Consider the following 57,671-nt stretch of genomic DNA (forward strand, 5'->3'; position numbering starts at 1 on the left):
CGTACTCGAGCGGCACCACCGGCGCGGCCAAGGGCGTGATGCTGACGCACCGGAACATCGGGACGAACATCTCCCAGGCCGAGGTGATGATCACGCTCGCCGAAGAGGAGCGGATCATCGCGATCCTGCCGTTCTTCCACATCTATGGGCTTTCCGTGTTGATGAACCTGCCGCTGCGGCTGGGCGCGACCGTCGTCGTGCTGCCGAAGTTCGAGCTGCAGCAGTTCCTGACCACGCTGGACGAGCAGCGGATCACGCGCGCGTTCGTGGCGCCGCCGGTGGTGCTGGCGCTGGCCAAGCACCCGGCCGTTGACGGTGTGAATCTGTCGGCCTTGAAGCACGTGACGTCCGCGGCGGCGCCGTTGGACGGGGAGCTGGCCGAGGCGTGTGCGAAGCGGCTCGGGCTGCACGCCGTACTGCAGGCCTACGGGATGACGGAGTTGTCGCCGGGTACGCACGCCGTACCGCAGGACGACCCGGAGCCGCCGCCCGGTGCCGTCGGCAAGCTGTTCCCGTCGACCGAGATGCGGCTGGTCGGTGCCGATGGCAACGATGCGGACGAGGGCGAGATCTGGATCCGCGGGCCGCAGGTGATGAAGGGGTACCTCGGGCGCCCGGCCGACACCGACGCGACCATCGACCGCGACGGGTGGCTGCACACAGGGGACATCGGGCGGGTCGACGCGCGTGGCTATCTGTACGTCGTGGATCGGGTGAAGGAACTGATCAAGTACCACGGGTACCAGGTGCCGCCGGCCGAGCTCGAGGCGGTGTTGCTGACCGACGACCGGATCGCGGATGCGGCGGTGATCGGGGTCAGTGCTGACGGCAACGAAGTACCGAAGGCGTTCGTGGTGCCGATGCCGGGTGCCGAGCTGACCGAGGCGGACGTGATGGAGTACGTCGCCGCGCGGGTGGCGCCGTACAAGAAGATCCGGCAGGTGGAGTTCATCGAGGCGGTGCCGAAGGCGGCGTCGGGGAAGATCCTGCGGCGGGAACTGCGTGCTCGCGAGGCCGCGCGTGAGTGAGGTGCTCAAGGCGCCGCAGCAGGACCGGTCGCGGGCAACCCGGCAGCGGTTGCTGGAGGCGGCGGTCGAGTCGCTGGCCGAGGTCGGGTACGCCGCGACGACGGTGAGCGTCGTCGCGACCCGGGCCGGGGTGTCGCGGGGGGCGGCGCAGCATCATTTTCCGACGCGGGCGGATCTGTTCGCGGCGGCTGTTGAGTACATGACCGAGGTGCGGTTGGCGGAGATCCGCGCGCAGGCCGCTGGGTTGCCGAGCGGGGCGGGGCGGACCGAGGCGATCGTCGGGATGCTGGCGGATGTGTACACCGGTCCGTTGTTCCGGGCTGCGCTGCATCTGTGGGTGGCGGCTTCGACCGAGGATGCGCTGCAGCGGCAGATCGTGCGGCTGGAGTCGCATGTGGGGCGGCAGGCGCATCGGGCGCTGCTGGAGGTGCTGGAGGTCAGCGAGCGGACGCCGGGGGTGCGAGAGACGGTGCAGGGGGTGCTGGACATGGCGCGTGGTCTGGGGCTGGCTGACTTGCTGACGGACGACAGCGCGCGCCGCCGCGGGATCGTGCGCCAGTGGAGCCGGATCCTGGATCAGGCTCTGCGCGAGCCGGGTGTGTGACCGAAGGCGCGCCGGAAGGTGTCGATGAACGCACTGGCCGATGCCCAGCCGGTCCGGTGCGCCACCCGCGTCACCGACTCCCCTTCAGCCAGCAACCTGAGCGCCTCATGCAACCGCAACTGAGTCCGCCACTGCGGAAAGCTCATGCCGAGGTCGGCCTTACACAACCGGCTCAACGTCCGCTCACTCGCACCCACCACACGACCCAGCTCCGTCAACGTGCTGTTGTCGGCCGGGTCGTCCCGCAGCAGGTCACACACCGCCGCGAGCCGGGGGTCACGTGCAGTCGGCAAGTAAGTAGGCCGCTGAGACGACCGCCGAAGCTGATCCAGCAACACCCCCCGCAACCGCTCCCTCTCCGCAGACCCCTCGTTCTCTTCATAGGTGGTGTAGGTGAGGAGGAGTTCTCGGAGGAGGGGGGTTACTACGAGGGCTGAGGGGGTTTGTAGGTCTAGGGGGTTTTCGGTGAGGCCCACCGTGTGGAGGGTGGTTTCGCCGTAGGCGCGGTGTTGGTGGAGGGTTTGGGCGGGGATCCAGATGGCTCTGGTGGCGGGGGCTACCCAGCTGCCGGCGTCGGTGGTGACGGAGAGGACGCCGCGGCCGGCGTACACGATCTGGTGGCGGTCGTGCCAGTGCGCCTCGATCCCGCCGCCGGCCTCGATCGGACGGTGGCCGGTGGTGGCGGGGCGCTGGCGGGTTTCCGGCATAGATTGTCATTTTATCGGAAGCCGGACACTCCACCCGGCGACAACGATCGAGTGGTGAGAAGACTTCGACCGATCGGACTGATGGCCACCGGCCACGCCTGCGTGGACGTCTACCAGGGCAGCGTGCCCGCACTCGTGCCGTTCCTGGTCGCCGAGCGCGGCCTCGGGTACGTCGCGGTGTCCGGCATCACCTTGGCCGCGACCCTGCTCTCCTCCGTCGTCCAACCGGTGTTCGGCATACTCACCGACCGCCGCCCGCTCACCTGGCTGATTCCGGTAGCCATGACGACCGCCGGACTCGGCATCGCCCTCATCGGCGTCGGTCACACCTACCTGCTGAGCTGGCTCGCGGCCGCATTGTCCGGCCTCGGCGTCGCGGCGTACCACCCGGAGGCGGCGCGGATGGCCCGCGCCGTGAGCGGCGGCAGTCACGTCGGCATGAGCTGGTTCTCCGTCGGCGGGAACGTCGGCTTCGCCCTCGCACCGCTCCTCGTCACCCCGATCATCGCCGCCGGCGGCCTCTCGCTGACCCCGGTCCTCGTCGTACCCGCGCTCTTCGGCGCCGCGATCACCTCCTGGGCGATCCGCTCGCGCGCCACCGCCGCGGTCACCCGCCGCCAGGCAGAAGGCACCGACGACTGGCCGTCGTTCCTGCGCCTCTCAGCGATCATGATCTGCCGCTCGATTGTCTTCGTCGGCCTCGGCACCTTCATCGCGCTGTACGCCGGCCAGCGCGTCGGCGGCGGTACGACGACCGGCGGCGTCGCCCTCTTCATCCTCTTCGCCGCAGGCGCCCTCGGCACCCTGATCGGCGGCCGGCTCGCCACTCGCTACGGCAGGATCCCCACACTCCGCACGTCGTACGCCGTCGCAGTCCCCGCAATCGCCTGCCTGGTGTTCATCCCCGGCCCGGCGTTCTTCGCCTCCCTGGCTCTGACCGCGATCGCAATGTCGATCCCGTTCTCGCTGCACGTGACGCTCGGGCAGGACTTCCTCCCGGGACGCGTCGGTACGGCGGGCGGCATGACGCTCGGCCTCGCCGTCAGCATCGGCGGCGTCGCGACTCCTGTCCTCGGCACGATCGCCGAGCACACCTCACTGCAACTCGCCCTGAGCACCCTGATCGCGTTGGTCGTGTGCTGCAGCCTGATCGGCTACGCGATCAACGAGCCGCGGCGCGCTCAGCGATCCGCCGATCGACCTTCGCCGCAAGCTCATCCGGAGCGCATTCGGCCAGGTGATCGCGAACGAGCAGGTGGATGAACGCGTACTCCCCACGCCCGGTATGCGCCAGCACATACCGGTCCGCGGCGTACCGCAGGAACGCACGCCGACGCCACGGCAGGTACCCGGTCCAGCGGAGCAGCGAGTCGTGGAGCAGCCGGGAGAGCGGTCCAGCGAGGACAGGCGGTCGCCGCCGCCAGGGCTTCGCCGCGACGGTACCGACCAGCACGCCGACGACCGCCTCCAGTTGCGGCGACGCCAGCTCCGCGCCCAGAGCGACGGCGACGATGAAGGCGAGAACTGCCCCACCGCCGACCCACGGGTCCATCCGCCAGCCCTTGTCCGGTGTGGCGGGTAGATGGTCGGTCGGCAGCGACTTCACCATTCGGATGCCCTGGGCAACGAGTAGCCCGATCGCCACACCGGACGCGAACGATGTGGCGTCACCGAGGCTCAACGTGATCCAGCCGGCCACCACAACCGCAGCCAGCCGCACGCCGAGTAGCAGCCGGCGCGAGTTGTCGTGGAAGATGACGAACTCGACGGCGTACGACCCAGCGATCACCACCGCCTCGACGGCCAGCGCAGCCTTCGCGGTCAGCAGCTCGACCAGCCCCAGCGCAGCCACGGTCACCAGGACGGTCGCCGCCATACCCGTGAGCAACACGAGGGCAAACAACAGTCCGCGGTCCGGTGCGCGCCCGGTCAGCCGCTGCCACGAGTGCGGCCTGAGGTGCACAAGCAGGAGCGCTGCACCAGCAACAGCCAGGCCGGCAAGCGCGCCGTACTGCGCGATCATCACCAGCGTCGCGCCCGCACTCACTGCAGCGAACAGCGCCGGCAGACAGACCGCATGCGTCAGGTAGTCCACGTCCGGCAACGACAGTCCGAACCACCCGTTCGGCGTCATCCACCGCGGTACGGCGGTGCGGTCGCCGGCCCGGCTACGGGTCCACCACGCCAGACACCACAGCCGTCGTACTGCGGTCTTCGCGTCGTACTGCCTTGCTGTCTTGCGATTCCGGGCGAGCACCTCGCAGATGTAGGTGTCGAAGAGCTCACGCCGCAGGTCCGCCACCCCACCGGCGAGCACGTCCTCCGGCGCCCGGCCCTGGTACGCCAGGATCATCACGTTGAGCATCAGCGGCGAGTTGACCAGGTCCCAGAGCTCGTCGTCCTGCTCGATCGCTGTCCGAGCACCGTCGAGTGCTGAGCCGACAGCGGCGAAGTAGTCCAGGACCTGCTGTCGGGTGAGCGGTCTGATGTGCACTGCGCCGTACAGCCTGAGCTGGTTGGGCAAACGCTCGTAGTCGGCCGTGCGGCAGGTGACCGCGATCGGACCGATGAGGTAGTTGTGGCGGAGCTCCTCCAGGACCGGTGCGAGCCTGGCGCGATCCGGTTCGTTGATTTCGTCGAGTCCGTCGAGCAGCAGGGCCAGACGGCCGTCACGCAACCAGGTACGTCCAACCGGTGCCGGGATCCCGTAGCGATCGCTCAGCTCGTACAGCAGCCAGCGGACGAAGCTGGCGAGCAGTGCGCTGCGTTCGTCCGGTTGCGCGGTTGGTCGGCGCTGCGGCTGGAGACGACGGGCAGGCGGCGGTTGCGTACCTCGAGGAACGCGGTGACGATCGTCGCCGCCCAGAGGACTCCGATCAGCGGCCACGCCAAACCGACGTACGGCTCGAGGAAGGCCGGGGCGGTCCCGCCGGTGCCGACGTTGATCGCGATCGGCAGCAGCACCAGCGTGAGCGAGACGGTCACCACGAGCACGACAGCACGCACCAGACCGTCCCGCATCCTCACCCACCGGAGCGTAACGGTCCGTGAGCCCACCGTCCTGGCCGCGCGCGCCGCCGTCCAGTGGGCGATCAGCGCGTGGGGAATTGTTGCCGATTCACATACATTATTCAGTAATATGACTACTGAGCGGATCGACCGGACGAGTGTGGGGCTTCGGTCGGAGCGGGGTCCGATTCTGCTCGCGGTGATGCTGAGCGTCGGGCTGGTCGCGATCGACGCGACGATCCTCGCCACCGCCGTACCGTCGGTCGTCGACGACCTCGGTGGGTTCACGCAGTTCCCCTGGCTGTTCTCGATCTACCTGCTCGCGCAGGCCGTGTCGGTGCCGATCTACGGCAAGCTCGCCGACCAGCGCGGGCGGAAGCCGATGATGCTGCTCGGCGTCGGGCTGTTCATCCTCGGGTCGGTGCTGTGCGGGTTCGCCTGGAGCATGCCGGCGCTGATCGCGTTCCGGCTGGTCCAGGGCCTCGGCGCGGGGGCGATCCAGCCGATCGGGATGACGATCGTCGGCGACATCTACACGGTCGCCGAGCGGGCCAAGGTGCAGGGTTACATCGCCAGCGTGTGGGGCATCTCGTCGTTCGTCGGGCCGACGCTCGGCGGCGTGTTCTCGGACTACATCTCCTGGCGGTGGATCTTCTTCGTGAACATCCCGCTCGGCGCGGCAGCGGCCTGGGTGCTGGTCCGCCGGTTCGAGGAGAAGGTCGCGACCAAGACCAGCCACCAGATCGACTACGCCGGCGGGATCCTGCTCGCGGTCGGCGGTTCGCTGCTGCTGCTCGGGCTGCTCGAGGGCGGCGTGATGTGGAACTGGGACTCGAGCGCGAGCATCGTGATCCTGGCCGCGGCGATCGTGCTGCTGACCACGTTCGTACTCGTCGAGCGCCGCGCCGCCGAGCCGATCCTGCCGCTCTGGGTGCTGGGGCAACGAGTTCTCAACTCGGCGAACTCGGCCGCCTTGCTGATCGGACTGCTGATGATCGGGCTGTCGACGTACGTCCCGCTATACGCGCAGAGCGTGCTCGGTACGTCGGCCCTCGTCGCCGGATTCGCCTTGGCAGCAATGACTCTGGGCTGGCCGATCGCCGCGTCGTTTGCCGGACGCATCTATCTGCGGGTCGGCTTCCGGACCACGATGCTGATGGGCGCGGTCATCGTCGTACTCGGCTCCGGCCTGCTGCTGACGGTCGGGGCTCACAGCTCCGTACTGCACCTGGCAGCGGCGTGCTTCGTGATCGGTATCGGCCTCGGCTTCTCCGCCTCGCCGTCGGTCGTCGCGGCGCAGTCGTCGGTGGACTGGCAGACGCGCGGCGTGGTCACCGGTGCCAACATGTTCTCCCGCTCGGTCGGCAGCGCGGTCGGTGTCGCCGTGTTCGGTGCCGTGGCCAACGGTGTGGTGGCCGTGCGTCTCGGCGGCGACCACGAGGACCTGGAGAAGCTGCCGAGCGACGTACTCGCCCCTGCCATCCACGACGTGTACTACGGCGCTGCGATCGCCGCCGTACTCCTCGTGATCGCCGTCGTCTTCATGCCGAACCGCGTCGTCGAGCGGCCGCTTCAGAACGCCTGATCCCCCTTGTGCGGCTGCGATGCGCAGCACATACTCCGAACTGGGGGCGGGGATGAAAACACTCAATTTGATCGCTTTGGCGAGCCTGTTCACGTCATTGGTGATGTTCGTCAGCGTGCTGCGACTGCACGGTCACGCCTGGAAGCAGGCCGGCAAACGGAAGTGGCTGTGGGCTTTGTTGCCTGTGGTCGCCTATCTGGTGCTGCTGAGCATTCCGTTGGCGTTGTGGTACTACATCCGGGTTCGGCCGCCGGTCGCCAGGGCTGATGCCGACTGCATCGCGGCACGTATGGCGAACCGTCGGACACGTGCGGCGAACCGTCCGCAGGTAGGCGGTCTGCAGGCGCAGCAGTCGACCTCGGCGTCCAACTGGATGACGGCCGGGCCGACGAAGCAGCCGTGCTCCGCGTGCTCGAACGGCAAACAGATGTGCTGGTCGTGCAACGGCCGTGGTTCGTACCAGGACTACGACGGGTCCTACAAGAACTGCGGGCAGTGCAGCGGCGGTTACACGCCCTGTTCATCGTGCGGCGGTAGCGGCTATCGGTGACCAACTAGGTTGGTCGCATGCGTGCGGTCGACTGTGTTGGTGCACTGATCCGGGACGAGCAGCATCGTGTCTACCTCCAGCGGCGTACGGCGGAGCGCCGGTTGCTGCCCGGGATCTGGGACATCGTCGGCGGGCACCTCGAACCGGGCGAGACGCCGGAGCAGGCGTTGGCGCGTGAGGTCGAGGAGGAGACGGGCTGGAAGGTCCGCGACATCGTCTGGACCGTCGCGGACTGGGAGTGGGAATGGGAGGGCCGGGTACGGCGGGAGGTCGACTACCTCATCACCGTCGACGGCGACCTGACCCAGCCGCGTCTCGAAGCCGGCAAGCACGACGCGTCCGCGTGGGCCGGACCGGACGACCTTGACCTGCTGATGGTGAACCGGACCGACGGCGACCGTCGCCTGCGGGACCTGGTTGCGCACGCGGTCCGGACCAGGTTCACCGCCCGCCTCCGGCTGGAGCCGGTCACCGGACCAAACGGGGTCCTGCCCGGACATGCAGCGGACCTGGCGGAGGTATTCGCCGATCCATGGGTGGCCCGCTGGTACGACGCGCACTGGTCGCCGGAGGAAGTTGCCGCGCAGGTCGCGAACCTCCATGCGGGCTGGGAGCGTGATGCTGTCGGCAAGTGGATCGCCTATGAGCGGACCGGCGCGGTGGCGGGTCGGGGCGGCCTCTCGCGGATCCCGGCCGACTCACCGACCGCTGCGGCCATCGCTGAGCTGGTCGGACCGGAGTGGAGTGCTGACCGGCTTGAGCTCGGCTGGGCCCTGAAGGAGTCGGCACGCGGACGTGGGCTCGCCGGCGAGATCGGCCGCGCCGGACTCGACTTCGCGTTCAGCACCCTCGGCGCTCAGGCCGTGATCGCCTTGACCGAGCGGGTCAACACCGCGTCCCAGGCGGTCATGCAGCGGCTCGGGATGCGGTACGCCGGTGAGATCCGCGCGGAAGGCTGGGCCGAGGGCTCGCCCGACGTACAGCCTGATGCGCCGTTCGCGGTCTACGTCGCCGACCCGTCGGTCCGCCGGCAAGAGGTGGACGACGTACTGACCGCCGCGGTCCGGTGGGCAGAGAGTCAGCCGGAGATCCGCGGCATGGCGATGGTCGGTTCCTGGGCACGCGATGCCGCGAAGATGACGTCGGACGTGGACCTCGTCCTACTGACCGACGTACCGGACAAGTATCTGGCCGACGACACCTGGCTGGAGGCCTTCGGCGCGGTGGCCGTCGTACGCCGGCAGCCGTGGGGGCCGTACTTGACCGAGGTCCGGATCGCGCGGGCATCCGGTCTCGAGATCGAGCTCGGAGTCACCGCGACCGCCTGGGCCGGCGTCGACCCGGGCACCCGGCGAGTGGTCAGCGACGGGATCCGAATCCTCTACGACCCGGAAGGCGTCCTCGCCGACCTGCAGGCCGACAGCTGAGCGGGGGACCCGGTCGAGCTCGGTACGGTGACGAATCCGTTGGTCGAGCGCGAGTGGCCGACCGGTGACGAGCTGACGGCGACCGGGTCGCACGCCCTGGCGGATCTCTAAGGGGCTCCGAGTGTGACCGCCCAGGCGCGGCGGTCACACTCGGAGCCGGCCACCTCAGGGGGAGGCTCCCGGTGAGGTGACGGGGGCCTCCGGTGTCCTACCGCCCAGGACACTCGTCCCTGCCTGGCCCGAGGTGTCGGCCAGGAGGTGGTTGGAACGGCTGGGCGGCGGCGATACAGGGAACTCAACCGCCAGGCCCAGCCGGGTTCGGGAGGGCGGTGCGGTCCGGAGCTGAGGAGTGCTCCGGACCGCACCTCGGGTTTCGTCCGGGAGCTGAGGAATGCCCCGGACCTTCCAAGAGCTGCCCCTGAGCGTGAGGAGACCTCAGGGCGCAGCGGACCGGGTCTGAGGAGGACCCGGACGCCTCAAGGTGGTGCGGCTACAACAGGTGTTTCAGTCGGTGGAGTCGAGTGGCCCGAGCAGGTCGTTGGTGACCTTCAGGCCGGCAAAACGGCGCCGCATTGCCTGTTCGTAGCGGGCCGCCAAGGGCGCCTCCGCGACGTACTGCGCGATCACGTGCTCGCCGAACCAGACCCGAACTCTGCGCCGGTGCTGTCTCGCCGTCACTTCCGCGATGCTCACTACTTCTCACCCCGTAACTCTCAGGCCTTGCAACCAGTTGGACTTACTGGTTGTCATGGCAGTAATGGTGCACGAGCCCACCGTGACCGCTCTAGGACCTGGACCGGACCTTTGCCGGACCTCTTCCGGTCCTCTGACGGACATCTGGGGGACAGCACCTTGTCGTGGGGCATGAGTCGAGACAACGTCTGTACTGACGTGAACGGGAGGAACGATGGCGGGTAGGTACGCGCCAAAGACGGTCCTGGCGCACCTGATCCAGCGCCGGAACCAGACCTACTCCGAGATCGTCGCCGAGTTCGTCGAGCTGGGTGGAACCATCACCGAGCGGCACCTGCGTCGGCTCGCATCGGGCGAGCGCGCAGGGACCACTCCTCAGACCCGGCGCACCCTGCAACGCATGTTCGGCAAGCCGGTCGAGGAGCTCCTCGCGCCGTACGTCGCCGAACAGGCCGCCCAGGTGGTGCCGGCACCTGCCGCGAGTGGACGGATCACGACAGGTAACGAGATGGAGGTTCTCGACATGGCTGCCAGCCGCGCGAGGGCATTTGCCCTCGCGGCCCAGTCCGGCCTCGGAAGCGAGGCCATGGAACAGGTGTACGACGACGTGCGCCATGCCGCCCAGGCGTACCCACAGCGCCCACTGCCGGAGATCCTCGGCCAGCTGGTCGAGACCCAGGACCTGGTCTTCGGCCTGCTGGAGAGCCGCCAGCGCCCGGAGAACCACCGCCAGCTGTACTTCCTGGCCGGCGTCACCGGCGGCCTGCTCGCCAAGGCGTCCCACGACCTCGGCAACCCCCACGCCGCCCTGACCCAGGCGCGGACCGCGTTCATGTGCGCGGACAACGCCGACCACCACGGCCTGCGCGCCTGGGTGCGCGGCCTGCAGTCCCTGGTCTCCTACTGGGCCGGCAACCCGCACGACTCGGTGCGGTACGCACAGCTCGGCGCCGGGTACGCCGAGCAGGCCAACAGCACCACCAGCGTCTGGCTGCCGGTCAGCGAGGCCCGCGCCTGGGCCGCGCTCGGCAACCCGGAGGCCACCCGGGCCGCGCTCGAGCGGGCCGAAGAGGCCTGGAACTCGGTCCACAACGACGACCTCGACGAGATGGGCGGGCTGTGCACGTTCGGCCGCAACCGCCAGCTGTACTACGCCGCCGACGCGCTCGCCCAGCTGCCTGGTGAGGTCGAGCAGGCGCAGCGGTACTCCACCCAGGCAGTCGACGCGTACACCGACCAGAACCACCCGGAGTGGGCCTTCGGCGACGCCGCCGGCAGCCACGCCGCGATGGCGATCACCCGGATCTCGAGCGGCGAGCTGGACGGCGCGGCGGACGCGCTCGCTCCGGTGCTGACGCTGCCGACCGAGCGCCGGATCAACGGCGTAGTGCACTCGGCCCGCCGGGTCCACCAGGCGCTGCGGCAGTCGGGTCGCGCCGACGACGCCAGGGAGCTGCAGGAGGAGATCGAGACCTTTACCCGGACGCCGATGCAGTCGTATCCCCGGTAATCTGCGCGAATGGACCCGCTTAGCGGCGAACTGACTACACTGCGTGAATTCCGGACCACTGACCTCGACGATTACCTGGCCATCGCGGGTGACGATCGCGTCACCACGTGGATGGCGTTCGACAGCTACGACCGGGCCAAGGCCGAGCAGAATCTGGCCGGCATCGTCCAGCGGTCCGGTCAGGAGGACCGCCCCGACTACATGCTGGCCGTCACCCGGCCGGACGACGACCACGTGATCGGGTTCGCGCGGATCGCACCGAGCGGCGCCTGGGGCGCCAAGCTCGGGTACGCGATCGGCGCGGACCACTGGGGTCACGGCTACGCGACGGACGCCTCCCGGGTGCTGCTGCGGTTCGCCTTCAGCGAGCTCGGGCGGCACCGGGTCACCGCCGCGATCGGCCCCGAGAACGAGGCCTCGATCGCGGTCGTCAAACGCCTCGGCTTCACCTACGAAGGCCACCTCAGGGACCACGTCTTCACCAACGGCGACTGGCGCGACTCCCTGCTCTACTCGCTCCTCGAAGGCGAGTACTCCGCCAAGTAGGCGGCAGCTTGGAGCTGCGGGGAGACTGGTCGTATGACCGGCACACCTCTGGACCCGCTGCGGGACGGTCTGGCACGGATGATCCTGACGAAGGTCGCCGGGCCGGATCCGCACGCTGAGCGCGACCGGGTACACAACACCCCCGGACCGCGCTGGTTCGCGCCGGACCGTCCGATCCGGCGCGTGCACGGCGACGCGTCGATGTTCGCCGGGGGACTACGAGCACTCCTGCTGCAGTCCCTCCATCCGCTCGCCATGGCTGCCGTGGCGGCGCACTCCGGGTACCGCGGTGACCCGTGGGGCCGGCTGCGTCGTACGAGCTACTTCCTCGCCATCACGACGTACGGCGCGATCCCGGACGCCGAGGAGGCGATCGAGCATGTCCGGTCGGTGCACGAGCGGGTCCGCGGGACCAGCCCGGACGGGGTGAAGTACCGGGCGTCCGACCCGCACCTGCTCAAGTGGGTGCACGTGGCGGAGGTGGACAGCTTCCTCGCCGCCCACCAGCGGTACGGCGCCCACCCGCTCGACGCCGAGGAGCAGGACCTGTACGTCGAGGACGCCGCACTCGTGGCCCGCAAGCTGGGCGTGATCGACCCGCCGACGACAGTGGCCGAGCTGCAGGAGCTGATGAAGGAGTACCAGCCCGAGCTACGCGGTACGACGGAGGCACGGCAGGCAGCCCGGTTCATGCTGGTGCACCCGCCGGTCCCGTGGGCGGTCCGGCCGGCGTACGGCGTACTCACGGCCGCTGCGGTCGGACTGCTCCCGTGGTGGACCAGGCTGCCGCTCCGGCTCCCGTACGTCCCGCTGACCGAGCGAACCGTCGTACGCGCCGCCGGCGACGGCCTCACCAGAACCATCCGCTGGGCTCTGGCATCACCAACACTGGCAGAAAGCGGCGCGGAGGTGTGACGCGCCGGTAAGTTGTTCTCGTGCCGCTGCGTGCTCATCGTCCTCTCCCGCTGGCTACGCCGGCGGGAGTCGAGGTGCTGACCAAGATTCTGACCCAGGGACCGATCCCGCGGGTGGAGATCGCGCGCCGGACCGGGCTGTCGCAGGCGGCTGTGACGAAGGCAGTCGCGCCGCTGATCGACGCCGGGTTCGTCACCGACCAGGCGGCCGCTCCGGTCGAGGCGGACAGCCAGCTCGGTATCGGGCGGCCCGTCAGCCCGCTGACCGTCGTACCGAGCAGCGTCTCGGTGATTGGGGTCAAGGTGACGCCCACGAGCCTGATCGGGGTCACCACCGACTTCACCGCGGGCATCCTGAACATCCGGCACGAAGAGCTCGACGACACCGACCCGGAAGTGGTGATCGACCGCCTCGCCGCGCACGTGAAGGCGCTGATCGGCTCACTCAAGTCCGGTACGGCGGTGGCCGGCCCGCTGGCCGGGATCGGGATCGCGGTATCGGGTGACGTCGACGCGGCGCATGGCGTGGTGCGGGACTCGCCGCTCATGGGCTGGCGCGGCGTACCGGTCGCGGAGCTGCTCGGCGAGCGGGTGCGCGTACCGATCGTGGTGTCGAACGACGTCCGTGCGCTGACCGTCGCCGAGCACTGGTTCGGCGTCGGGGTCAACGCGGACTCGTTCGCAGTGGTGACGATCGGCTCCGGCATCGGCTGCGGGCTCTACATCAACGGCGAGGTCGTCTCCGGCGCGTACGGCGTCTCCGGCGAGCTCGGCCATCTGCCGCTGGCGCCGGGCGACCTGGTCTGCACCTGCGGCCGCCGTGGGTGTGTCGAGACGGTCGCGTCGTCGGACGCGATCCTGTCCCGGACCCGCGAGACGACCGGCCGGGCGGACCTGGACCTGGCGGGTGCGATCAAGCTCGCGCACGAGGGCAACGAGCAGGCCCGGGAGGCGTTCGACCGGGCCGGTGAGGTGATCGGCTCCGCGCTGGCCGCGATGGTGAACCTGGTCGGTCCCGAGCTGGTCGTGATCGCCGGCGAGGGCGTCGCGGAGTACGACCTGTACGAGGACCGGATGCGGCGCGCCTTCGCCGAGCACGCGTTCGGCGCCGCGGGCGACTGCCGGCTGATGCTGCGCTCGCACACCTTCGACGACTGGGCACGGGGCGCCGCGGCCACAGTGATCCGCTCGTACGTCCGCGGCGAACCACCCCTGCATCGCTGACTGAGTAGGGGCACGCTGTTGAAGCGTGCCCCTGGGCTCAGCTACGGGCGGCGGCGAGGATCTTGCGCCAGACCTTCTTGTACGACTCGAGGCCGTCGGCCGCGAGCGGGCCGGTAGGTCCGGCGGTGATCGAGACCCGCTCCGGGATCGTGCCCCAGACCGGGATGCCTTCCTGCGCGTACTGCTGCATCGCGTCCTGGTACGACCGGGTGTAGGTGCGCGCCGAGCAGATCACCAGGCCGGCCGGCACGCCGTCCGGGACCAGTTCCATCACGGCCTTCACCCGGGGTGTCTCGACGCCGCCGACGCGGGTCGGGATGATCACGATCCGGGCCCGTTCGAGCGCCTTGTTCAGCAGGCGTTCGTGCGACGGCGGCATGTCGACGATTCCGATACCTTCCGGCGGCACCTTGTCCAGCGCCTTGTTCAGCAGACGCTCGGTCGGTGCCTCCGCGATCTCGATCCGGTTGAGTTGTTCGTCCTCGGACTCCGCGATCCAGTCCGCCGCGCTGCCCTGCGGATCGGCGTCGATCAGAGTGGATGTACGACGGTTGGAAGATGCCAGCGCGGCCAAGTACACCGACGTGGTTGTCTTTCCGACCCCGCCCTTCAGTGCAGCTGTCACGATGATCATGAACAGAACTTACCCGGTTTTGTCCGATTTCCGGCGTGTCATCGGCGTTGCTCCGTCACATCGTGATAGTTGCCCCGGGCCCGTGTGAACAAGCTCAAGCCCACTTCAGAGCTACTTGCCGAGCCAGCCGTCCACCGTCGCCTTGTTCTGGTCCACCCACTTCTGCGCCGCCTGGTCCGGGGTCAGCTTGTCCACGGCGATCATCCGGGCCACCGCGTTCTGGTCCTCGTTGGTCCACTTGAAGTTCTTCACCAGGTCGTAGGCCGGGCTGCCGGAGTCGGCGAACTTCTTCGAGACGATCTTGTCCAGGTCGTACGGCGGGTAGTCGCAGGCGACCTTGGCCGGATCGGCGTCGCAGCCGGTCTTGTACGCGGGCAGGTTGATCTTGACCAGCTTGACCTCGTTGAAGAACCACTGCGGCTCGTAGAAGTACGCGAGCAGCGGCTTCTTGTTCTTCTCCGCGTCCCGGAAGGCCTGGATCAGCGCGGTCTCGCTGCCGCTCTGCACGACCTTGTAGTTCAGCGACAGGTTCTTCACCAGCGCCTCGTCGTTCGTTACGTACGACGGATCGCCGTCGAGCAGCTGCCCCTTGCCGCCGGACTCCGACGTCTTGAAAAGCGCCGCGTACTTGTTCAGGTTCTTGTAGTCGGTGATGTCCGGGTACTTCGCGGCCATCCACGGCGGCACGTACCACCCGATGATGCCCTTGACCCCGGTGGATCCGGCCTCGACCGCAACCTTGTCGTCGGTGATGTACTTCTTCTTCAGGTCCTCGTGTCCCCAGTTCTCCAGGTTCACGTCGACCTCGCCGGTGGAGAAGCCCTGCCAGGCGATCTCCTCCTTGAGGTTCTTCTCCACCACCTTGCAGCCGAGATCCTTGGTCGCCACGTAGGAGACCACCGCGGCGTTCGCCTCGTACCCGACCCACGGGCTCACGGTCAGGTTGAACGTGCCGCAGTCCTTCCCCGCGGCGGCCGGCTTGTCCGCCCCGACCTTCTCTCCACCGCACCCCGCCAGCGCGAGCGCGACCGCCGTCAGCACACCGGCGTACCGGAGCTTCTTCACCGCTTGTCTCCTCTACTTTGGAAATTCTGGGTACGGCGAGCCGCCGCCTGGGTGATCCGGTCGAGCATCACGCCCAGCAGGACGATCGCCAGCCCTGCCGCCAGGCCCTTGCCGTACAACTCGGACTGCGCGAAGCCCGCCGCCACGTCGTACCCGAGGGCGCCCGCACCGACCAGTCCGCCGACGACGACCATCGAGAGCACGTAGATCAGGCCCTGGTTGACCGCGAGCGTGATCGCCCGCCGCGCCACCGGCAGCTGCACCTTGCTGATCACCTGCCAGCCGCTCGACCCGACCGAGTTCGCCGCCTCGACCGTCGCGACCGGCACCGCTTTGATGCCGTCGGCAACGATCTTGGTGGTCACCGGTACGGCGAACACCACCGCGGCCGCGATCGCGGTGAACCGGCTGGTCCCGAACAACGCCAGGAACGGCACCAGGTACACGAACGGCGGCATCGTCTGCCCCGCGTCCAGTACCGGCCGGATCCAGGTGTCGACCCGTCGGTTGCGCCCGGCCCATACTCCGAGCGCAAGTCCGACGGCGACGACCACGACGGTGGCGAGCAACGTCGATGCCAGCGTGACCATGCTGTCGTGCCACACCCCGGTCGCCACCAGCAGGCCCAGGCACACCGCCGCCGGCACCGCGCCCCGCCAGCCGCCGAGTACAAACGCCAGCGCCACGACAACCACTGTGACGAGCCACCACGGCGATCCCGTCAGCAGGCCCTCGAGCGGGTTGAGCAGACCGTTCGTGACCGCGTCGCGGACGCCGTACGTGAACCCACCGAAGACGTCCTGGATCCACGTCGTCACGTCCGCGGTCACCGACGCGATCCGGCTGCCCACACTGACCTCGGTCGGGAACTCGGCAGCCCATACGTAGGTCCGCGAGAACCACACCGCCACCAGCACACCCACTGCTCCGACGGCGAGGAGGACCCGGCGGCGGCGGTTCGCCGTACGCCAGGGCCGGTCACCGGCCGCGGTGGTCACGCGGTCGAGCACGATCGCGATCACGACGATCGCGAGCCCGGCGTTGAACGCGACGCCGACGTCGAGGGTCTGCAGCGCCTTCAGCACGGTCTGACCGAGACCGGGTGCGTCGATCAGCGCGGCGACGGTCACCATCGAGAGCGCGGCCATGATCGTCTGGTTGATGCCGACGACAACGGTCGACCGCGACATCGGCAGCAGCACCTTGGTCAGCGTCTGCCCACGGGTCGAGCCGAGCGAGCGGGCCGCCTCGACGCTCTCCGGCGGCACCGAGCGGATCGCGTGCGCGGTCAGCCGTACGGCGGGCGGCGCCGCGTAGATCAGCGTGGCGATCGTGGCCGCGGCCGGCCCGATCGCGAAGAACAGCGTGAGCGGCGCGAGGTACACGAACGTCGGCAGCGTCTGCATCAGGTCGAGCACCAACGTGGCGACCTTGAACGCGCGGTCCGACAACCCGGCCCAGATCCCGAGCGGGATCGCCACCAGCAGCGACAGCAGGACGGCCGCGATCGTCAGCGAGAGCGTGTCCATGCTCTCCTGCCACAACCCCTGCACCCCCACGAAGCCCAGCCCGGCGGCGGTCAGGACCGCGACCTTCCAGTTGCCGAACGCCCAGGCGCAGTACGCCGAGATCGCGATCACGCCGAGCCACCCGATCACCGGGACCGGTCGGTCGAACGACGGCTGCGAGATGAGGTTCTGCAGCAGTACGACGAAGTGGTCGACGGCGATCCGGATCGCGTCGAACAGGACGTTGCCCTGGCCGACGTCGTCGCGGTGCTCGGTCAGCCAGCGGTGCAGCGCGGTCGTCTCCTGGCCGCCGAGGACGAGCGTGTCGATACCGCGCAGGACGAAGTACAGCGCGACCCAGGCGACGAGCAGTACGCCGACGACCACGCTGCGGCGGGGCCGTCGTACCTCGATCTCGACGGAGCCGGTGATGGATGCCATCAGTTCGTGTCCGCGACGACGGCGAGGATCTCCTCGTCGCCGATCACCCCGAGCAGCGTGCCGCCGTCGACGACCTTGACCGGGCGATCGGACTCGAGCACGAGCCGGGTCGCCTCCCGGACCAGCACGTCCGGTCCGAGCTCCGGCCCGTCCAGCGGCTCGTCCGGCCGAGGCTCGCGAACGATCCAGCGCAGCGTGAGTACGTCGGCCCGTTGTACGTCGCGGACGAACTGGCGCACGTAGTCGTCGGCCGGCGCCCCGACCAGCTCGTCGCCGGTGCCGAGCTGGACCGCAGCGCCGTCGCGCATCAGCAGGATCCGGTCACCCAGCTTGAGCGCCTCGGACAGGTCGTGGGTGATGAACACCATCGTCTTGCCGACCTCGCGGTGCAGCCGCACCACCTCGGTCTGCATCTCCCGCCGGATCAGCGGATCGAGCGCGGAGAACGGCTCGTCGAACAGCAGTACGTCGGGGTCGTTGGCGAGCGCCCGCGCGAGACCGACCCGCTGCTGCATGCCGCCGGACAGCTGCTCGGGGTACAGGTGCTCGTTGCCGGCCAGGCCGACCAGGTCGATGACCTCCTGCGCGCGCCGGCGCCGGTCGGGCTTGCTCTCGCCGCGGATCTCCAGGCCGTACGAGACGTTGTCGATCACCTTGCGGTGCGGTAGCAACCCGAAGTGCTGGAAGACCATCGAGAACTTGCTCCGCCGCAACGCCCGCAGCCGCTTCTCGTCCGCCGCGCGCAGATCCTCACCCTCGAAGACCAGGCGGCCTGCGGTCGGCTCGATCAAACGCGTGAGGCAGCGGACCAGCGTGGACTTGCCCGAGCCCGACAGGCCCATCACGACGAAGACCTCACCAGGCGCGACGTCGAAGCTCAGGTCGCGGACCGCCGCCGTACATCCGGTCTTCGCGTACAGCGCGGTCCGGTCGAGGGCGGCGAGGTCGGGCCGGCGGGGGACGCGCTGCGCCTTCGGACCGAACACTTTCCACAGGTCCTGGACGGACAGCAGGGCGTCGGAATCCTGGATGTCGGGGTATTCGAGCTGAGCGGTCACAGGTAAACCCTCGCATCCCCGCAGGCAGACACAACGTGAACCGGGACTCTACCCAACGGGGAGGCCCCCGACTCATGTCAGGGCTGGTACGGCGGCGCCTCGCCCCAGCCCCAATGCGGCACCGGTGCCTTGGGCGGCGGGGTCGCGCCAGGCTGCGAGTTGGCGAGTGCGATGCGGGTGCCCCACTCGACGTACGCCACGAAGGCCGAGCGGAACTCCGGGTCGTCGGGCAGACCGGCCGGATCAGCGCTCTGCGCGATGAGGGCGGCCCAGCGGGACCGCTGCTCCTCGGTGAGCCCGAGGTTGAGGTGGTGCGCGAGCATCGCGGGATAACCGCCGAACTCGTCGGTGTAGCGGCTCGGGCCGCGGAACACCTCGCCCAGCCAGATCGCCACGTGCTCACGGTGGTTCTCGCTCATGTGGGCGAAGACCGGTGCGAGGATCGGGTCCTCGAGCACCTTGTCGTAGAAAACCTCGGTCAGCCGGCGTAGCGCGTCATGCCCGCCGGCCCACTCGTACAGCGTCGGAGTAGTCACGTAATTATGTAATCACGTGAAGAGGGCATCGACGACGGCCTTGAGTTCGGCCTCGATCCGGGTGTCCCCGTCCTCGGTGAACCACAGGATGTTCTGCAGGATCCGGCCGGCGGTCCAGGCCAGCGCGCGGTCGCGATCGATCCCGGTGATGTCGAGCATCACGTCGAGCCGGTCGCGGATCGCCTGCGCCAGGTTGCCGGTCGCGACCAGGTCGTCCCATCGGTTCCACGTCGCCGGCATCAGCTCGAACGCCGGGTCACCGGCCAGCGGCTTCGGGTCGATCACCAGCCACGGCTGCCGCTGCGAGGCCATCACGTTCAGGTAGTGCAGATCCCAGTGCAGCAAGCGATCGCCGGACTCGGGCAGAACCTCGCGCACCCGGTCGGCGAGGCGCTGTGTCAGCGCGCGCTCGGCCGGATCGACCAGCAGCGGGATGATCGCCGGCGCGTCCTCGAGCATCTGCCCGGCGATGTCGCTCAATTGCCGGATGCCGGGCGGCGCGGGGACGACCATCAGGTGGGTCAGCAGCTCGGCGAGGATCCGGGTTGCCTCGACGTGGTCCGGCAGCTCTTCGAGGGTGTGCGGCTCGAGGCGTTCGAGCAACAGGGTCGACGTCTCGGGGTCGTCCTCGTACACCTCCACAACGTCGTCGTGGTTCCAGGTCCGGAGCGCCAGCGCCTCGCTCTCGCTCTCGTCGTTCACCGACTGCAGCTTGAGCATGGCCGGGGTGCCGTCGCGGCGCACGACGGGCGCGATCAGCGACGCCTCGCCGCTCATCAGCTCGCCGGACACGGTCAGCTGCCACTCGTCGACGTACCGATCGAGGGCGGCCGGGAGACTCGCCAGCCACTCGGGCGACTTCTCGCTGTGATTCCGGATCAGCTTCCAGGGAATCTCGATCACCCTCGGCACAGTAGGTCGTTCGGCCCGGATGTGCTTGGGTTTTCCCGTGGAGAGCAGGCATCGGCGGGTTCAGCGGTTGGTCGCAGTCATCTACCTGGGTATCCCGGTGCTGCTGCTGGTGGTCGTGGCGTTGATCGCGTCGACCGGGTCCGCGCTCGCCTGGATCGGCTGCGTCGTACCGCTGGCGATGCTGGTGGTGGGGTTCGTACTGCGGCGGCGGCATCGCTACCAGCCGCGCTGGTGGCTGGGAGTCGCCGGCCTGTACGGCGGTCTCGCGGGCCTGATGGTGACGCTGTTCCCGCTCGCGGTCGGGGTGTGGTGGCCGGCGATCCTCGCGCTGCCGGGTCTCATTATCGGGATCGTCGCCGGTCTGGTGCTTGCCCGGGCAGCCGACCGCGCCCTGTTGGTGCCGTTCGTGCCCGAGCTCGCGAGTACGCCGTACGAGCTCGTGTTCCGGCTTCGTGGCATCCCGCTCGCGGCTGTCCTGGTCGGCGCGGACTCGGTCACGATCCAGTCGCACCCGATCCCGCGCTCGGAGCACCAGTTCCGCACCTACCCGCTGACCGGGATCACCGGCACGTACGAGTTCTCGCTGTCAGGGGCGGAACGCCTCAAGTTCCCCATCGCCGTGACGCACGCGGTCGCCAGCGAGGGCCCGGCCGTCATCCTGCAGGCGAACGGCGAGGACTGGGTCCTCCCGACGAACCAGGCCGGCACGCTGATCGACGTACTGACCGAACGCCGCGAGAACTAGGTCCGTTCCTGCTTGGCGGTCTCGGCCTTCTCGGCCTGCCAGCCGTCCTCGTTCTTGCCGAGACGCCAGTAGCCGGACAGGGAGACGCGGTCGCGGGCCAGGCCGCGGTCCTGGTACAGGTTCTTGCGGATGCGGAGGACGAAGCCGGCCTCGCCGTGCACGAAGATGTGCGGCGTACCGTCCGGGAAGTCGAGCGCCTCGACGGCCTCGACCAGACCGTCACCACGCTCACCGGATGCGGTCGACCGGTGGAACCAACGGACGTCGACGTCACCCGAGCCGCCGAACTTCTGCTCCTCGGACTCGTCGCCCACCTCGATCAGGACCGTCGCCCGCGCCCCGGCCGGCAATTGCTCGACCGCGGAGCCGATCGCCGGCAGCGCGCTCTCGTCGCCGACGAGCAGATGCCAGTCGGCCGCCTCGTCCGGCGAGTACGCACCGCCCGGACCGTTGAACCAGACCACGTCACCCGGCTGCGCGGCCGCGGCCCACGGACCCGCGACACCCTCGTCGCCGTGGTGGACGAAGTCGATGGCGAGTTCGCGGGACGCCTCGTCCCAGCTGCGGACGGTGTAGGTCCGCATCGTCGGCCAGTGCTCGGCCGGGTACGTCTCGCGCACCACACCCAGGTCCAGCGGCTCGGGGTACTCGACGCCGTCCTTGCAGAACAGCAGCTTCACGTAGTGGTCGCTGAAGCCGTTGTCGGCGAAGTCGTCGGAGGTGAGCACGACCCGGATCATGTGCGGAGTGATCCGCTCGGTCCGGAGTACGACGGCGCGCTTGCAGACGCGGTTACGGCGGGGTGCGGGGCTGGTCACGCGACCACGGTCCTCTCGGGCGGATAAGTTAGGCCTACCTAAGTAAGCCTAACCCACCCGCCCGAACCGCTCAGGTCCCGCGGATGTAGAAGACCTTGCTGACGCCGGCCTGGTAGTTGTAGCAAAGCGGGAAGTAGACCCGGTACGGGATCAGGCCCTTGTACGCCGGTTGCGCGTTCAGCACGAACTTCCCGCTGTACGAGCGGATCGCGCCGGCCGGGCTGACGGTCTTCCACTGCGTCGCGCCGTACAGCCGCTGCAGGTACACCTTGCAACTCGACGGCGCACCGGCGACCACGCCGTTCACCAGGACGATCGTGCCGACCTTCGCGCTGGTCTTCGACGGCGTCGCGGAGACGACACCCGGCCGCGCCACGACGAGCCCGAGTCCGCCGTTCGAGGACGGGTTGCCGGGCAGCAGCAGGCAGTTGACGTAGTCGGCGAGCGAGGCCGGGTACGACTTGGTGACCGTGCCGGCGGTGTCGGTGAGGTTCGAGTAGCCCGGGCCGATGTACTCGGCGCAGGTGTTGTCGTTGCCGAGCACCACCCGCAACCGACTGCCGTACGGCCTGCCGGTCTGCGAGTCGATGACCGCCCACTTGATCGAGTACGGCTTGCCGAACGGCACCACCTTCGGGATCACCGACGCGCTGATCCGCGGCACATGCGTACCGATGACCGCGAGCGACGGGCCGCTGAACGGCGTCGGGTCGGTCATGTCACCGCTGCCGGGGAAGAACGGGCCGTGGATCACGCCGGTCACCTTGAAGGTGCCGTTGGCCGTCGAGGGCACGTACAGCGGACCGCTCCAGGTCCCGTTCGCAAGCCGCGGCAGGCTGGTCGAGATCAGCGACGTCGCCGAGCCGGAGCCGCCGGTGCGTTGGAGGATGACGAGTACCGGAGTCTTCGAGTCCTCCGCATCGGTGAACTTCCCGGTCACCGTGACCGTGACCTTGGCGGTGTTGAGGCCGCTGGCCGCGGCGGCGGTCTGGTTGATCGCCACCGCGTCGATCTTCAGGTTCGGGTCCGGGCTGGCCTGGGCGCTGAGCGGCACCGCCCCGAGCCCCAGGACCACCAGCGCAGTAAGGATTCGAGCCTTCATGGTCAGAGCCCCTTGATCGTGAACGTCTTGGAGACAGCCGCGACGTACGGCTGGCATGCGGGGAAGTAGGCGCGGTACGGAATCAGACCCTTGTACGGCGGTTGCGCGTTGAGCGTGAACCGGCCGGACTGCCGGACCGTGCCGGTGCTGACCGTCCGCCACTGCGTCCGGCCGTACAGCCGCTGCAGCTGCACCGGGCAGGACCCGATCCAGTTCGCGACCGAACCGTTGACCGGGACGATCGTGCCGACCTTCGCGCTCGCCTTCGACGGGACGGCGGCGATGACCGTCGGCCGCGCCGGGAACAGGCCCTGGGCGACGATGTAGTACGGGTCGGTGTAGATGTGCGCACAGTTCAGCGCGCCGGCGTCGCTCGCGGTGTACGCCTTGGTGATCGCGCCGTTCGTGCCGGTCTTGTACACCGGGCTGCCGCCCTCGGCACAGGGAGTGTCGACGCCGAGGCCGATCGGGATCCGGGAGCCGTACGGCTTCCCGGTCGCCGTGTTCGTGACCGCCCAGGTGATCGTGTACGGCTTGCCGAACGGCACGATCCGCGGGTTCACCGCCGCGGTGATCCGCGGCTGGTTCGTGCCCTTGACCGTGATCGTCTGGCCCGCGTACGGCGTCGGGTCGTACGGCGTGCCGCCGAAGACAGGACCACCGTACGGACCGACCATCACGCCGGTGACCTTGAACGTGCCGTTCGCGGTCGACGCGACGTTGAGCCGCCCGGTCCAGGTGCCGTTGGCAAGCGTGCCGGCCGTCCGCTTCAGGGCGGCCGAGACGATGTCGCCGCGTCCCCCGGTGCCGCCGGTGCGCTTCAGGATCACGTTCAGCACGAGGCCCTGGTCCCCGGGCTCGCTCGAGTTGAATCCGCCCTTGACGGTCACGTTGATCGGGTACGTGTTCAGGCCGGACACCGCGACCGACGTACGGTCGAGGGTGACCTGGGTGATCGTCAGGTTCGGGTCCGGGGCGGCCTGCGCCGCGGTCGGAACCGCACCGAGCAACAGCGCACCCAGGGACGCTGTCGCGAGCGCGGCCATTACCGGTTTGATTCGCATGCAACTGAGCGTGACAGCGGTACAGGTCGCTTCCAAGCCCTGCGGCTCAGGACTGCTCGATCGGGCCGCCGCGTGTAGACCGGTTGCCCGGCCGTCAGATAGTGGCCTGATTCAACTGCCGGGAGGCGATTGTTAACCGCGCAGTCATGTACAGACTGTGTCGGGTACGGCTACGGTCCGCACCCTGGTCCAATGAGCTCGGTCTTCGGCAGCGATCGGTACCCGGCGTACTCGGTCATCCGAACCGACAAGGTCGGCAATCCGATCTCGCTCAGCAAGGATCTGCCGGAGAGTCAGGCGATCCTCTTCACCGGGCCGCCCGGCATGGGCAAGACCTCCGAGCTCTACCGCGCGGAGGACCTGGCCGAGGAGAACGGCTGGTCCACGATCCGGATCAACGCCTCCGCGAACGCGCCGCTGGAGCACCAGCTCACGATCGCGATCCGGTCGAGCATCGACGAGCTGCGCAAACGGTTCAACCGCCGCGCGGTGCGCAAGCTGGACAACACGGTCGGCCAGCTGACCCGCAGCGGCGGCAACAAACGGCTCGGCTTCGAGCTGCGCTTCGGCGGCGGCCCGTTCCCGATGGAGTACGTCGGGAAGATGGAGCGCGACACCACGGCGTACAGCGAACTCGGTACGACGCTGAACGACTTCGCCGACGAACTCGGGAAGCTGACCGGTGAGAACGGCCGGCCGATCCTGCTGCTGGTGGACGGGATCGACCAGGCACTGGAGAACGACCAGGCCGGGCTGAACGAACTGGCGATCCACATCGAGGACATGGACCTCCCGGTCTGGCTGGTCGCGGCCGGCGGCGCGCGGTCGACCTGGTCGCTGATGAACGCCTCCCGGCGGATGTCCGGTATCGCCACCACGATCAGCAACCAGTTCGACGTCCGCGAGCTCGGACCGCTGCCCGACGACGAGGTCTGGAAGGCCCTGACCCTGCCGCTGCAGGACCACCGGATCCCGTACGAGCCGGACGCCATCGACCGATTGGTCGCGTCGGCGAACGGCGATCCGTCCCGGCTGCGGTCACTGAGCCAGGCCGCGATCGCGTACCAGGACCAGCAGGCCGGGATCACGGTCGACTCCGTCCAGACGGCGATCGCCCACGTCAACGCCGACGCGGCCGAGACGTACCAGGACCACTGGAACCAGAAGAGCACCACGCACGCGCAGAAGGATCTGCTCGTGCTGGTCGCGTCCCAGGGGCCGAACAGCGTGTACATGCCGGCCGTGACGCAGGCCGCCGGCCCCGGCAAGTGGCAGGAGATCGACCAGGCCCGCCAGCAACTCGTTGCCCGCGGCATGCTCCGCGAGCACGGCGACGGCCTCGTCACGATCCCCGACGAGGGATTCCGGGACTGGGTCAACGACTACGTCGGGCAGACACCGGATCCGGTCCCCGAGCTGACCAGCGGACCGGCCGTCTCCCGCGGCGACGTGGCGCTCGCGCCGGTGCACGTGACCGGTGACAAGGCGTTGGTCAACCAGGTCTTCGGTACGTCGGGTCAGCTCGTCCGCGAGGTCAAGCGGATGGACACGCAGGGCCGGCCGATATCGCTCGAGGACCGGGGACCGACAGGTACGTCGCTGCTGTTCACCGGCGCGCCCGGGACCGGCACCAGCCATGAGCTCACCCGGACCAAGGCGATGGCCGACGCGGAGGGCTGGATCGCGATCCAGCTGGACGCCTCCCGGCGGGAAGGGCTCGAGGCTCGTTTCATCCGCGCCGTCCAGGGTGAGATGGACGCCATCAAGAAGCAGTATCCGGCCGGCGAGGTGCGGGAGCTGAAGCAGCTGCTGAACCGGATGGCGGTCCGGACCGCGAACCTGATGAAGACCAACCAGCTCCGGTTCGGGCTCGCGCCCGGTCCGAAGGTCGGTATCCACAAGAGCACGGTGGAAGGCGTCAAGAAGGACTCGGTCGGCACCACGCTGAACGAGGTCGCCGAACACCTCGGCAAGATGGCGCATCCGAAGCGGACGCCGATCCTGGTGATGGTCGACAACCTGGACGCTGCGTCGAAGGAGGACCTGTACGTCCTGACCTCGCTGTCGGCACACCTGAAGGAAGTACGTCATCCGATGTTCCTGATCGCCGCCGGCGGCGAGGAGGCGACCAGCCGGTTGCTCGAGGCATCGGGTGGGCACGCCGGCACGGAGACCAAGAAGGCCGGCAAGTTCGACGTACGCCGGCTGCAGCCGATCCACTCGGACGAGTTGCGGGATGCGCTGACCGTGCCGCTCGACCGGGCCGGGGTCAGGTACCAGCCGGAGGCCGTCGACAGCCTGGTCGCGGCCGCGAACGGCAACCCGACCCGGCTGCGCACCCTGGCCGCCGCGGCGCTCGAGCTCACCGACCAGGGTCAGGGCATCACCGCCGACGTCGCCGCGACCGCGACCGCACGCCTGAACGCCCAGTCGCGCGCGCTGTACGACGCCGCCTGGTACAACTGCTCGCCCGACGAGAAGGAACTGCTGGCGAAGACCTCCGTGCAGGGCTCGAACGGGATGGTGATCCCGTCCCGGTCCGAGCCGCCCGGTCCCGGGCGGTGGAACCTCGACGAGGCGTCCCACAAGCTGATCTCGCGCGGACTGCTGACCCGCACCGGCTACTACATCCGGGTCGCCGACCCCGGCTTCCAGGACTGGGTGCAGACCCGCCTCGGCTTCGCCGCCGCACAGTCCGGCATCGCCCGTCCGCAGGTCATCACCGGACAGGTCGAGTCGGGTTCACCCGAGGCCCGGCCCGCCCTCGGTCAGGGCGGGCCCAGGCGGGAGAACGTGCAGATCAACCGGCAGTCCTAGTTCGGCCAGATCGAGCTGATCCACTCCGGGTGGTCGATGAACGGGTTCCGGTTGTGCTGGAACTGGCTGTAGATGACCTCGTTGCGGTTCTTCTCGAACGCGTCCGGCGGGTCGGCCGCCGCCCACGCCTTCAGCACCGAGAGCTTGCCGATGTACGGCGCGGTGCCGTTGCCGACCGAGTTGTTCACCTCGAGGTTCGGGAACCCGTCGCCGCCCTCGTACCGGACGGCCATGTAGAAGATCATCCGGGCGACATCACCACGGGCCGCCGCCCGCGGGGCGAACGAGTCCGAGTCCGCCGTACAGCCGGAGCACTGCGCCACCGCCGTACCGCCGTTGTCGAAGTCGAGGTTGCCGCGGGCCGAGTTCACCGAGACGTCCTCGGGGCGGAGGTGGTGGACGTCGGTGCCCGGGCCGGTCGCCGTACCGAAGTCGCCGTGGGACTTGGCCCAGACGTGCTCGCGGTTCCAGTCGTCGACGCCGCCGCCCTCGCTGCTCTTCGCGATCGAGCGGCCGGAGTAGATCTCGATGACGTTGTTGCTGTTGTTCGGGTCCTGGTCGGTGACCTCGAGCGCGTCCCAGACCTGGTCGTAGGTGAGCTTGGTCTGGTTCGAGATGATCGTGTGCAGCGCGGCCTTCAGCGCGGCACCGGTCTTGCCCTCGGCGCCGGCGTAGTAGTCACCCGGGTCGCCCGGCGGGTCCGTCGTACCGCCACCGCCGCTGAACGCGGTCGCGTTCTTCAGGCCGGGGTGCGAGAAGTACGCCGCCAGCGTGCCGGTGACGGTGATCTGCTTGCCGAGCAGACTCGGGTTGCTCTGCAGTCCGTACGACGCGCGGAACGCGGCCGGGATCTGGACGTAGAGCATGGCCGACGTACTGGTCTGGGTCGCCGAGTCGGCGAGGGCCAGCGCGAAGTCGTTCGGGAAGTTGCTGCGGACAACGGTGCTGGTAGCGGTCGGCTGACCGACCACGTACCCGCTGACGGACGCCGTCGAGTTGTCCTGGCGGCCGATCGCTGTCGCGACGGTGATCGTGGTGGCGGCGTTCGACGGCGTGATGCCGAAGCCGAGTAGTGCGAGGACGGCGGTGACGAGCAGCGCCGGACGGAACAATCGGGACACGGCTACTCCCAGGGGCGGGTGGGGACCGGACGGAGGTCAGTCTGCCCAGCCTGTCCGGCTTCCGAACATCCGCGCCGCGAACACCGGATGAAGGTTTGAGCCGGTGGGGCGGTGAACGGGTGAGTGCCCGTTCATCGCCCCACCTGGGTGGATGGGCCCCCATCAAGCCGCGACTGTCCGCCGCAGCCTGCTCTGCCCACCCACCAGCGAGGTACTACTGGCGGGCAGTACCTCACCGACGAGGGTGGCGTGATGGCGGACGCCGTTTACGGACCGTACTCATTCCGGCACTCGTTGTCCATGGCTCGCGACCGCGATCTCACCGTACTGACAGGTCACTGTCCCGTCAGGCGACCACGACGGCGGTGTCGGTCCGCTGGGCCCGCTTCAGCCCGTACAGCAGCAGGCCGATCGAGATCGCGCCGACGACGGCGTACGTGATCGTGCCGCCGATCCCGTCCCAGGTGGTGTGCAGCGCCACGGCCAGCGCGTACATCCCGACGAAGCCCGCGAAATGCGCACCGGTCGGCTTGATCACGAACCGCCACAGGCCCCAGCAGGCGAGCCCGGTCCAGGCCGCGTGCCCGGCCGGTGACAGCAGGCCGCGGATGAACAGCGTCTGCTCGGCGGCGCCGACGTTCCCGTTCGACTGCAGCAGCGCGACGAACGCGTACCCCATCGTCTCGAGTACGGCGAACCCGGTGCCGACCGCGACGCCGATCACGATCCCGCGGCCGACCGACGTCCGGTACCGGTGCCCGAAGAAGATCACCAGGATCGCCGGTACGACGAGCTTCGCCGCCTCCTCGATCAGCCCGACCCCGACCATCGGCAGCGTCCCGAGCCGCCGCATCGCGTCGTACTCGAGCAGTCCGGCGACCACCACGCCGACCACGCCGCCGAACAGCAGGCACCCGCCGAGCGTCGGCCCGTCGATCAGCCACCGCCCGGACCGCCCGGCCGCGAACGTCACGAACGTGAGCGGTACGACGAGCGCCCCGAGCAGGATCATCGTCGGGAACAGGTTCGGGTTCCCGGTATCGGTCAGCACGGCCAGCACGGCGAGGTAGAGCCCGGCGCCGATCAGGAACGTCCCCACCCAGGCCCACCGACGTACCAACTGCTGTCCGGTCATCTCCTGATGGTGCCGGGTGATGGCGTGGTTGCGCCATGTCGCAGGGACGGCAGTGATGGACAGGGCCGATTGCTGTGACCTGATTGCAAACTCTGTCGGAAGAAGAGGTGGTCCTGCCCCGAACCTCTCGAAGGAGAATCCGCCTATGTCCCCCACCCGTCTCACCGCCGCCACCCTCGCGGCGATGCTGACCCTCGGCGCGCTGTCGGCGATCCCGGCCGCCGCCGCCCCGCCGACCGGATCCACCGCGATCAAGTCCTCCACCGTCACGCTGATCACCGGCGACGTCGTCCAGCTGACCGACGCCGGCGGCGGCAAGAAGGCTGCCACCGTCACGCCGGCGCCCGGCCGTGAAGGCGTCTCGTTCCACACGATCGAGGTCGACGGCGGGCTCCGGGTCCTGCCGAGCGACGCCGTCCCGTACATCTCCACCGGCGTCCTCGACGCGAACCTGTTCGACGTCGACGAGCTGATCGCCGACGGGTACGGCGCCGCCGCCAACCTCCCGCTGATCGTCAAGGACACTCCCGGCCTGCGGACCGAGCAGAACCTCGCCGGTACGACGACCACCCGGCAGCTCCCGTCGATCGGCGGCCGGGCTGTGGACGCGGCCAAGGACCAGCTCCCGGCCCTGTGGAAGTCGCTCAGGCCCGCCGCCGGTGCCCGGTCGCTGAACAGCGGCATCACCAAGATCTGGCTCGACGGCAAGGTCCGTCCGGTGCTCGACAAGAGCGTCCCGCAGATCGGCGCACCGGACGCGTGGAAGGCCGGGTACGAAGGCACCGGCGTCGAGGTCGCCGTACTGGACACCGGCGTGGACGCAACGCACCCGGACCTGACCGGCAAGGTCAAGGAGAGCGTGGACTTCTCCGGCAGCCCGAGCGGCACCGTGGACCAGTTCGGCCACGGCACGCACGTGGCCGCGACCATCGCCGGCACGGGTGCGGGCGCGGGCGGTACTCGCAAGGGCGTCGCGCCGAAGGCGGATCTGCTGGTCGGCAAGGTGCTCGGTGACGACGGATACGGGTACGACTCCTGGATCATCGCCGGAATGGAGTGGGCTGCGAACGAAGGCGCGAAGGTCGTCAACATGAGCCTCGGCGGTGGGGCCACAGATGGCACCGACCCGCTCAGCCAGGCTGTCAACGACATCACCGCCCAGACCGGCACCCTGTTCGTCGTTGCCGCAGGCAACGAAGGCCAGGACGAGACGGTCGGTACGCCGGGCGCCGCCGCATCCGCGCTCACCGTCGGGGCGGTCGACCGCAACGACCAGCTCGCGGACTTCTCCAGCCGTGGACCCCGTCTCGGCGACGCCGGCCTGAAGCCGGAGATCACCGCGCCCGGCGTCGGCATCATCGCGGCCCGCGCGGCCGGCACGATCATGGGCGACCCGGTCGACGACCTCTACACGTCGGCCTCCGGTACGTCGATGGCGACGCCGCACGTCGCCGGTGCGGCCGCACTGATCGCGCAGCAGCACCCGGACTGGAAGGCGGACCAGCTCAAGAACGCACTGGTCAGCACGGCGAAGACGCAGCCTGAGCAGACCGTGTACCAGCAAGGCGCGGGCCGGGTCGACCTGACCAGGGCGGTTGCGCAGAAGGTGACCGCGAGCGGCGTCGCCGACTTCGGCCTGGAGTCCGGCACCCGCACTGTCACCTACCGGAACGACTCCGGCGCACCGATCACGCTGAACCTCGCCGCGCAGATCACCAACCTGGACGACAAGCAGCCGGCGACCGGCTTCACCGTGCCGGCGACCGTCACCGTTCCCGCCAACGGGACCGCCGACGTCCCCGTGACCCTCGACCCGGCCAAGGTCGGCCGCGGTCAGTACAGCGGCTGGATCGTTGCCACCGGCCCCGATGGCGTCGTCACCCACACCGCGGTCGGCGCACTCCGGTCCGGTCCGAAGCACAAGGTGACGTTGCGCGCGGTCGGGCTGGACGGACAGCCCACCGGCGTACCGGTCATCTCGTTGTTCGGCGACAACTCGCGGTCCGACGTACTGGCGTGGATCCCGAACGGTGAGAGCTTCACGGCCGAGGTCGAGGAAGGTACGTACCTGCTGCACTCGCTGGTGGAGAACTCGGATCCGCAGGACGAGCAGGTGAGCCTGTTCACCGATCCGAACATCGTGGTCAGCAAGGACACCGAGATCGTCATCGACGCGCGGAAGGCGGTCCCGATCACGATCGAGACGCCGAAGCCGTCGGAACAGCAGGCGGTGCTGAGCTACTACGTGCACCGCGTGTACGCGAACGGCCGCTCGATCAGCCACGGCGTGATGCACTTCAGCACGGTCAAGCAGGTCAACGTCACCCCGACGAAGCCGGTCAATAGCGGCAGCTTCGAGTTCTCGTCGCGCTGGCAGCTGGTCGCCCCGCTGGTCCAGGCGTCAGTCCCCGGCGTCCCTGGGCCCCTCGACATCAACCTGCTCCACCAGTCGCCGTCGTACGAAGGTAAGAAGCGGTTCCCGCTCGTCTACGCGGACCCCACGCTCAAGGGCGTGAAGGGTGCGGTTGCGGTGCTGGACTCGAGCGAGGACGGCTGGGGCAACGGCAGCGAGCACGACCAGATCGTCGCGGCCGCGAACGCGGGCGCAGCTGGGGTGATCCTGGTCCGGCCGCCGGACTGGTCGGCGTGGACGGTATGGCGTCCGGTCGGCGACCGGGAGCCGATCCCGGCGATGGTCACCACCTCCAAGGACGGTCACAAGCTGATCGACCGGGCCCGTCGTGGCAAGGCGACCATCGACCTCACGCTCACCACCTCCAGCCCGTACCTGTACGACGTCCAGCAGGTCTCGACCGGGTCGATCCCGGCCAAGATCGACTACAAGGTGACGCCGGCGAACAGTGCGCGCATCACCACGCGGTACGCCGACAACGGCGGGTTCAACTGGGCCAAGGAGCAGCGGTTCGGCTGGCGTCCGTGGCAGGAGTACTCGTGGAACGACTCCCAGCGGTTCGTCGAGACCCCGAAGGTGCGCGAGGAGTGGGTGACGTCCGGCGACTCGCTCTGGCAGCACCGGGTGCACCACCTCTACACCTGGGACGACATGAACCCGCTGGCCGGCGGCATGACGTCCGTACCGCGCTCGTACCGGACCGGAACGTCGGACGAGACGTGGTTCGGTCCCGTCGTACGGCCCGCTGCAGCGCCTGGTGTGCAGTCCACTCGGACCGGGGACCGGCTGTCGCTCCGCATCCCGTCGTTCGTGGACGCGGCCGGGCACTACACGGTCGGTGAGACCACTGCATCGTCGGCGACGCTTTCCCGCAACGGCGCAGTTGTGGCTGAGCTGCCGAGCGCGTGGGCGGACGTGATCACCTCCAGCGAGGACGCGGCGTACAAGCTGGACCTGACGACCGAGCGCAAGGACAGCGAAGGGGAGTGGAACTGGGGTACTCACACGGAGACCTCCTGGGAGTTCCGGTCCGCGACGCAGCCTGACGACAAGGCTGTGGCGGTCCCGCTGCAGCAGGTCAACTACACGGTCCCGGTCGACCTGACCGGTCGGGTGGCAGCCCGTACGCACGCCATCAGCTTGGAGTCGCCGCGGGCGACCTCGCTGCAGGCGTGGGCGTCGTACGACGAAGGCAAGACCTGGCAGCGGCTCGTCGTGATCGGTGCCCTCGGCCACTACCTGGCCGTCGTACCGAACGCCCACGACACGGTCTCCTTGAAGGTCGCCGCCACCGGCCCGAACGGCGCCAAGATCACCCAGACCGTGATCCGGGCGTATGGCGTGAAGTAGCGCTCAGAGCCAGTCGCGCTTCGCCGCCTGGAACGCCAGACCGGTCCTGGTATCCACACCTGCCAGAGCCATCAGGCGATCCAGGCGGCGTTGCACTGTTCGCCGGCTGATCCCCAACTGCGTCGCGATGGACTTGTCCGGCACTCCGGCGACCAGGAGCGACAGCAGCAACCGCTCGGAGTCGTCCAGGCCTTCCACCGGTTGGTCGTCGTCGGGTTGGAGCCGCACAGGTGTCGCCAGCTCCCAGTAGCTCTCGAAGAGCGCGAGCAGCGCGTCCAGGAGCTCGCCGCGATTGATGATCGCCGCAGACGGCTCGCCAAGGTTCTCGTCGTCGCGGACCAGCGGGCAGATCGCGGTCGACCGGTCCACGATCGCGAGCCGGACCGGCAGCGTCGGCAGCACCCTGGCCTCCTCGCCCCAGCTGACGCCCTCGGAGATCGAGTCCAGCTCACCGGGCGTCTCGATCAGCGCGCGCTCGTAGATCGCGCGGTAGCGGACGCCGCGTGACAGAGCGCCGTACTCCTCGGTGTTGTCGGCGCCCTGCATGGCCAGCGGGTTCGCGCGGCAGAACCAGAGGATCTCCTCGCGCGCCGCGTTCTGCAGGTCGCGCAGCCGCTCGCGGAGTGTGGTGGCGCCGACGATCACCTCGACCAGGTGGTGCGCGTCGCGGCGGCTCGCGCTGGCCCGGAACTCCTCGCTGAGTGCGGCCACGGTCTTGCGGGCTGCCTCGAGCGACTCCTGGCGGCGCAGCAGCGTCGTACCGAAGGCCACGTCCGGCGGCAGCGGGCTGAAGACCGGCTCATCGGCCGCCTGGACCGTGACGAGTCCTTTGGCCTGCAAGCGCTGGAGCACTTCGTCAGCCTCGTGCTGCGGCAACTCGGCGACCTCGGCCAGCTCGGCCGCGCGGGCAGCGGACAGGCCGACCAGCAGCCGGTAGGTCTGCTCCTCACGCGCATCGAGCAACGAGCCGTCCTGCATCAGCCCCACCTCCGGGCACCACCATTTCAGGAATCCGGAGCTTTCCTATTGGCACGGTTCAGCCACGACACTGCCGTGCCATCACGGAAACGTTGAGCGGCCGTCACTTTCCGGTCAGAACGCCAGCGGAACTCGCCGCCGCCGAGCCCACCGCCCTGGAGAAGAGAACCGATGATGAGTGTGACCGACTACGCCGGGATCGCCGGCCTGATCGCCGCGGCTGCTGTTGCCATCTGGATGCTGCGCAACCACAACACAGTCACTCCGACCGCCCCGACCGCCCGGCACCGCGGGGCGCCTAGCCTGCGACTGCCGCGACCGACCCACCCGGAGCGCGCTTCTTCGCGCGGTAGTAGGTAAGCCCGCCGAACGCGTACATCGACAGGCCCAACGCGGCCATCAGCACGATCACGACCCACTGCCACGGTCCGGTCTGGTAGAGCGCCAGGAACCAGGACCGGGTGTCGTCGTTGCCGGTGAGCTTGAAGATCGCCGGTACGACGGCCTGCGGGAACAGCGGGATCGCCGCGAACCCGAGGCAGAAGCCGGCCGCGGTCCGCTTCCACTTGGGCAGTGCGTCGAGCCCTGCGGTCTTCTTCGCCTGCTCCGCGGGCGATCGGCCATGCCTGAGCAGCGTGAGCAGCTCGGGGCCTTTCTTGTCGAGACGCCGGATCGCGAGGCGACCGAAGTACCACCAGGCGAGTACGCCGGACAGGACTCCGATCGGCACGCCCCACCAGCCGACGTTCAGCGCCACGATCAGGGCCGGGGCGCAGGTCGACGCGACCAGCACGAGCATCACGTAGACGATGCCCATCGTCTCGCCCTCGTTCTCACCCGAGTTCAGCGGGTTACCCGACCGCTTGTGCGCATCAGTCGTCGGTACGGCGGCGTACACCGAGCTGGCCACGACCAGTCCGGCTGCACCGCCGAGCAGTGCGGGCAGCACGCTCAGCACGAGCGGCCAGGCACTGGCGTAGCCGGACCACCAGGTCAGCAACAGGGTGATGGCCAGCGTGATCGGACCGAAGACCAGCAGGAACGCCCGCTGCCGGGCGCGTACGTCCGGCCCGTTCGCGCCAGGAGTCATCAGCGTGGTCCACAGCGCCGTACCATCCGCGCCATAGAGGTTGGCGGACATCGCTGCGGCCATGACGACGGCTGCTGGACCGGCCCACGGCAGCATGGCCTTCCAGCCGAGCGCCAGCGGCATCATGCAGAAGAACAGGCCGTAGCTGATCGCGAAGACCGCCTTGTGCCCATAGAGCAGGTCGCGGGTCCACGAGCGCAGTTCCTTGGCAGCAGCACCACTCCGTGGATCGGTCCCGCTCAGCGACCGCCGTACCTTGCCGCCGGCCCTTGACGCAGTCGTCCGCCGTACGAGCAGTGCAGACCAGGCGAGGAGCATCAGCACACCCAGGACGACCAGTCCGGCCAGCGCTGCAAGCACCTCGAGCCAGTCGCCACGTCCGGCCGCCTCTACGGCCACCAGACCCCAACCAGACGGTGCGATCCGCGCTCCCTTGGCCAGCGTGCCCTGTACGTCGGTGGACACGAACGCCACGATCAGCGCCCACCCCTGCGCCGTGAACGCCAGGATGAACGCGTTGACGATCGCCGCGATCACCGCACCGGCGCGCACCTGCAGGAGTACGCCGTACACCGCGACGGCGAGCCGGGACGCGAGGATGAAGCAGAACAGCTGGAGCAGCAGCGCCGGCACTGCGACCAGAGCGGCGACGACGTTCCCGCCGGCGATCACCAGACTGAGCAGGGCGATCAGGCTGATGACCGGTGCGACACCGGCCAGCGCAGCCACCAGCAGACCGGTCGAGAGCGTCCGCGGCGGCAGCGGCATCATCGTGAAGTACTCCGGCTTGAGCGTCTCGTCGCCACCGCCAGCGAACAGCGGACCGACCACCCAGCCGAGCATCCAGACCGCGAGCACCACGACGAGTACGTCGTTGTCGCCGCGCGCCGCGACCCAGATCGTGCCGCCTGCGAGCACCAGGCCGACGAACCCGCCGGTGACGATCCAGCTCAGCCGGAACTGGTCCTTGAGCGCATGCCGGAACGCGGCCAGCCGCATCCGGACCAGCGTGTGCGAGGTGCTGTACGTCAGTGCGAGAGCCACGTCAGACCCTCCGCGCCACGCGTCGACGCACCGACCAGCGTCACGAACGCATCCTCCAGCGTGCCGCCCGCCTGCACCTCGGAAACGGTGCCTGCGGCAACTACTTTCCCGGCCGCGACCACCGCGACCCGATCGCACAGCTGCTCGACCAGCGCCATCACGTGACTCGACATCACCACCGACCCGCCGCCGGCGATGAACCGGTGCAGGATGGTCCGGATCGTCGCCGCCGACACCGGATCGACCGCTTCGAACGGCTCGTCCAGCACCAGTAGCCGCGGTGCGTGCAGCAGCGCGACCGCCAGGCCGAGCTTCTTCCGCATGCCGGTCGAGTACCCGATCACCTGCTTGTCGTCCTCGTGATCGAGCTCGAGCACCTCCAGCAACTCGGAGGCCCGCCGCCCGACCTCATCCTCAGGCAGGCCGCGCAACAGCCCCAGGTAGGTCAGCACTTCCCGCCCGGTCAGCCGCTCCGGCATCCCCAGCCCGTCCGGCAGCACCCCGACCAGTGCCTTGGCCTTCGTCGGCTCGCGCCAGACATCCACCCCGAAGATCCGCGCCGTACCGCCGTCGGGCCGCAACAGCCCGACCGCCATCGACAACGACGTCGTCTTGCCGGCACCGTTCGGCCCCAGCACCCCGAAGAACGACCCGCTGGGCACGCTCAGACTCAAGTCGTCGACCGCCCGCTCGTCCCCGAACACCTTCGTGAGCCCGTCCAGCTCGAGTGCTTGCTCCATGTCCAGAAGCCTCCCACCCACGGGCGTCCCAGGTCGTCAGTCCACCGGCCGACCCGCCCGGTCAGCCGATCGGCGGACCGCAGGCATCAGCCGTGACGCCGTCCGGCCTATGCCGGAACGCCGACGTGAGGATCGGCACAGGCCCGGAAAGACGAAGTCCCGGTCGCATCGACCGGGACCTTCTCTGTGCGCGAGGGGGGAGTTGAACCCCCACGCCCTTTCGGGCACACGGACCTGAACCGTGCGCGTCTGCCTATTCCGCCACCCGCGCGCAGTCGCCGGATACTGCTCCCGGCGACGAGAAGGAACATTAGCACGGGTTGTCCGGGTGCTTCACATTGCGGGTTCGGTCGAACCTCCCGATACGATCGATCGTCGTACCCGGTGTGTCCGCCTCGACCGGTGGACGATCTTTGGCGTACCGACCGTGGAGGAGGAGGCGTGCGACCGCTACAGCGCTTCGAGCGACGCCTGGAAGGCATTGTGAGCGGTGTCTTCGCGCGCGCTTTCAAGGGTGACGTCGAGCCGATCGAGCTCGCGGCAGCACTCAAGCGTGAGATCGACAACACCGCGCGGATCCTGTCCCGGGACCGCCGGCTGGTGCCGAACCACTTCGTCGTCGAGCTCGGTCCGGACGACTTCGAGCGGCTGAACGCCTACGGCCGGACTCTGAACCACGAGCTCGCGAACGAGCTCCGCGACCACGCCGACATCCAGCGGTACACGTTCTCCGGGCCGATCGACATCGAGCTGGTTCAGCAGGACGACCTCCCGACCGGTAAGTTCCGGGTGGTCAGCGAGACGGTCGGGACGCCACAGCGTCGCCCGGCCGCCTATCAGCAGCCCGAGCCCCAGCCCTACCAGCAGGAGCCCTACGTGCCGCCGAACGAGCCGGTCGTGCAGAGCCCGCCCCCGTACCAGCCGTCCCCCCGCCGCGGTCACCCCCAGGTGATGCTCGAGGTGAACGGGCGTCGCCGCCCGGTCAACCCGCCCGGCGTCGTGCTCGGCCGCGGTACCGACGCGGACATCCAGATCAACGACCCCGGTGTGTCCCGGCGGCACGCCGAGATCCGGCTGATGCCGGAAGGCCCGGACGGGATCCGGGTCGTGCTGGTCGATCTCGGCTCCACCAACGGCACGCTGGTGAACGGCCGCCGCAGCACCGAGGCCGAGCTGGTCGACGGTTCGACGGTGCGGATCGGCAACACGACGATGACGCTGCGTCTCGCGGACGAGCCGATGGCCCAGCCGCCGAGCAGCGGGTGGTGACCGGAAGTCCATGTCGGAACTGACCCTGACCCTGATCAAACTGGGGTTCCTGGCCCTGTTGTGGATGTTCGTCCTCGCGGTGCTGTCCGTGATCAGGTCCGACCTGTTCGGCGCGAAGGTCGACAGCCGGGCCGCGGCCGCCGTCGTACCGCAGAACACCCGGACGCCGAAGACCGCCAAGCCGGCCAAGAAGCGCAAGGGCCTGCCCGCGTCGGTGACGATCGCGGACGGGCCGCAGGCCGGTGTCGGCGCCTCGCTGACCGAGGAGCCGGTGATCATCGGCCGCGGCTCGGACTGCCAGATCCGGCTCGACGACGACTACTCTTCCACCCGGCACGCCCGGTTGTTCCTGTCCGAGGGCCAGTGGTGGGTCGAGGATCTCGGCTCCACCAACGGCACGTACCTTGACGGCCAGCGGGTCACCCGCCCGGTCCCGGCCGAGATCGGCGGTTCGATCCGGATCGGCCGGACGACGCTGAACATCGCGAAGTAGGCCTGCCTCGATGACCCTGTCGCTCGACTACGCCACACTGTCCGACGTCGGACGGGTGCGCCGCAACAACGAGGACTCGGCGTACGCCGGTCCGCACCTGCTGCTGCTCGCCGACGGAATGGGCGGCGCCGCGGCCGGTGAGGTGGCCAGCGCGGCGGCGGTCCAGGTGATCCGGCGGCTGGACACGGCCGAGATCAGCGGCGAGGACATGATCGAGGCGCTGGCCGGTGCCGTCCACCGGGCCAACGAGCGGCTGTCGGAGCTGGTCGAGGAGGACCCCGAGCGCGAAGGCATGGGCTCGACCGTCACCGCGCTGATGTTCGACGGCAAGCAGCTGGGGCTCGCGCACCTCGGCGACTCCCGTGCCTACCGGATGCGCGACGGCGTGCTGTACCAGCTGAGCCACGACCACACCTTCGTGCAGTCGCTGGTCGACGAGGGCCGGATCTCCCAGGAGGAGGCCTTCACCCACCCGCACCGCAACCTGATCCTGCGCGTGCTCGACGGCCGCCCGGACTCCGATCCGGACCTGCAGATCCTCGACGTCCAGGCCGGCGACCGGCTGATGCTGTGCAGCGACGGCCTGCCCGACTACGTCAGCGACGAGGTGATCTCCGCCTCGATGGCCTCCGGTACGCCGGACTCCGTCGTCGTCGAGCTGATCACGCACGCGCTCGAGGCAGGCTCGAACGACAACGTCACCTGCGTCGTCGCGGACGTCGTCGAGACCGAGCCCGCGAGCGGCGTACAGCCCCAACTTGTCGGTGCGGCCGCCGAGCTGGCCCAGGGCAGCACCGGCCGCGGCGAGCCGACGGTCGCGCTCCGCACGGGCGGCAGCGACGGGCACGGCGGCGGTGGCCATGGCGTGGCGCTCGACCCGGAGGAGCTGCGGTATGCACCGCGCCCGCCGAAGCGATTCCTGTGGCTGCGACGGATCGCCGTACTCGTGATCGTCCTCGGGCTGATCGGTGGCGGCGGCTGGTTCGCGTACAACTGGACCCAGAAGCAGTACTACGTCGGCACCGACGGCGACTACGTGGCGATCTTCAAGGGTGTCGAGGCTGATCTCCCGGGCCTGAACCTGTCGAAGGTCTACGAGCGGCAGTCGCTGCAGGTCGACAAGCTCCCGACGTACAGCCGGGAGCAGGTGGAGGGCAACATCCAGGCGGACAACCTGGCCGGCGCCCGGTCGATCGTCGCCGAGTTGCAGCAGACCGCTGCCGAGTGCGCCGCCAAGACCAAGCCGACGCCCACACCGACGCCGAAGCCGAGCACGCCGCCGGTGTCGAAGCCGCCTGTCTCCAAGCCGCCGGTGACGACTCCGGTCGTGCACCCGTCGACGACGCCGCCCAGCCCGAGCAGCACGGCGACCCCGGGCAGCCCGGACGACTGCGACGGAGTCCGATGAGCATCGCTTCCACGTCCGTCATCCAGATCATTCCGCGTACCCGGCGCGGGGTGGAGTTGCTGCTGCTCGTGATCGCTGTCGGGGTATCGGTCGCGGCGTACGTGAACATCGGCATCACCGTGCAGAACGAGATCCCGGCCAGCACCGGGTACTACGCGGCCGGTATCAGTCTGCTCGCCCTGATCGCCCACTTCGCGCTCCGCTACCGGGCGCCGTACGCCGACCCCGTGCTGCTGCCGTGCGCCGTACTGCTGAACGGGCTCGGCGTCGCGATGATCCACCGGATCGACCTCGGCCTGGCCCTGGTCGCGGAGGCGCGGGGTGCGACCCCGAAGTCTCCGGCGGCCCCACAGCAGATCACCTGGACCGCGGTCGGCATCGTGCTGTTCCTGGTCGTCATCATTGTGATCAGAGATCACCGTCGGCTGCAGGCGCTGACCTACACCGCCGGCCTGGCCGGTCTGGTGCTGCTGGTCCTGCCGCTGATCCCCGGCCTCGGTGTGAACCTGAACGGCGCCCGGATCTGGATCCGCCTGGCCGGTATGTCGTTCCAGCCCGGTGAGTTCGCGAAGATCTGCCTGGTCGTGTTCTTTGCCGGCTACCTGGTGGTGAAGCGCGACGTGCTGACGCTGGCCGGGCACCGGTTCCTCGGGCTCGACCTGCCGCGCGCCCGCGACCTCGGGCCGATCGGCATCGCCTGGGCGGTCAGCCTGGGCGTGCTGGTGTTCGAGAGCGACCTCGGTTCGTCGCTGTTGTTCTTCGGGCTGTTCCTGTTCCTGCTGTACGTGTCCACCGAACGGGCCGGCTGGCTGATCATCGGTGGCCTGCTGTTCGTCGGCGGCGCGTACTTCGCGTACGCGACGTTCGGCCACGTCCACCGCCGGGTCACCGACTGGCTCGACCCGTGGGCGATCGACGGCGGCCAGGTGAAGCTCGGGCTGATGGGTCAGGCGTGGGGCGGCATCCTCGGCCGCGGCCTCGGCCAGGGCCACCCGGAGGCCACGCTCTACGCGCAGAGCGACATGATCATCTCGTCGTTCGCCGAGGAGCTCGGCCTGACCGGGCTGATCGCGATCCTGCTGGTCTACACGCTGATCATCGAGCGCGGCCTGCGGACGGCGCTCGGCTGCCGGGACATCTTCGGCAAGCTGATCGCGACCGGTCTGGCGATGTCGTTCGCGCTGCAGGTGTTCGTCATCGTCGGCGGCGTGACCGGGCTGATCCCGCTGACCGGTCTGGCCACCCCGTTCATGGCCCTCGGCGGTACGTCGCTGGTCGCGAACTGGGCGATCATCGCGCTGCTGCTGCGGATCAGCGACCAGGCCCGGCGACCGCAGACCCCGGCCGCTCCCGTGTCCGACGAAACGATCGCGATGGCGGTGCAGAAACAGTGAACTCGGCGATCCGACGATTAGCTGTCGCGGCGATCATCCTGATGCTCGCGCTGATGGCGAACTCGACGTACCTGCAGGCCTTCCGGGCGAACGAGATCAACGGCCGCAATGACAACAACCGGGTCCGCGACTCGCAGTTCTCGGTGAACCGCGGCCCGATCCTGATCGGGAGTACGCCGGTCGCGCAGAGCAAACCGTCCAACGACCGGTTCAAGTACCAGCGGACCTACCCGTCCGGCCCGGTGTACGCACCGGTCACCGGCTTCTACTCGTACCGGTTCGGCCGCGCCGGGATCGAGCTGACGATGAACTCCGAGCTGAACGGCTCGGACCCGTCGATGGCGTTCCGCCGGATCATCGACGTGATCAGCAACCGGCCGCAGCAGGGCGGCAGCGTCACGCTGACCCTGAACGCGGCGGCACAGCAGGCGGCGTACAAGGGTCTGGGCTCGAAGACCGGCGCGGTGGTGGCGATCGAGCCGAAGACCGGCAAGATCCTGGCGATGGCGACGACGCCGTCGTACGACCCGAACCGGCTCGCCTCGCACGACAGCACGAAGGTCGACGCCGCCTGGAAGAGCCTGACCGAGGACAAGGACCGGCCGCTGTCGAACCGCGCGGCCCAGGAGCTGTACCCGCCGGGCTCGACGTTCAAGTTGGTGACCGCGGCCGCGGCGCTGTCCAGCGGCAAGTACACGCCGGAGACCAAGGTGAACTCGCCGGCCGAGCTGCCGTTGCCGCAGACCACCGTCCCGCTGGTGAACGAGGACGGCAAGAACTGCGGCGGCAGCAACAACGCGACGCTGACGATCGCGCTGCGCTACTCCTGCAACACGGCGTACGGCAGTGTCGGACTGGCGCTCGGGCCGGACGCGCTGCGCGAGCAGGCCGCCAAGTTCGGCTTCGGCGCGCGGCCGCTGGCCGAGCTGCCGAGCGTGGCCACCAGCCAGTTCCCGGGTGACCCGAACGAGCCGCAGACCGCGCAGTCCGCGATCGGCCAGTTCGACGTACGGGCCACGCCGCTGCAGATGGCGATGGTCGCGGCCGGGATCGCGAACAAGGGCGAGGTGATGAAGCCCTACCTGGTGCAGAACGTGCGGACCCCGGACCTGAAGACGGTCTCGGAGACCAAGCCGGAGTCGCTGCACCAGGCGGTCACCCCGCAGGTCGCCTCCCAGCTGACCGCGATGATGGTCGACGTCGTCAACAACGGCACCGGCAAGCCCGGTCAGATCAGCGGCGTCCAGGTGGCCGGCAAGACCGGTACGGCGCAGACCGCGAAGGACCGCCCGCCGTTCGCCTGGTTCACCGCGTTCGCACCGGCCGACGACCCGAAGATCGCGGTCGCGGTACTGATCGAGAAGGCCGACATCGCCCGGGACGACATCGCCGGCGGCAAGCTGGCCGCCCCGATCGCCAAGTCGGTGATGGAGGCGGTGCTGGGCCAATGAGCACCATACGGAATGATTCCGTCACGGCGCGTCTCTCCAACGGGGAACCACGTGTGGCGGCCGCTACCGTGGGCAAGTTGAGTGTGTTTTTGTGTCTCACAGACAGGTTGGAAGGCTGAGGTCATGACATCGCAGGCACGTCTCGTCGGCGGCCGATACGAAGAAGGCGAACCGCTCGGCCGCGGCGGCATGGCCGAGGTCCGCAGGGGTGTGGACAACCGGCTCGGCCGGTCCGTCGCCATCAAGCGGCTGCGGGTCGATCTGGCCAGTGACGCCACCTTCCAGGCCAGGTTCCGCCGGGAGGCCCAGTCGGCCGCCTCGCTCAACCACCCGACCATCGTGTCGGTGTACGACACCGGCGAGGAGCCCGATCCGAACGGCTCCGGCGTCACGATCCCGTACATCGTGATGGAGCTGGTCACCGGCAAGACGCTGCGGGACCTGATCCGCGAGGGCCGCAAGATCATGCCCGAGCGCGCCCTGGAGATCACCTCCGGCGTGCTCGAGGCGCTCGACTACAGCCACCGGGCCGGCATCGTGCACCGCGACATCAAGCCCGGGAACGTGATGCTGACCCCGCAGGGTCAGGTCAAGGTGATGGACTTCGGTATCGCCCGCGCGGTCGCCGACACGTCCTCCACGATGACCCAGACCGCGGCCGTGATCGGCACCGCGCAGTACCTGTCCCCGGAGCAGGCCCGCGGCGAGACCGTCGACGCCCGCTCCGACCTGTACTCGACCGGCTGCCTGCTGTACGAACTGCTGACCGGGCGTCCGCCGTTCGTCGGTGAGTCGCCGGTGTCGGTGGCCTACCAGCACGTCCGGGAGCAGCCGCTGCCGCCGTCGTCGTTCGACCCGGACATCCCGCCGGAGGTCGACGCCGTCGTACTGAAGGCACTGGCCAAGAACCGCGAGGAGCGGTACCAGAGCGCCGCCGAGATGCGCGCCGACATCCACCGGGTGCTGGCCGGTCAGCAGGTGACCGCGCCGATGGCAGCGGTGGCCGAGACGCGCGCGATGGCGCCGACGGCCGTCGCGCCGGCCGCGACCCAGGCCTACCGCCAGACCGCGGGGAACGACATCCTCCCGCCGGGCGGCGACGAACTGGACGAGGACGACGACGGGCGGTCGCGACGCAACCGCGGCCTGGCGTACTTCCTGCTCGGCCTGGCGATCGTCGCGATCGCGGTCGGTGCGTATGCCCTGTTCACCAACATGAACAAGGACAACAACGCGGGCGGCGGTGCGACCAACACCCCGGCGGCCAAGGTCGCCGTACCGGATGTCAGCGGCAAGTCGGTTGCCGACGCGACCGCACTGCTGGCGGACAAGGGACTGCAGTTCGCGCAGGGACCGTCGGAGACCAGCGACACGGTCGGCCGCGGCTCGGCGATCCGGCAGACCCCCACGGCCGGGACCGAGGCCGAGCAGGGTTCGACGGTCACCGTGGTGTTCTCGTCCGGGCGGAGTGCGTTCCCGGTGCCGGACGTGATCGGCAAGTCGGAGTCCTCCGCCCGCAAGGCGCTCGAAGGCACGTCCGCGAACTTCAAGGTCAAGGACAAGGTCGTCGAGCAGGACAGCGACGAGAAGAAGGGCATCGTGCTCGCGGTCAGCCCGGACCCGAACGGGCAGTACCCGTCGGGTCAGGAGTTCACGCTGACGGTCTCCAGCGGTAAGACCGACGTCGACGTACCGAACGTCGTCACCCAGTCGTACGACGACGCGAAGCTGACGCTGGAGCAGGCCGGCTTCCGGGTCGGGTACGTGTTCGGCAACGACCCGAACGCGGCCGACGGCCAGGTTCTGCAGCAGTCCCTGAAGGCCGGCAGCAAGGCGCCGAAGGGCTCGCTGATCACGCTGACCGTCAACAAGCAGCAGGAGCCGAGCTCCCCGCCGCCTAGCCAGCCGACGGACACACCGTCCACACCCACCACGCCGGGCATCACGATCGGCGGATAAGACGACAGGACCCCCAGGGCGCGATCGCCCTGGGGGTTCTTCGTTGTTGCTTCAGCTGACGACCGGGGCCAGCCCGACCGAGCGGGCGACCGCGTCCTCGTCGCCGCAGATCGCGAGCCAGTTGGCGAGCATCCGGTGGCCGCCCTCGGTCAGCACCGACTCCGGGTGGAACTGCACGCCCTCCACCGGGAGGTCGCGGTGCCGGGCCGCCATGATCACGCCGGCCTCGGTACGCGCGGTCACCTGCAGCTCGTCCGGCACGGTGTCCTGCTCGATCGCGAGCGAGTGGTACCGGGTCGCGGTGAACGGCGACGGGAGTCCGGACAGTACGCCGGCGCCTTCGTGGAACACCTGGCTGGTCTTCCCGTGCAGCAGCTCGTCGGCGCGGCCGACGACACCGCCGTACGCGACGCCGATCGCCTGGAGACCGAGGCAGACCCCGAAGATCGGGACCTCGCCGCCCTTCTCTTTCACGATGTCGACGCAGGCGCCGGCTTCTTCCGGCGTACCGGGACCGGGGGAGAGCAGGACGCCGTCGTACTCACCGGCCTGGTCGGGGGTGACTTCGTCGTTGCGCAGCACGGTGGTGTCGGCCTGCAGTTGCTGCAGGTACTGCACGAGGTTGTAGACGAAGGAGTCGTAGTTGTCGACGACAAGGATCCGCGGCATGCGGACCATTATCGCCCGCTGACGCTCGGGCTCGCCGACGGCGTCCGTTCGTAGCCGGGGACGGTCGCGCTCTGCAGGTCCAGGGTGCCTTCGTACGCCGGCATCTGCATCGACGACTCGCTCTTCACGTCGTACCCGAGCTGGAACTTCACCACGTAGTCCTGCAGGTTCTCGATGTACTGCGAGTCGTCGAGCGCCTTCTGCAGTTTCCGCCGGTCGCCGATCGCACTGATCGTGTACGGCGGGAGGTACGGGACGCCGTGCAGTACGACGGAGTTGCCGACGCACTTGACCCCGGTGGTGGAGATGACGCGTTGGTTCTGGATCGTCATCGCCTCGGCGCCGCCGGCCCAGAGCGCGTTCACGACCGCCTGGATGTCCTGCTGGTGGATAACCAGCCAGTTCTCGTCGACGTCCGGATTCTCCTTCACTACCTCGGGCGGTGCGTCCCGGAGGGTGACGGTCAGGCCGGGGCCGACGACCGGGCGGGTGCCGACCTGCTCGGACAGGTCCTCGAACTGCTTGGCCAGCTTCGGATCGATCGAGCCCTGCTGCGCCTGCAGCGCTTCGATGTCATGCGTCAGCGCCGCGTGCTGCCGGACCAGGCTGGCGCTGCGGCGACTCTGTTCCTCCACGAGGCCCGCGAGCGTAGTGTTGCGACTGGGCCGCAGGTCCGTGCCACGGGCGTTGGTGGCACTGGTCGCGAACAGCAGACCGGCGCACAGCAGCGCCAGCGGCGCACCCACACGCCACAGCGAAATCCGCCTCAACCTACGCACCAGTGATCTCCATGTTGCTGTCTGCACTACGCTAACCCGGACCGGACCCGCACAGGTCGTAGCGGTCAGCTTATGCGTCCGTCCTTACAAGGAGTTCAGTCGTGCCCGAGTCGAGCAGTCGCAACAAGAAGAAGACCGAGAAGGTCAAGGTCGAGAAGACGCCGAAGCGGCCCCGCACCACCAGTCGCGTGTGGGTGGCCCCGCTGATGCTCTTCTGCTGGCTGGTCGGTCTCGCCTGGCTGGTCGTCTTCTACATCGCCGGCGACAAGATCCCGTTGATGAACGACCTGGGCAACTGGAACCTGCTGATCGGCATGGGCCTGATCGCGGTCGGCTTCGTCGTCTCGACCCAGTGGGTCTGACCACAGCTGTCCGACAGTTATCCACACCCGTATCCCCAGTTGTGCACACCGATTCGGGCAAGTTATCCCCAAGCTGACCGTTACTTCTCCACCAAATCCGCCCCAAAATGCTCCAAATCTGTGGATAACTCAGGTTTGAGCGGATGAGTTTCCACACTGTTCACGTTGGCAGCGGCGTACTGTCGAAACAGTGAGAGCGACCTGGGGGAGACCGGGGAGGGTCGCACCATGTTCGTACAGGTCATCGAGGGGCAGCTCACCGACGTCGCGCAGGCACACGCCGCGATGGATCGGTGGATGGCGGAGTTGGCGCCCGAGGCGTCCGGCTGGTTGGGGACCACCGCCGGCGTCACCGCGGACGGAAGGTTCATCGCGCTGGCACGCTTCGAGTCCGCCGAGGCCGCCCGGCACAACAGCGAGTCGCCGGCGCAGGACAAGTGGTGGCACGAGTTCTCGTCGCTGCTCAGCGGCGGCACCACGTTCCGCGACACCGAGGACGTGACGCTCGACCTGGTCGGCGATCCGGACGCGGCCGGGTTCGTCCAGATCATTCGCGGCCGCGCCACGGATCCGGATCGCGTCCGTGCCCTGATGGCCCAGCACCCGGAGAGGTGGGAGAGTTTCCGGCCCGACCTCCTCGGCAGTGTCTTCGTGCTGTCCGACGACGGCGGCTTCACCTCGACGTTCTACTTCACCTCCGAGGCCGAGGCCCGCGAAGGCGAGCGCAAGGAGGCCCCGGAGGACCTCAAGGCAGAGGTCGACGAGCTGAACACGCTGGACGCCGTGCCGCCGGAGTACTTCGACCTGTCGACCCCCTGGCTGTACTCACCTGCCTCTACGTAGAGATATATGTAGACATCTGCGTACCCGTCTGCGTATAGTTCTACGTAGGAGGAGAGAGCGATGCCTAACAAGACGATCTACGTGTCCGACGACGACCTGCCCTTGTACAAGAAGGCGCAGGAGCTCGCCGGCAACCTGTCCTCGGCGATCTCGATCGCGCTGCGGAGGTACGTCGAGCTGGAAGAGGGCCGGTTCGAGGGGTACGACGAGATCACCGTGCGGGTGGGCCGGGGCGCCGGCCGCAAGCAGCGGTTCTCCGGCGTACTGCTGGCCGAGGGCGGCCGGTCGAGCAACACCGGGTACGAGGCCTTCAAGGTCTACCGGAGCCGGACCGGCAAGTTCGTCCTGCACGCCGATCGCCGCAGTCAGTACACGGTCAGCGGTGACGACGAGCGCTACCTGACCGGCTGGCGCTCCTGGATCGGCAACTGGAGCAGCGACCAGTCCTGGAGCATGGCGCAGGGTGAGGCCACGCTGAACATCGTGGAGACGGTCGAAGAGCTCCGCGAGCTGATCCCGGAAGACCTCTACGAACTGGTCGAGGAAGCCGCGAACCAGCCAGCAGTCGAGGACCTCGACATTTAGCTCCAAAGACAACAGACAAAAGAACGGCGCCTTCGGCGCCGGGAGTGGTGCGACACCTAACCCGATACCGGCGACCTGATTGGTCGCGGGGCGGTCGAACACGCCCGGAACAACCCCTTGGCCACCTGGGGCAGGTTCCCCCTGCCCGGAAACAGACGAGGAACAGTCATGTCAGCTGCGATCGACGTCACCGGACTGCGCAAGTCCTACGGCGAGAAACTCGTGCTCGACGGCATCGACCTGAACGTTGCCGAAGGCACCATCTTTTCCCTGCTCGGCCCGAACGGCGCCGGCAAGACCACGGTGGTACAGATCCTGTCCACCCTCGCCACCGCCGACGCCGGCGAGATCCGGGTGGCCGGCCACGACCTGCACCGCAACCCCGAGGCGGTCCGCGCCGCGATCGGCGTCACCGGCCAGTTCTCCGCGGTCGACGGCCTGATGACCGGCCGGGAGAACCTGATCCTGATGGCCGATCTGTACCACCTCGGCAAGCAGGAGGCCCGGCTCCGGGCCGACGAGCTGCTCGAGCAGTTCGACCTGGTCGAGGCCGGCAAGAAGCTGGCGATGACGTACTCCGGCGGCATGAAGCGCCGGCTCGATCTCGCCATGACCCTGGTCGGCCGCCCGCAGATCATCTTCCTGGACGAGCCGACCACCGGTCTCGACCCGCGCAGCCGGCACAGCATGTGGACGATGATCCGCGAGCTGGTCGCCAGCGGCGTCACGGTCCTGCTCACGACGCAGTACCTGGACGAGGCCGACGAACTGGCCGACCGGATCGCGGTCCTCGACCACGGACGACTGGTCGCCCAAGGTACGCCGGAGGAGCTGAAGCGGCTCGCACCCGGCGGGCACATCCGGCTCCGGTTCACCTCGCCGGACGCGTTCACGCTGGCGGGACAGGTGCTGCCGACCGCCGTACCGAATCACGAATCGCTGGTCCTGCAGGTGCCGAACGACGGCAGCGTGCACGCGCTGCGCGACCTGCTGGCCCGGATCGACGACGCCTCGCTCGAGGTCGACGAACTCACTGTCCACACGCCCGACCTGGATGACGTGTTCTTCGCCGTCACCGGTCAGCCCACCGAGAAAGTTGCCGCGAAATGAGCTACGCACTGCAAGACACCGGGACCATGCTCCGTCGCAACCTACGGCACGCCCAGCGGTACCCGGGCCTGTCCCTCGGCGCCCTCGGGATGCCGGTGATCATGATCCTGCTGTTCGGCCTGATCTTCGGCGACACGTTCGCGAACGGTCTCGGCGGCGGGGGCGGACGCGGCAACTACATCAACTTCCTCACCCCGGGAATCCTGCTGATGTCGATCGCGTCCGGGACGATGTCGCCGGCGGTTGCGGTCTGCATGGACATGACCGAAGGGATCGTGGCCCGGTTCCGGACGATGGCGATCTTCCGGCCGGCCGTGCTGACCGGGCACGTGCTGGGCAACGTGATCCTGACGATCGCGAGCCTGGCCCTGGTGGTCGGCTTCGCCGTCCTGATCGGGTTCCGTCCGAACGCGTCGGTCGTGGACTGGCTGCTCGCCGCCGCATTGCTGATCGCGGTAACCATCGGCCTGACCTGGTTCGCTATCGCACTGGGCCTGACCAGCAAGACGCCGGAGGCCGCGAGCAACGTGGTCCTGCCGATCGCCCTGCTGCTGCCCTTCCTCAGCAACACGTTCATCCCGCTGGACGCGATGCCGAGCGGCATCCGGTGGTTCGCGGAGTACCAGCCGTTCACCCCGATCATCAACACCCTGCGGCACCTGCTGCTGGGTACGCCGATGGACAGCGGCGACGGCTGGCTCGCCGTCGCCTGGTGCGCCGCGATCGCGATCGTCGGCTACTTCTGGGCCCAGAAGAACTACAACAAGGGGACGGTGGCCTAGGACGGTGCGCCCATCAGGTTCGCGCGGGTGCGGACGTGGGCGGGCACCAGCAGGTCGCAGTCAGGGTTGTTCTCCGGTTCGCCGGCGACGACGTGGAGCGGGATCACGCCTGTCCAGTAGGGCAGGTCGAGGTCCTGCTCCTCGTCGTTGGCGGGTCCGTTGCGGGTCTTCACCGAGGCTTCGGTGAGCGAGAGGGCCAGGACCGAGGTCTTGGCCAGCTCCTTGCGGTTCGGCGGCCGTACGGCGGTGGACCGGCCGGGGACGAGATGGTCGACGATCCGGTTGAGCCCGTGCAGCTTCTCGTCAGGGTCGGTGATCAGCCGCGGTACGCCGAAGATGACCGCCGACCGGTAGTTCACCGAGTGGTGGAACGCGGACCGCGCCAGCACCAGGCCGTCCGTGTGCGTGATCGTCACGCAGATCGTCTGCTCCGGCGCCGCGACCACGCTGCGGGCGGCGACCGAGCCGTGCAGGTACAGCGTCCCGTCCGGCCCGCGATCCAGGTCCACGCCGTATGCCGTCGGCAGTACGAGCGGATCACCGTCGACCACGACGCCCAGATGACAGAACATGCCGTCGCGCAGTACGTCGTACAACGCCTCGCGATCGGTGCCGGCGCGTTCCTTCGAGCGGCGGAGTTGGGTCCGGGCCGTCGGCTGCAATGGACTGATCATGTCACCAGATTGGCGCCGGAGTGGCATGCTGGCACGGTCCATTCCCGCACGAATCAGGTAGTCCATTCGTGGAGAGCTCGCTCCCGCTGACCATCGACCGCAACGCCGAACTCCCGCTGCACCTGCAGCTGGCGGAGCAGTTCCGCGCCGCCGTCCTGGATGGCCGGCTCCAGGCAGGCCACCGGCTCCCGTCGACCCGCGACCTCGCCCGGGACCTCTCGGTCTCGCGATCCGTGACGCAGGCGGCGTACGACCAGCTCCACGCCGAGGGCTGGATCGAGGGCCGCACCGGCGCCGGCACGTTCGTCACGGACGTCGTCCCGCTGCAGCCCGCCGTACGACGGCACACGCCGCACCCGGCGAATCCCGACGCGAAGCTGCTGACCCTCCGGCCCGGCATCCCGTACATCGCCCCGACACCCGACGCGGGCTGGCGGCGCGCTTGGCGTGAAGTGTCGACGCAGTCCCCGCCCGGCGGGTACGACGACGCGGCCGGGCTCCCGGCACTCCGCGCCGCACTCGCGGACCACGTCGGCAGGGTCCGGGGGATTGCCTGCGGACCGGAGAACGTGCTCGTCACCAACGGCACCGTCCACGGACTGCGCCTGCTGCTCACCGTGACCCGGCGGGCCGGCGACCGGATCGCGATCGAGGATCCGGGCTATCTCAACGCAGTCGTCGCCGCCCGCGACCACCGGCTCGAGATCGTCGACGTCCCGGTCGATGAGGACGGTCTGCAGGTTGGCGCGTTGACGGACGACGCGGCCGCGGTCTACGTCACGCCGTCGCACCAGTACCCGCTCGGCGGCCGGCTACCTGTTGCCCGACGCAACGAACTGATCCGCTGGGCGCGCCGGACCGGTGCACAGCTGATCGAGGACGACTACGACAGCGAGTTCCGGTACGACGTCGCGCCGCTGCCCGCGCTCGCGCAGCTGGACCTGGAGCGCGTCGTCCATCTCGGCACGCTCTCGAAGACGATCAGCCCCGCGCTCCGCCTCGGTTGGCTCGTGGCGTCCGAAGAGACGGTCGACCGCCTCGCCGCGTTCCGCGCCAACTCGGGTGACTGGCCGGGGTGGCCGATGCAGGCCGCGATGCTCGCCATGCTCCGCGACGGCTACCTCGACCAGGCCGTACGCCGCGGGCGCCGCCTGTACGCGGATCGGCGTACGCACACGGTCGCGGTGTTGTCGCCGTACGGTCAGGTCATCGGCCAGGACGCCGGGCTGCACATCACGCTGCTGCTGCCCGACGACGCGGACGATCTCCGGATCGCAGCCGCGGCTCGGGAGGCGGGTGTGGTCGTGGCGCCGCTGTCGGAGTACCGGCGCAGCGTGTCAGGACCGCCAGGGCTGGTGATCGGCTACGCGACGCCGTCGACGTCCGATCTCCACCGCGCCCTGACGATCCTGACCGAGGTCCTTACTCGCCGTTGAGTGCGTCGATGTCTGGTGTGCTGCCCCAGCGGAAGTACACCGGCGCCCCGAAGCGGCCGGCGGATGAGCTGACGTGGCTGATGACCGTGGCAGCACCGTTGGCGCGGCCAACGGCGTACGTGTGTGCGGTCTTGGTGTCCTTGTCGATGCCGACGAGCAGCGTGCCGTAGTTGCCGCACTTGCTCGCGAGGAGCTTCTCGAAACCCTGCCAGGTCTTGGTGCGGACCGGCTTCACGATCGGCCTCATCGACGCCGCGGTCGGGATGTGGATGGTGTAGAGCGCGCCGCCGCGGGTGTTCGCGAGGAACGTGTCGTACGTCGCGGTCTTGCTGATCAACGCCATCGACTTCACCGCCGCGAACCCGGTTGCCGATCCGGTACTGCGCCAGGTGTTGCCGATGACCGACCAGCGGACCAGTGTGCCGTCGTTGCGGAGTCCGTACGCCGTCGTACGGGCGGTGGTCTGGGAAACCTCGAGCGAGCTGAAGTTCGACCAGCCGCCGCCGATCCGCTGCGTCAGGTTCGGCAGGCCGGGGACGAACTCGTTCATCGTGTCGATCGAGTAGGTGCGGTAGTACAACGAGTCGCCTTGTACGACCCAGCCCTCGTTCGTGGCGCCCAGGTTCGAGGCGTCGCTGGTGAACGTCGTACTGAATCGGACGGCTCCTGGCGCGAAGACGCCGAAGATGGGACCGGGCAGGCCGACGGTCCGGGCTGGGTAGCCGACCGTGATGCCGCCGTTGTCCTGGGTTCCGCTGTCGAGCACGGATCCGGGGGCGAGCGAGCAGGCCGCAGTGGCGAGGATTGCTGTCAGCAGCACGTCAGTCTCCGTTGAGTGGGTCGAGATAGAAGACCGGACCCCAGCGGAAGTACACCGGGTCCGGGAAAGTGCCGTTGACCTTGCCGAGGCTGTTGATCACCGTGGACGTGCCGTTCGCGTGCCCGACGGCGTACAGGTAGCCGGAGCCGGTGTCCTTGTCGATGCCGAGCAGCAGCGTGCCGTAGTTGCCGCACTTCTGCGCGACCATCGTCTCGAAGCCCTGCCAGGTGCCGGCGCGCACCTTGGTGACAATCGGCTTCATCGGCGAGCTCACCGGGATGCGGATCGTGTAGAGCGCTCCGCCGCGGGTGTTCGCGAGGAAGGTGTCGTACGTCGCCGTCTTGCTGATCAACGCCATCGTCTTGACCGACGCGAACCCGCTCGCCGATCCCGTACTCCGCCACCCGGTACCGACCGTCCACCGGAACAACGTCCCGTCGTTTCGCAGCCCGTAGCCGTTCGAGTGGAACGCCTTACCCTGCTCGAAATGCGCAACCTCGAGCGCCGTGAAGTTGGTCCACCCCCCACCGATCCGCGTGGTGACATCGGTGCCTTCATTGAGGTTGTAGTACCGCGCGTAGAGCGCGTCCCCCTCCACCACATACCCCGAGTGATCCGCCCCCGCCACACTCGGCTCCACCTCGAACGACGAACTCAACCGAACCTTCCCCGCCGGAAACACCGGCGGAATACCCGTATCGGGCACCGTCATCACCGGCGGCGTCCCGGCAGTGACCTTGAACCCGGTCTGCACCCCCTGGGCCGTAATCGACCCCGGATTCATCCAACAAGCCTCAGTCGCGGCAGATCCCGCGGCGTGTGCCGATGGCACGAACACCGCCGCGGTCAGCGCAACCGCCCCCGCCAGGCTGGAGACAGCAATGCGTCGCATAACGATCCCTCCCCAGAACTGGTTCTTCCACAGAGCCAGATGCGGGCGGGACCGGAAAGGTTACGGATCCAGCGGGTTCCGTGCGAGCGGCGGTTGGACGGTTGGGGTGTCGCCGTCCCAGGTGAGTTGGGAGAGCCACATGGTGCGGCCTTTGGGGTCGGTGCCCGGTTGGGTGGGGTCCCAGGCGTGGTAGACGAACCAGTTGCCGAGGACCATGTTGTGGCCTGGGCCGGCGGCGTCGGGGGAGGTCGAGAGGATGGGGTCGCCTGACTTGGTGCAGGGGCCGGTGGGGGTGACGCAGAGGGCGTGGCCGATGGCGTACGTGGGTTTGTCGAAGGCGTTGCCGGAGTAGAAGAGGTGGAACTTGCCGTTGCGTTCGACCATGTACGGGGCCTCGACGAGATTGCCCTCCCAGGGGAGGTCTTGCTTGATCAGGCGGTGCACCTCGCCGGTCAGCGTGAGGCCGTCGGCGGTGAGTTCGGAGACGTAGATCCAGGTGTCCACGTCGATCGCGTTGCCGTCGTTCTTCCAGTACAGCCAGCGGCGGCCGGTCGAGTCCTGGAACGGGGACGCGTCGATCGAGCCGCCCTCGTCGACCTGACTGATGAACGGTCGTGGAGATTTGTCGACATATGGACCTTGGGGTGCGGAGGCGACCGCGACGCCGATGCACTGGTGACCGGACGCGAGGTCGCGCGTCGTGTAGTACATGACGTACCGGTCCGCCGCATGCACGGCCACCTCGGGCGCCCACACCTTTCCGGGGGCGGTCCAATCCGGCAACGACGGCAGCGCATCACCGACCTGCTGCCAGGACACGAGATCCGTCGACGTCAACGTCTGCACGTTCCCGAGCGGCCCGTTCGTCGCGAAGGCGTAGTACTCGTTGCCCACCGCAATAACCTGCGGATCCGCGAAGCTGCCGTCGTACACCGGATTGGAGAACATCTATTTACTCTCGTAGAACTTCAGGTAGTCGAAGGTTGCGGTCGGCGGTGGGTTGGCGCCGGTGAACTCGCCGTGGGCGTAGAGGCCTACGCGTGCGGCGGCCGGGAGGACCCAGGAGGCGCCCCAGGTCCAGTTCTTGCCGTCGACCGAGGTGGCGGCTTGGTAGACGTGTTCGCCGGCGGGGTTCTCGTGGTACGCGATCCGCATCCACATCGTCGGCGCGGTCCGGCCGATCGCGGCAGCGCCGTACGACGTGGCGCCGTCGGACGGGCGTGCCACCAACTCGCGCCCGTACTCCGTCTGCCGGGTCTTCCAGATCGCGACGTCGCCGAGCCGGGCGAAGTCGTCGTCGTTGAGGTAGACGATCATGCCGGCCTGTTGATAGTTGCGTACGTCGTCGATGCCGGTGTCGAGGTGCAGCTTGGTCTCGGCGATCCAGCTCTTCCCGGCCGGCGTCGCATGCAGGAGGAGGCCGGCGTTGTTGCCGCTGCCCACCATGTCGGCGTTCTCCAACGGCCAGCTGAGGTTGCCGTCAGCAACTGTTGCCTTGTCGTCCTGACGCACCCAGGACCAGTCCGCCCCGAGCGCCCCATTGAAGTCGTCACCCGCGAGCAACTTCCCGGTCCGCGGCACAGAAGCCAGCTTCGTCACCGGCTTGGCAACCGGTCGCACGGTCAGGTTGTCCACCTCGGCCGTCCCGAGCCACCGCACCGGCGCAGGCCGCAACGTCAGTCCAGGCAGCCGCGCCTCCGCATAGACATCTCCCAGGCCGGCGTCATTCAGTCGTGCCGTCACGCCGGATCCGCTTACCTGCACCGACAGCTTGTTCCACTGCGTGCGGTCGAAGTCGGCCGGCAGATTGACGGACGTCGTACGACGGCCCGCCGCGAGCGTCAGTCGGTTGTTCGCAACAGTCGCGACCACCTGATTGCCCAGGACAGTGGTGAAAGACGAGCCCAGCTTGACGTCCGCTTCGACGCGGAGAGACCCACCCGGTGCGGAGGCGCGGGTTTGCGCGGCGCCTTGGATGGACGCGGTAGGCCCGCCGACCGAGTCGCCGGGGTTGGCGGTTGCGCCGACAAGACCAGCCGCGGGGTTGGCGGAGTCGATGCCCAACGATGAGCCGGTCGTCGGTGCAGGGACCGGGCCTTCGGATGGGCCGAGGCCGGCGCGAGTCCGCGGCCAGCCGTTGATCCAGTCGATATTGTCGATCAGCATCGGCCGGCGGTTGATGCCGAACGGGTCGGTCAGCCACGGCGTGCCGCGGTCGATCGCGTGGTAGACGATGTGGTCCTGCCCGGCCGCGTCGGTGATGAACGCGTGGTGCCCCGGACCGATCCACTTGTTGCCGTTCTGCGTGATGACTGTGGTGCCGCCGACGCGCGAGTCGGTGAGCTTCGCGCCGTCCGCGTCCACGAACGGGCCGCGCGGAGAGCGGGACCGGCCGGCGAAAACGGAGTACCCGGTGGTCGGGCCGGCGCAGCAGTTCATCGACGAGCCCATGAAGTAGTACCAGCCGTCGCGGTAGACGACGTACGAACCTTCGTAGCGGTCGCCGATCGTGACCTGCGTAGGAGTGCCGACCGCGTGCAGGCCGTCGGCGCTCAACTCCGTCATGGCGATGCCGCCGTAGAAGCCGCCGTAGTAGAGGTAGCGCTTGCCGTCCGCGGCGGTCAGCATCGCCGGGTCGATCGTGCCGAGATAGCCTCCGGAGCCATCGGGGCGTGGTGCAACCACCGGACCGTCACCAGCGGTCCAGGGTCCGGCGGGCGTCGGCGCGGTGGCGACACCGATGGCCGGATCGCCGCCGGGGTTGGCCAGCGTGTCCGTGACAGTGAAGTACATGACGTACCGGCCGCCGAAGTAGCGGATGTCCGGCGCCCAGAAGAACGAACCGGGCGCAGCCCAGGAGGGCTTGGTCTGGTCGTTGAAGACCGTGCCGAGGTACTCCCACGAGCTGAAGTCCTTGGTCCGGGCCATGTGCATCAAGCCGAACGGGCCGTTCGCGACGAGCGGGTCGGAGGTGGCGTACGCGTACCAGTAGCCGTCGCGGCCCTGGATGATCGACGGGTCGGCGAAGGAGTCGGCGAAGCTGGACGTGATCGGGTTGGTGGTGGTCACGACCGGCGCCGCAGTAGCAGGCGACATACCGGCCGCTACTGCGACGACAGCAAGTGCTGTGGCGAGCAGTCGTTTCGAAGGCACAGGGCGGTCCCTTCAACTCAAACGGATCAAATGCCACGAAGCCGGTGGCAGCGTGGCGGTGCAGACACCGTCGACGATCTCGGTGCCGTCCACGGTCCGGGGCGTGACCCGGTCCGGGTGGTCCGCGGTGTTCACCGCGGACCGGTCCTCGTCGTACAGGGCAAGGTGCTCGGCGACCTTGAGCGCCGTCACCGGGATCTCCAGGTCGATCTTGTCGGTCTCGCTCCGGTTCACCACGAAGATCGCGGTCTCCCCGGTGTTCTCGTCGTACGTCGCTGTGCTCCACAGCGCCGGGACCTTGCCGAAGGCGGCGGTGTCGATCTCCGGCCCGCCGGTGATCGCGGTCTGCAGCACGGTCGGACCGGCGTACCGCGCGGTCAGGGCGAACGGGTGGAAGATCGTCTGCCGCCAGGCGCGACCGCCGGGCTCGGTGCGGATCGGTGCGATCACGTTGACCAGTTGCGCAAGGCAAGCAATCTTCACCCGGTCGGCGTGCCGGAGCAGCGTGATCAGCAGGCTGCCGACCACCACCGCGGCGTCGACGGTGTAGCTGTCCTCGATCAGCGGGCCGACCTCACGGATGCCGAGACCGAGCTCGCCCGGGAAGTGCTGCTGGTACCAGACGTTCCACTCGTCGAACGACAGCGTCAGTTCCTTGTCGCTGCGCTTGAGCGCCTTCACGTGGTCGGCGGTCGCGATCACCGACGAGATCATCCGGTCCATCTCCTCGGCCGCGGCCAGGAAGCTCGCCTGGTCGCCGTCGCGAGGTTCGTAGTACGCGTGCAGGCTGATGTGGTCGACGAGGTCGTACGTGCGCTCGAGGACGATGCGCTCCCACTCGCCGAACGTCGGCATGCCGGCGTTGCTCGAACCGCAGGCGACCAACTCGAGGCCGGGCTCGACCCGCCGCATCGCGTTCGCGGTCTCCTCGGCGAGCCGCGCGTATTCGTCGGCGGTCTTGTGGCCGATCTGCCACGGGCCGTCCATCTCGTTGCCCAGGCACCAGATCCGGATGTCGTGCGGCTCCGGGCTGCCGTTCGCGACGCGCCGGTCGCTGAGCGCGGTCCCGGCCGGCAGGTTGCAGTACTGCAGCAGGTCGACGGCCTCGCGGATCCCGCGGGTGCCGAGGTTGACCGCCCAGATCGGCTGTACGTCGGCCTTGCGCGACCACGCGACGAACTCGTCGGTGCCGAACTGGTTCGGCTCGATCGCCCGCCAGGCCAG

Annotated in this window: 51 protein-coding genes and 1 tRNA gene (2 of these 52 only partly in view); 25 read left to right on the forward strand and 27 right to left on the reverse strand. The window is 68.7% G+C overall.

All coding sequences use genetic code 11. The features are described from left to right. Positions 1-1,028: the 3' portion of an AMP-binding protein gene (locus FDA38_RS20970; RefSeq protein ID WP_137255805.1), read on the forward strand. The gene continues 529 nt to the left of window position 1, outside the view; the window shows 1,028 of its 1,557 coding nt (coding positions 530-1,557); its start codon lies off the left edge, out of view; the stop codon is at positions 1,026-1,028. Continuing rightward, complete coding sequence (locus FDA38_RS20975; protein ID WP_202877773.1) at positions 1,021-1,632, forward strand: TetR/AcrR family transcriptional regulator; 612 nt, start codon at positions 1,021-1,023, stop codon at positions 1,630-1,632. The genes FDA38_RS20970 and FDA38_RS20975 overlap by 8 nt, the downstream gene beginning before the upstream one ends. On the opposite strand, the gene FDA38_RS20980 is transcribed toward FDA38_RS20975, so the two are convergent. Then, positions 1,605-2,339: an AraC family transcriptional regulator gene (locus tag FDA38_RS20980; RefSeq protein WP_137255806.1), complete on the reverse strand. Its 735-nt coding sequence runs from the start codon at positions 2,337-2,339 to the stop codon at positions 1,605-1,607. The two genes, FDA38_RS20975 and FDA38_RS20980, sit on opposite strands and share 28 nt — an antisense overlap. 54 nt (positions 2,340-2,393) lie before the next feature. Between FDA38_RS20980 and FDA38_RS20985 the strand changes: the two genes are divergently transcribed. Then, positions 2,394-3,602, forward strand: coding sequence for an MFS transporter (locus FDA38_RS20985; RefSeq protein WP_233714826.1), 1,209 nt, complete (start codon positions 2,394-2,396; stop codon positions 3,600-3,602). Here FDA38_RS20985 and FDA38_RS20990 read toward each other — a convergent pair. Then, positions 3,502-5,016 (reverse strand): hypothetical protein, encoded by a 1,515-nt coding sequence (locus FDA38_RS20990; protein WP_233714827.1) that lies wholly within the window; start codon positions 5,014-5,016, stop codon positions 3,502-3,504. The two genes, FDA38_RS20985 and FDA38_RS20990, sit on opposite strands and share 101 nt — an antisense overlap. 41 nt (positions 5,017-5,057) lie before the next feature. Next, positions 5,058-5,366 carry a hypothetical protein gene (locus FDA38_RS43135; RefSeq protein ID WP_233714828.1) on the reverse strand — a complete coding sequence of 103 codons (309 nt, stop codon included), beginning with the start codon at positions 5,364-5,366 and terminating at the stop codon, positions 5,058-5,060. A gap of 112 nt (positions 5,367-5,478) precedes the next feature. Here FDA38_RS43135 and FDA38_RS20995 point away from each other — a divergent pair, with 112 nt between their 5' ends. Genes FDA38_RS20995 through FDA38_RS21010 form a run of 3 tightly spaced genes read left to right on the forward strand, consistent with a single transcriptional unit; the run spans position 5,479 to position 8,910 of the window. Further along, complete coding sequence (locus FDA38_RS20995; protein WP_137255807.1) at positions 5,479-6,933, forward strand: MDR family MFS transporter; 1,455 nt, start codon at positions 5,479-5,481, stop codon at positions 6,931-6,933. A 52-nt stretch (positions 6,934-6,985) separates the two neighbouring features. Continuing rightward, the gene (locus FDA38_RS21000; RefSeq protein ID WP_137255808.1) at positions 6,986-7,483 is read left to right on the forward strand and encodes a hypothetical protein; all 498 of its coding nucleotides are present in this window, start codon (positions 6,986-6,988) and stop codon (positions 7,481-7,483) included. Positions 7,484-7,500: 17 nt separating this feature from the next. Next, positions 7,501-8,910, forward strand: a complete 1,410-nt coding sequence (locus FDA38_RS21010; protein WP_170989818.1) for a GNAT family N-acetyltransferase — start codon at positions 7,501-7,503, stop codon at positions 8,908-8,910. Positions 8,911-9,414: 504 nt separating this feature from the next. On the opposite strand, the gene FDA38_RS21015 is transcribed toward FDA38_RS21010, so the two are convergent. After that, positions 9,415-9,603, reverse strand: a complete 189-nt coding sequence (locus FDA38_RS21015) for a hypothetical protein (protein WP_137255809.1) — start codon at positions 9,601-9,603, stop codon at positions 9,415-9,417. Positions 9,604-9,817: 214 nt separating this feature from the next. On the opposite strand from FDA38_RS21015, the gene FDA38_RS21020 reads away from it, so the two are divergent. The 4 genes from FDA38_RS21020 (at position 9,818) to FDA38_RS21035 (ending at position 13,797) form a co-directional block, all read left to right on the forward strand. After that, complete coding sequence (locus FDA38_RS21020) at positions 9,818-11,113, forward strand: XRE family transcriptional regulator (protein WP_137255810.1); 1,296 nt, start codon at positions 9,818-9,820, stop codon at positions 11,111-11,113. A 9-nt stretch (positions 11,114-11,122) separates the two neighbouring features. Then, entirely contained in the window at positions 11,123-11,659 is a 537-nt protein-coding gene (locus FDA38_RS21025) for a GNAT family N-acetyltransferase (RefSeq protein ID WP_137255811.1), read from the forward strand. A gap of 33 nt (positions 11,660-11,692) precedes the next feature. Then, a complete protein-coding gene (locus tag FDA38_RS21030; protein WP_137255812.1) occupies positions 11,693-12,574 on the forward strand; it encodes an oxygenase MpaB family protein in 882 nt (293 codons plus the stop codon). A gap of 74 nt (positions 12,575-12,648) precedes the next feature. After that, on the forward strand, positions 12,649-13,797 hold the full coding sequence (locus tag FDA38_RS21035; RefSeq protein WP_233714829.1) for an ROK family transcriptional regulator: 1,149 nt from the start codon (positions 12,649-12,651) through the stop codon (positions 13,795-13,797). Positions 13,798-13,834: 37 nt separating this feature from the next. Here the strand turns inward: FDA38_RS21035 and FDA38_RS21040 are convergent, their stop codons facing one another. From FDA38_RS21040 to FDA38_RS21065, 6 genes are all read right to left on the reverse strand, one after another. Further along, positions 13,835-14,431: a ParA family protein gene (locus FDA38_RS21040; protein WP_137255814.1), complete on the reverse strand. Its 597-nt coding sequence runs from the start codon at positions 14,429-14,431 to the stop codon at positions 13,835-13,837. Between the two features lie 111 nt (positions 14,432-14,542). Next, on the reverse strand, positions 14,543-15,496 hold the full coding sequence (locus FDA38_RS21045) for an ABC transporter substrate-binding protein (RefSeq protein WP_137255815.1): 954 nt from the start codon (positions 15,494-15,496) through the stop codon (positions 14,543-14,545). Further along, a complete protein-coding gene (locus tag FDA38_RS21050) occupies positions 15,493-17,445 on the reverse strand; it encodes an ABC transporter permease subunit (protein WP_137255816.1) in 1,953 nt (650 codons plus the stop codon). Before FDA38_RS21050 ends, FDA38_RS21045 begins: the two co-directional genes overlap by 4 nt. Beyond that, positions 17,445-18,503 (reverse strand): quaternary amine ABC transporter ATP-binding protein, encoded by a 1,059-nt coding sequence (locus tag FDA38_RS21055; RefSeq protein ID WP_137255817.1) that lies wholly within the window; start codon positions 18,501-18,503, stop codon positions 17,445-17,447. The genes FDA38_RS21050 and FDA38_RS21055 overlap by 1 nt, the downstream gene beginning before the upstream one ends. 77 nt (positions 18,504-18,580) lie before the next feature. After that, complete coding sequence (locus FDA38_RS21060; RefSeq protein ID WP_137255818.1) at positions 18,581-19,039, reverse strand: group II truncated hemoglobin; 459 nt, start codon at positions 19,037-19,039, stop codon at positions 18,581-18,583. 12 nt (positions 19,040-19,051) lie between these two features. Continuing rightward, positions 19,052-19,942, reverse strand: coding sequence for an aminoglycoside phosphotransferase family protein (locus tag FDA38_RS21065; RefSeq protein WP_233714830.1), 891 nt, complete (start codon positions 19,940-19,942; stop codon positions 19,052-19,054). 46 nt (positions 19,943-19,988) lie between these two features. On the opposite strand from FDA38_RS21065, the gene FDA38_RS21070 reads away from it, so the two are divergent. Next, positions 19,989-20,696, forward strand: a complete 708-nt coding sequence (locus FDA38_RS21070; protein WP_137255820.1) for a hypothetical protein — start codon at positions 19,989-19,991, stop codon at positions 20,694-20,696. Here FDA38_RS21070 and FDA38_RS21075 read toward each other — a convergent pair. The 3 genes from FDA38_RS21075 to FDA38_RS21085 form a co-directional block, all read right to left on the reverse strand. Continuing rightward, positions 20,693-21,514 (reverse strand): siderophore-interacting protein, encoded by an 822-nt coding sequence (locus tag FDA38_RS21075; RefSeq protein ID WP_137255821.1) that lies wholly within the window; start codon positions 21,512-21,514, stop codon positions 20,693-20,695. The genes FDA38_RS21070 and FDA38_RS21075 overlap by 4 nt on opposite strands. A gap of 70 nt (positions 21,515-21,584) precedes the next feature. Continuing rightward, positions 21,585-22,616, reverse strand: a complete 1,032-nt coding sequence (locus FDA38_RS21080; protein ID WP_137255822.1) for a hypothetical protein — start codon at positions 22,614-22,616, stop codon at positions 21,585-21,587. A 2-nt stretch (positions 22,617-22,618) separates the two neighbouring features. After that, positions 22,619-23,680 (reverse strand): hypothetical protein, encoded by a 1,062-nt coding sequence (locus FDA38_RS21085; RefSeq protein WP_137255823.1) that lies wholly within the window; start codon positions 23,678-23,680, stop codon positions 22,619-22,621. Between the two features lie 192 nt (positions 23,681-23,872). Between FDA38_RS21085 and FDA38_RS21090 the strand changes: the two genes are divergently transcribed. Then, on the forward strand, positions 23,873-26,497 hold the full coding sequence (locus tag FDA38_RS21090; protein WP_137255824.1) for a P-loop NTPase family protein: 2,625 nt from the start codon (positions 23,873-23,875) through the stop codon (positions 26,495-26,497). On the opposite strand, the gene FDA38_RS21095 is transcribed toward FDA38_RS21090, so the two are convergent. Both FDA38_RS21095 and FDA38_RS21100 read right to left on the reverse strand, forming a co-directional pair. Next, positions 26,494-27,618, reverse strand: a complete 1,125-nt coding sequence (locus FDA38_RS21095; protein ID WP_233714831.1) for an endonuclease — start codon at positions 27,616-27,618, stop codon at positions 26,494-26,496. The two genes, FDA38_RS21090 and FDA38_RS21095, sit on opposite strands and share 4 nt — an antisense overlap. A gap of 346 nt (positions 27,619-27,964) precedes the next feature. Further along, positions 27,965-28,753: a PrsW family intramembrane metalloprotease gene (locus FDA38_RS21100; protein WP_137255825.1), complete on the reverse strand. Its 789-nt coding sequence runs from the start codon at positions 28,751-28,753 to the stop codon at positions 27,965-27,967. A 145-nt stretch (positions 28,754-28,898) separates the two neighbouring features. Between FDA38_RS21100 and FDA38_RS21105 the strand changes: the two genes are divergently transcribed. Next, positions 28,899-32,516: a S8 family peptidase gene (locus tag FDA38_RS21105; protein ID WP_137255826.1), complete on the forward strand. Its 3,618-nt coding sequence runs from the start codon at positions 28,899-28,901 to the stop codon at positions 32,514-32,516. 3 nt (positions 32,517-32,519) lie between these two features. Here the strand turns inward: FDA38_RS21105 and FDA38_RS21110 are convergent, their stop codons facing one another. The 4 genes from FDA38_RS21110 to FDA38_RS21125 all read right to left on the reverse strand — a co-directional run bounded on the left by FDA38_RS21110 (position 32,520) and on the right by FDA38_RS21125 (position 36,639). Beyond that, the gene (locus tag FDA38_RS21110; protein WP_137255827.1) at positions 32,520-33,494 is read right to left on the reverse strand and encodes a helix-turn-helix domain-containing protein; all 975 of its coding nucleotides are present in this window, start codon (positions 33,492-33,494) and stop codon (positions 32,520-32,522) included. A gap of 298 nt (positions 33,495-33,792) precedes the next feature. After that, positions 33,793-35,628 (reverse strand): hypothetical protein, encoded by a 1,836-nt coding sequence (locus FDA38_RS21115; protein ID WP_137255828.1) that lies wholly within the window; start codon positions 35,626-35,628, stop codon positions 33,793-33,795. Then, positions 35,613-36,368: an ABC transporter ATP-binding protein gene (locus FDA38_RS21120; RefSeq protein WP_170989819.1), complete on the reverse strand. Its 756-nt coding sequence runs from the start codon at positions 36,366-36,368 to the stop codon at positions 35,613-35,615. Before FDA38_RS21120 ends, FDA38_RS21115 begins: the two co-directional genes overlap by 16 nt. 187 nt (positions 36,369-36,555) lie before the next feature. Continuing rightward, positions 36,556-36,639: transfer RNA gene (locus FDA38_RS21125), tRNA-Leu, on the reverse strand. A gap of 170 nt (positions 36,640-36,809) precedes the next feature. Between FDA38_RS21125 and FDA38_RS21130 the strand changes: the two genes are divergently transcribed. From FDA38_RS21130 to pknB, 6 genes are all read left to right on the forward strand, one after another. After that, positions 36,810-37,637 carry an FhaA domain-containing protein gene (locus tag FDA38_RS21130; RefSeq protein WP_137255829.1) on the forward strand — a complete coding sequence of 276 codons (828 nt, stop codon included), beginning with the start codon at positions 36,810-36,812 and terminating at the stop codon, positions 37,635-37,637. 10 nt (positions 37,638-37,647) lie between these two features. Further along, positions 37,648-38,130 carry an FHA domain-containing protein FhaB/FipA gene (locus FDA38_RS21135; protein ID WP_137255830.1) on the forward strand — a complete coding sequence of 161 codons (483 nt, stop codon included), beginning with the start codon at positions 37,648-37,650 and terminating at the stop codon, positions 38,128-38,130. Between the two features lie 10 nt (positions 38,131-38,140). Continuing rightward, a complete protein-coding gene (locus tag FDA38_RS21140) occupies positions 38,141-39,538 on the forward strand; it encodes a PP2C family protein-serine/threonine phosphatase (RefSeq protein ID WP_137255831.1) in 1,398 nt (465 codons plus the stop codon). Beyond that, positions 39,535-40,932 carry an FtsW/RodA/SpoVE family cell cycle protein gene (locus FDA38_RS21145; RefSeq protein ID WP_137255832.1) on the forward strand — a complete coding sequence of 466 codons (1,398 nt, stop codon included), beginning with the start codon at positions 39,535-39,537 and terminating at the stop codon, positions 40,930-40,932. The genes FDA38_RS21140 and FDA38_RS21145 overlap by 4 nt, the downstream gene beginning before the upstream one ends. After that, positions 40,929-42,383 carry a peptidoglycan D,D-transpeptidase FtsI family protein gene (locus tag FDA38_RS21150; RefSeq protein ID WP_137255833.1) on the forward strand — a complete coding sequence of 485 codons (1,455 nt, stop codon included), beginning with the start codon at positions 40,929-40,931 and terminating at the stop codon, positions 42,381-42,383. The genes FDA38_RS21145 and FDA38_RS21150 overlap by 4 nt, the downstream gene beginning before the upstream one ends. Positions 42,384-42,506: 123 nt before the next feature. After that, positions 42,507-44,342, forward strand: coding sequence for a Stk1 family PASTA domain-containing Ser/Thr kinase (pknB, locus tag FDA38_RS21155; RefSeq protein WP_137255834.1), 1,836 nt, complete (start codon positions 42,507-42,509; stop codon positions 44,340-44,342). A 51-nt stretch (positions 44,343-44,393) separates the two neighbouring features. Here pknB and FDA38_RS21160 read toward each other — a convergent pair whose 3' ends face one another. Both FDA38_RS21160 and FDA38_RS21165 read right to left on the reverse strand, forming a co-directional pair. Then, positions 44,394-45,011 (reverse strand): aminodeoxychorismate/anthranilate synthase component II, encoded by a 618-nt coding sequence (locus FDA38_RS21160; RefSeq protein WP_137255835.1) that lies wholly within the window; start codon positions 45,009-45,011, stop codon positions 44,394-44,396. An 8-nt stretch (positions 45,012-45,019) separates the two neighbouring features. Continuing rightward, positions 45,020-45,790 (reverse strand): DUF881 domain-containing protein, encoded by a 771-nt coding sequence (locus FDA38_RS21165; RefSeq protein ID WP_137255836.1) that lies wholly within the window; start codon positions 45,788-45,790, stop codon positions 45,020-45,022. A 101-nt stretch (positions 45,791-45,891) separates the two neighbouring features. On the opposite strand from FDA38_RS21165, the gene FDA38_RS21170 reads away from it, so the two are divergent. The 5 genes from FDA38_RS21170 (at position 45,892) to FDA38_RS21190 (ending at position 49,472) form a co-directional block, all read left to right on the forward strand. Next, entirely contained in the window at positions 45,892-46,152 is a 261-nt protein-coding gene (locus FDA38_RS21170; RefSeq protein WP_137255837.1) for a cell division protein CrgA, read from the forward strand. Between the two features lie 228 nt (positions 46,153-46,380). After that, on the forward strand, positions 46,381-46,995 hold the full coding sequence (locus tag FDA38_RS21175) for a hypothetical protein (protein ID WP_137255838.1): 615 nt from the start codon (positions 46,381-46,383) through the stop codon (positions 46,993-46,995). 60 nt (positions 46,996-47,055) lie between these two features. Further along, entirely contained in the window at positions 47,056-47,580 is a 525-nt protein-coding gene (locus FDA38_RS21180) for an EXLDI protein (RefSeq protein ID WP_137255839.1), read from the forward strand. A 168-nt stretch (positions 47,581-47,748) separates the two neighbouring features. Beyond that, on the forward strand, positions 47,749-48,690 hold the full coding sequence (locus FDA38_RS21185; RefSeq protein WP_137255840.1) for an ATP-binding cassette domain-containing protein: 942 nt from the start codon (positions 47,749-47,751) through the stop codon (positions 48,688-48,690). Beyond that, positions 48,687-49,472: an ABC transporter permease gene (locus tag FDA38_RS21190; RefSeq protein WP_137255841.1), complete on the forward strand. Its 786-nt coding sequence runs from the start codon at positions 48,687-48,689 to the stop codon at positions 49,470-49,472. The genes FDA38_RS21185 and FDA38_RS21190 overlap by 4 nt, the downstream gene beginning before the upstream one ends. Here the strand turns inward: FDA38_RS21190 and FDA38_RS21195 are convergent. Next, positions 49,469-50,146: a pyridoxamine 5'-phosphate oxidase family protein gene (locus tag FDA38_RS21195; protein WP_233714832.1), complete on the reverse strand. Its 678-nt coding sequence runs from the start codon at positions 50,144-50,146 to the stop codon at positions 49,469-49,471. The two genes, FDA38_RS21190 and FDA38_RS21195, sit on opposite strands and share 4 nt — an antisense overlap. A gap of 68 nt (positions 50,147-50,214) precedes the next feature. Between FDA38_RS21195 and pdxR the strand changes: the two genes are divergently transcribed. After that, entirely contained in the window at positions 50,215-51,582 is a 1,368-nt protein-coding gene (gene pdxR, locus FDA38_RS21200) for a MocR-like pyridoxine biosynthesis transcription factor PdxR (RefSeq protein ID WP_137255842.1), read from the forward strand. Here the strand turns inward: pdxR and FDA38_RS21205 are convergent. The 5 genes from FDA38_RS21205 to arfA all read right to left on the reverse strand — a co-directional run. Next, a complete protein-coding gene (locus FDA38_RS21205) occupies positions 51,569-52,402 on the reverse strand; it encodes a hypothetical protein (RefSeq protein ID WP_137255843.1) in 834 nt (277 codons plus the stop codon). The two genes, pdxR and FDA38_RS21205, sit on opposite strands and share 14 nt — an antisense overlap. 1 nt (position 52,403) lies before the next feature. Beyond that, the gene (locus FDA38_RS21210) at positions 52,404-53,186 is read right to left on the reverse strand and encodes a hypothetical protein (protein WP_233714833.1); all 783 of its coding nucleotides are present in this window, start codon (positions 53,184-53,186) and stop codon (positions 52,404-52,406) included. A gap of 168 nt (positions 53,187-53,354) precedes the next feature. Beyond that, a complete protein-coding gene (locus FDA38_RS21215; protein WP_137255845.1) occupies positions 53,355-54,242 on the reverse strand; it encodes a glycoside hydrolase family 43 protein in 888 nt (295 codons plus the stop codon). Continuing rightward, positions 54,243-56,447: a family 43 glycosylhydrolase gene (locus FDA38_RS21220; RefSeq protein ID WP_233714834.1), complete on the reverse strand. Its 2,205-nt coding sequence runs from the start codon at positions 56,445-56,447 to the stop codon at positions 54,243-54,245. It lies immediately after the preceding gene. A 12-nt stretch (positions 56,448-56,459) separates the two neighbouring features. Further along, positions 56,460-57,671, reverse strand: the 3' portion of a protein-coding gene (gene arfA, locus FDA38_RS21225) for an arabinosylfuranosidase ArfA (RefSeq protein WP_137255846.1). It continues 276 nt past the right edge of the window; 1,212 of the gene's 1,488 nt are visible here — the last part of the coding sequence; its start codon lies beyond the right edge, outside the window; the stop codon is at positions 56,460-56,462.

Source organism: Kribbella jiaozuonensis (assembly GCF_005233875.1).
Classification (GTDB): Bacteria; Actinomycetota; Actinomycetes; order Propionibacteriales; family Kribbellaceae; genus Kribbella; species Kribbella jiaozuonensis.

What these genes read in the sequence shown, in the direction of transcription:
- FDA38_RS20995 (WP_137255807.1), top strand. Translation starts at nt 5,479, where the DNA reads ATGACTACTGAGCGGATCGACCGGACGAGTGTGGGGCTTCGGTCGGAG.
- FDA38_RS21025 (WP_137255811.1), top strand. Translation starts at nt 11,123, where the DNA reads ATGGACCCGCTTAGCGGCGAACTGACTACACTGCGTGAATTCCGGACC.
- FDA38_RS21160 (WP_137255835.1), bottom strand. Translation starts at nt 45,011, where the DNA reads ATGCCGCGGATCCTTGTCGTCGACAACTACGACTCCTTCGTCTACAAC.
- FDA38_RS21020 (WP_137255810.1), top strand. Translation starts at nt 9,818, where the DNA reads ATGGCGGGTAGGTACGCGCCAAAGACGGTCCTGGCGCACCTGATCCAG.
- FDA38_RS21080 (WP_137255822.1), bottom strand. Translation starts at nt 22,616, where the DNA reads ATGAAGGCTCGAATCCTTACTGCGCTGGTGGTCCTGGGGCTCGGGGCG.
- FDA38_RS21110 (WP_137255827.1), bottom strand. Translation starts at nt 33,494, where the DNA reads ATGCAGGACGGCTCGTTGCTCGATGCGCGTGAGGAGCAGACCTACCGG.
- pknB (WP_137255834.1), top strand. Translation starts at nt 42,507, where the DNA reads ATGACATCGCAGGCACGTCTCGTCGGCGGCCGATACGAAGAAGGCGAA.
- FDA38_RS21040 (WP_137255814.1), bottom strand. Translation starts at nt 14,431, where the DNA reads ATGATCATCGTGACAGCTGCACTGAAGGGCGGGGTCGGAAAGACAACC.
- FDA38_RS21105 (WP_137255826.1), top strand. Translation starts at nt 28,899, where the DNA reads ATGTCCCCCACCCGTCTCACCGCCGCCACCCTCGCGGCGATGCTGACC.
- FDA38_RS21185 (WP_137255840.1), top strand. Translation starts at nt 47,749, where the DNA reads ATGTCAGCTGCGATCGACGTCACCGGACTGCGCAAGTCCTACGGCGAG.
- FDA38_RS21190 (WP_137255841.1), top strand. Translation starts at nt 48,687, where the DNA reads ATGAGCTACGCACTGCAAGACACCGGGACCATGCTCCGTCGCAACCTA.
- FDA38_RS21180 (WP_137255839.1), top strand. Translation starts at nt 47,056, where the DNA reads ATGCCTAACAAGACGATCTACGTGTCCGACGACGACCTGCCCTTGTAC.
- FDA38_RS21120 (WP_170989819.1), bottom strand. Translation starts at nt 36,368, where the DNA reads ATGGAGCAAGCACTCGAGCTGGACGGGCTCACGAAGGTGTTCGGGGAC.
- FDA38_RS21175 (WP_137255838.1), top strand. Translation starts at nt 46,381, where the DNA reads ATGTTCGTACAGGTCATCGAGGGGCAGCTCACCGACGTCGCGCAGGCA.
- FDA38_RS21030 (WP_137255812.1), top strand. Translation starts at nt 11,693, where the DNA reads ATGACCGGCACACCTCTGGACCCGCTGCGGGACGGTCTGGCACGGATG.
- FDA38_RS20980 (WP_137255806.1), bottom strand. Translation starts at nt 2,339, where the DNA reads ATGCCGGAAACCCGCCAGCGCCCCGCCACCACCGGCCACCGTCCGATC.
- FDA38_RS21195 (WP_233714832.1), bottom strand. Translation starts at nt 50,146, where the DNA reads ATGATCAGTCCATTGCAGCCGACGGCCCGGACCCAACTCCGCCGCTCG.
- FDA38_RS21100 (WP_137255825.1), bottom strand. Translation starts at nt 28,753, where the DNA reads ATGACCGGACAGCAGTTGGTACGTCGGTGGGCCTGGGTGGGGACGTTC.
- FDA38_RS21050 (WP_137255816.1), bottom strand. Translation starts at nt 17,445, where the DNA reads ATGGCATCCATCACCGGCTCCGTCGAGATCGAGGTACGACGGCCCCGC.
- FDA38_RS21135 (WP_137255830.1), top strand. Translation starts at nt 37,648, where the DNA reads ATGTCGGAACTGACCCTGACCCTGATCAAACTGGGGTTCCTGGCCCTG.
- FDA38_RS21090 (WP_137255824.1), top strand. Translation starts at nt 23,873, where the DNA reads ATGAGCTCGGTCTTCGGCAGCGATCGGTACCCGGCGTACTCGGTCATC.
- FDA38_RS21145 (WP_137255832.1), top strand. Translation starts at nt 39,535, where the DNA reads ATGAGCATCGCTTCCACGTCCGTCATCCAGATCATTCCGCGTACCCGG.
- FDA38_RS21010 (WP_170989818.1), top strand. Translation starts at nt 7,501, where the DNA reads ATGCGTGCGGTCGACTGTGTTGGTGCACTGATCCGGGACGAGCAGCAT.
- FDA38_RS21140 (WP_137255831.1), top strand. Translation starts at nt 38,141, where the DNA reads ATGACCCTGTCGCTCGACTACGCCACACTGTCCGACGTCGGACGGGTG.
- FDA38_RS21210 (WP_233714833.1), bottom strand. Translation starts at nt 53,186, where the DNA reads ATGAATCCGGGGTCGATTACGGCCCAGGGGGTGCAGACCGGGTTCAAG.
- FDA38_RS21085 (WP_137255823.1), bottom strand. Translation starts at nt 23,680, where the DNA reads ATGCGAATCAAACCGGTAATGGCCGCGCTCGCGACAGCGTCCCTGGGT.
- FDA38_RS21215 (WP_137255845.1), bottom strand. Translation starts at nt 54,242, where the DNA reads ATGTTCTCCAATCCGGTGTACGACGGCAGCTTCGCGGATCCGCAGGTT.
- FDA38_RS21000 (WP_137255808.1), top strand. Translation starts at nt 6,986, where the DNA reads ATGAAAACACTCAATTTGATCGCTTTGGCGAGCCTGTTCACGTCATTG.